Annotated in this window: 58 protein-coding genes and 1 pseudogene (2 of these 59 only partly in view); 30 read left to right on the top strand and 29 right to left on the bottom strand. The window is 73.9% G+C overall.

Translation table 11 applies throughout. The features are described 5' to 3' along the window. Window positions 1-16: the 5' end (the start) of a Zn-ribbon domain-containing OB-fold protein gene (locus ACIG0D_RS12205; protein WP_399798973.1), read on the bottom strand. The gene continues 410 nt to the left of window position 1, outside the view; the window shows 16 of its 426 coding nt (coding positions 1-16); the start codon lies at window positions 14-16; its stop codon lies beyond the left edge, outside the window. A gap of 169 nt (window positions 17-185) precedes the next feature. Next, a complete protein-coding gene (locus ACIG0D_RS12210; RefSeq protein ID WP_399798976.1) occupies window positions 186-920 on the bottom strand; it encodes a TetR family transcriptional regulator in 735 nt (244 codons plus the stop codon). 119 nt (window positions 921-1,039) lie between these two features. Between ACIG0D_RS12210 and ACIG0D_RS12215 the strand changes: the two genes are divergently transcribed. Continuing rightward, entirely contained in the window at window positions 1,040-1,864 is an 825-nt protein-coding gene (locus ACIG0D_RS12215; protein WP_399798979.1) for a hypothetical protein, read from the top strand. Between the two features lie 8 nt (window positions 1,865-1,872). Here the strand turns inward: ACIG0D_RS12215 and ACIG0D_RS12220 are convergent, their stop codons facing one another. Further along, window positions 1,873-2,523: an ANTAR domain-containing protein gene (locus ACIG0D_RS12220; RefSeq protein ID WP_399798982.1), complete on the bottom strand. Its 651-nt coding sequence runs from the start codon at window positions 2,521-2,523 to the stop codon at window positions 1,873-1,875. A 131-nt stretch (window positions 2,524-2,654) separates the two neighbouring features. Between ACIG0D_RS12220 and ACIG0D_RS12225 the strand changes: the two genes are divergently transcribed. After that, window positions 2,655-3,008: a helix-turn-helix transcriptional regulator gene (locus ACIG0D_RS12225; RefSeq protein WP_399798984.1), complete on the top strand. Its 354-nt coding sequence runs from the start codon at window positions 2,655-2,657 to the stop codon at window positions 3,006-3,008. Between the two features lie 308 nt (window positions 3,009-3,316). Here ACIG0D_RS12225 and ACIG0D_RS12230 read toward each other — a convergent pair whose 3' ends face one another. The 5 genes from ACIG0D_RS12230 to ACIG0D_RS12250 form a co-directional block, all read right to left on the bottom strand. Next, window positions 3,317-5,788 (bottom strand): SpoIIE family protein phosphatase, encoded by a 2,472-nt coding sequence (locus ACIG0D_RS12230; RefSeq protein ID WP_399799290.1) that lies wholly within the window; start codon window positions 5,786-5,788, stop codon window positions 3,317-3,319. Window positions 5,789-6,043: 255 nt separating this feature from the next. Continuing rightward, entirely contained in the window at window positions 6,044-6,424 is a 381-nt protein-coding gene (locus ACIG0D_RS12235) for a hypothetical protein (RefSeq protein WP_399798986.1), read from the bottom strand. A 288-nt stretch (window positions 6,425-6,712) separates the two neighbouring features. Then, window positions 6,713-7,630, bottom strand: coding sequence for a MurR/RpiR family transcriptional regulator (locus tag ACIG0D_RS12240; RefSeq protein ID WP_399798989.1), 918 nt, complete (start codon window positions 7,628-7,630; stop codon window positions 6,713-6,715). Between the two features lie 75 nt (window positions 7,631-7,705). Next, window positions 7,706-8,149 carry a hypothetical protein gene (locus ACIG0D_RS12245; protein WP_399798991.1) on the bottom strand — a complete coding sequence of 148 codons (444 nt, stop codon included), beginning with the start codon at window positions 8,147-8,149 and terminating at the stop codon, window positions 7,706-7,708. A gap of 154 nt (window positions 8,150-8,303) precedes the next feature. After that, a complete protein-coding gene (locus ACIG0D_RS12250; protein WP_399798994.1) occupies window positions 8,304-8,960 on the bottom strand; it encodes a nucleoside/nucleotide kinase family protein in 657 nt (218 codons plus the stop codon). 128 nt (window positions 8,961-9,088) lie between these two features. Here ACIG0D_RS12250 and ACIG0D_RS12255 point away from each other — a divergent pair, with 128 nt between their 5' ends. From ACIG0D_RS12255 to ACIG0D_RS12280, 6 genes are all read left to right on the top strand, one after another. Continuing rightward, on the top strand, window positions 9,089-9,847 hold the full coding sequence (locus ACIG0D_RS12255; RefSeq protein WP_399798996.1) for a beta-phosphoglucomutase family hydrolase: 759 nt from the start codon (window positions 9,089-9,091) through the stop codon (window positions 9,845-9,847). Continuing rightward, on the top strand, window positions 9,844-12,186 hold the full coding sequence (locus ACIG0D_RS12260; protein WP_399798999.1) for a glycoside hydrolase family 65 protein: 2,343 nt from the start codon (window positions 9,844-9,846) through the stop codon (window positions 12,184-12,186). The genes ACIG0D_RS12255 and ACIG0D_RS12260 overlap by 4 nt, the downstream gene beginning before the upstream one ends. A 226-nt stretch (window positions 12,187-12,412) precedes the next feature. After that, window positions 12,413-13,873, top strand: coding sequence for a hypothetical protein (locus ACIG0D_RS12265; protein ID WP_399799001.1), 1,461 nt, complete (start codon window positions 12,413-12,415; stop codon window positions 13,871-13,873). Next, on the top strand, window positions 13,870-14,811 hold the full coding sequence (locus tag ACIG0D_RS12270) for a lysylphosphatidylglycerol synthase domain-containing protein (RefSeq protein WP_399799003.1): 942 nt from the start codon (window positions 13,870-13,872) through the stop codon (window positions 14,809-14,811). Before ACIG0D_RS12265 ends, ACIG0D_RS12270 begins: the two co-directional genes overlap by 4 nt. A gap of 80 nt (window positions 14,812-14,891) precedes the next feature. Next, complete coding sequence (gene prcB / locus ACIG0D_RS12275) at window positions 14,892-15,734, top strand: proteasome subunit beta (RefSeq protein ID WP_399799006.1); 843 nt, start codon at window positions 14,892-14,894, stop codon at window positions 15,732-15,734. A 143-nt stretch (window positions 15,735-15,877) separates the two neighbouring features. Then, window positions 15,878-16,384, top strand: coding sequence for a DUF5709 domain-containing protein (locus ACIG0D_RS12280; protein WP_399799008.1), 507 nt, complete (start codon window positions 15,878-15,880; stop codon window positions 16,382-16,384). 50 nt (window positions 16,385-16,434) lie between these two features. Here ACIG0D_RS12280 and ACIG0D_RS12285 read toward each other — a convergent pair whose 3' ends face one another. Then, a complete protein-coding gene (locus ACIG0D_RS12285) occupies window positions 16,435-16,641 on the bottom strand; it encodes a hypothetical protein (RefSeq protein ID WP_166004236.1) in 207 nt (68 codons plus the stop codon). A 278-nt stretch (window positions 16,642-16,919) separates the two neighbouring features. Here ACIG0D_RS12285 and ACIG0D_RS12290 point away from each other — a divergent pair. Then, a pseudogene (locus tag ACIG0D_RS12290) lies at window positions 16,920-17,275 on the top strand (hypothetical protein). 18 nt (window positions 17,276-17,293) lie between these two features. Here ACIG0D_RS12290 and ACIG0D_RS12295 read toward each other — a convergent pair. Beyond that, window positions 17,294-18,199 (bottom strand): Gfo/Idh/MocA family protein, encoded by a 906-nt coding sequence (locus ACIG0D_RS12295; RefSeq protein ID WP_399799011.1) that lies wholly within the window; start codon window positions 18,197-18,199, stop codon window positions 17,294-17,296. 304 nt (window positions 18,200-18,503) lie between these two features. Between ACIG0D_RS12295 and ACIG0D_RS12300 the strand changes: the two genes are divergently transcribed. The 9 genes from ACIG0D_RS12300 (at window position 18,504) to ACIG0D_RS12340 (ending at window position 30,881) form a co-directional block, all read left to right on the top strand. After that, on the top strand, window positions 18,504-19,430 hold the full coding sequence (locus ACIG0D_RS12300) for an alpha/beta hydrolase (protein ID WP_399799013.1): 927 nt from the start codon (window positions 18,504-18,506) through the stop codon (window positions 19,428-19,430). Window positions 19,431-19,622: 192 nt separating this feature from the next. Beyond that, window positions 19,623-23,402: a LuxR C-terminal-related transcriptional regulator gene (locus ACIG0D_RS12305; protein WP_399799016.1), complete on the top strand. Its 3,780-nt coding sequence runs from the start codon at window positions 19,623-19,625 to the stop codon at window positions 23,400-23,402. Window positions 23,403-23,528: 126 nt separating this feature from the next. After that, window positions 23,529-24,812 carry a PucR family transcriptional regulator gene (locus tag ACIG0D_RS12310; protein ID WP_399799018.1) on the top strand — a complete coding sequence of 428 codons (1,284 nt, stop codon included), beginning with the start codon at window positions 23,529-23,531 and terminating at the stop codon, window positions 24,810-24,812. Window positions 24,813-25,053: 241 nt separating this feature from the next. Further along, window positions 25,054-25,878 carry an ABC transporter ATP-binding protein gene (locus ACIG0D_RS12315; protein ID WP_399799021.1) on the top strand — a complete coding sequence of 275 codons (825 nt, stop codon included), beginning with the start codon at window positions 25,054-25,056 and terminating at the stop codon, window positions 25,876-25,878. Continuing rightward, window positions 25,875-26,675, top strand: a complete 801-nt coding sequence (locus ACIG0D_RS12320; RefSeq protein ID WP_399799023.1) for an ABC transporter ATP-binding protein — start codon at window positions 25,875-25,877, stop codon at window positions 26,673-26,675. Before ACIG0D_RS12315 ends, ACIG0D_RS12320 begins: the two co-directional genes overlap by 4 nt. Then, window positions 26,672-27,568, top strand: a complete 897-nt coding sequence (locus tag ACIG0D_RS12325) for a branched-chain amino acid ABC transporter permease (RefSeq protein WP_399799025.1) — start codon at window positions 26,672-26,674, stop codon at window positions 27,566-27,568. Before ACIG0D_RS12320 ends, ACIG0D_RS12325 begins: the two co-directional genes overlap by 4 nt. Further along, window positions 27,561-28,670 carry a branched-chain amino acid ABC transporter permease gene (locus ACIG0D_RS12330; RefSeq protein WP_399799027.1) on the top strand — a complete coding sequence of 370 codons (1,110 nt, stop codon included), beginning with the start codon at window positions 27,561-27,563 and terminating at the stop codon, window positions 28,668-28,670. Before ACIG0D_RS12325 ends, ACIG0D_RS12330 begins: the two co-directional genes overlap by 8 nt. After that, window positions 28,667-29,920, top strand: a complete 1,254-nt coding sequence (locus ACIG0D_RS12335; protein WP_399799030.1) for an ABC transporter substrate-binding protein — start codon at window positions 28,667-28,669, stop codon at window positions 29,918-29,920. Before ACIG0D_RS12330 ends, ACIG0D_RS12335 begins: the two co-directional genes overlap by 4 nt. Window positions 29,921-30,062: 142 nt before the next feature. Beyond that, entirely contained in the window at window positions 30,063-30,881 is an 819-nt protein-coding gene (locus tag ACIG0D_RS12340; RefSeq protein WP_399799032.1) for an SAM-dependent methyltransferase, read from the top strand. A gap of 87 nt (window positions 30,882-30,968) precedes the next feature. Here ACIG0D_RS12340 and ACIG0D_RS12345 read toward each other — a convergent pair whose 3' ends face one another. Then, entirely contained in the window at window positions 30,969-31,889 is a 921-nt protein-coding gene (locus ACIG0D_RS12345) for a helix-turn-helix domain-containing protein (protein WP_399799034.1), read from the bottom strand. A 159-nt stretch (window positions 31,890-32,048) separates the two neighbouring features. Continuing rightward, window positions 32,049-32,279, bottom strand: a complete 231-nt coding sequence (locus ACIG0D_RS12350; RefSeq protein ID WP_365766254.1) for a DUF397 domain-containing protein — start codon at window positions 32,277-32,279, stop codon at window positions 32,049-32,051. Window positions 32,280-32,548: 269 nt separating this feature from the next. On the opposite strand from ACIG0D_RS12350, the gene ACIG0D_RS12355 reads away from it, so the two are divergent. From ACIG0D_RS12355 to ACIG0D_RS12370, 4 genes are all read left to right on the top strand, one after another. Next, window positions 32,549-32,962: an ATP-binding protein gene (locus ACIG0D_RS12355; protein WP_399799036.1), complete on the top strand. Its 414-nt coding sequence runs from the start codon at window positions 32,549-32,551 to the stop codon at window positions 32,960-32,962. Window positions 32,963-32,985: 23 nt separating this feature from the next. Then, entirely contained in the window at window positions 32,986-33,504 is a 519-nt protein-coding gene (locus ACIG0D_RS12360) for a hypothetical protein (RefSeq protein ID WP_399799039.1), read from the top strand. A gap of 267 nt (window positions 33,505-33,771) precedes the next feature. Continuing rightward, entirely contained in the window at window positions 33,772-35,538 is a 1,767-nt protein-coding gene (locus tag ACIG0D_RS12365; protein ID WP_399799041.1) for an ABC transporter ATP-binding protein, read from the top strand. A 144-nt stretch (window positions 35,539-35,682) separates the two neighbouring features. Beyond that, a complete protein-coding gene (locus ACIG0D_RS12370; protein WP_399799044.1) occupies window positions 35,683-35,934 on the top strand; it encodes a DUF5133 domain-containing protein in 252 nt (83 codons plus the stop codon). A gap of 47 nt (window positions 35,935-35,981) precedes the next feature. Here the strand turns inward: ACIG0D_RS12370 and tgmB are convergent, their stop codons facing one another. The 3 genes from tgmB to ACIG0D_RS12385 all read right to left on the bottom strand — a co-directional run bounded on the left by tgmB (window position 35,982) and on the right by ACIG0D_RS12385 (window position 38,885). Continuing rightward, window positions 35,982-36,965 carry an ATP-grasp ribosomal peptide maturase gene (gene tgmB / locus ACIG0D_RS12375; RefSeq protein ID WP_399799046.1) on the bottom strand — a complete coding sequence of 328 codons (984 nt, stop codon included), beginning with the start codon at window positions 36,963-36,965 and terminating at the stop codon, window positions 35,982-35,984. 16 nt (window positions 36,966-36,981) lie between these two features. Continuing rightward, window positions 36,982-37,173 carry a putative ATP-grasp-modified RiPP gene (gene tgmA / locus ACIG0D_RS12380; protein WP_166004267.1) on the bottom strand — a complete coding sequence of 64 codons (192 nt, stop codon included), beginning with the start codon at window positions 37,171-37,173 and terminating at the stop codon, window positions 36,982-36,984. 467 nt (window positions 37,174-37,640) lie between these two features. Continuing rightward, complete coding sequence (locus tag ACIG0D_RS12385; protein ID WP_399799049.1) at window positions 37,641-38,885, bottom strand: hypothetical protein; 1,245 nt, start codon at window positions 38,883-38,885, stop codon at window positions 37,641-37,643. A 190-nt stretch (window positions 38,886-39,075) separates the two neighbouring features. Here ACIG0D_RS12385 and ACIG0D_RS12390 point away from each other — a divergent pair, with 190 nt between their 5' ends. Both ACIG0D_RS12390 and ACIG0D_RS12395 read left to right on the top strand, forming a co-directional pair. Then, window positions 39,076-39,453, top strand: coding sequence for a PadR family transcriptional regulator (locus ACIG0D_RS12390; protein WP_399799292.1), 378 nt, complete (start codon window positions 39,076-39,078; stop codon window positions 39,451-39,453). Continuing rightward, window positions 39,450-40,484: a hypothetical protein gene (locus ACIG0D_RS12395; RefSeq protein WP_399799051.1), complete on the top strand. Its 1,035-nt coding sequence runs from the start codon at window positions 39,450-39,452 to the stop codon at window positions 40,482-40,484. Before ACIG0D_RS12390 ends, ACIG0D_RS12395 begins: the two co-directional genes overlap by 4 nt. Window positions 40,485-40,581: 97 nt before the next feature. Here ACIG0D_RS12395 and ACIG0D_RS12400 read toward each other — a convergent pair whose 3' ends face one another. Then, window positions 40,582-41,946 carry an FAD-dependent oxidoreductase gene (locus tag ACIG0D_RS12400; protein WP_399799053.1) on the bottom strand — a complete coding sequence of 455 codons (1,365 nt, stop codon included), beginning with the start codon at window positions 41,944-41,946 and terminating at the stop codon, window positions 40,582-40,584. 158 nt (window positions 41,947-42,104) lie between these two features. After that, window positions 42,105-42,497: a Fur family transcriptional regulator gene (locus ACIG0D_RS12405; protein WP_399799057.1), complete on the bottom strand. Its 393-nt coding sequence runs from the start codon at window positions 42,495-42,497 to the stop codon at window positions 42,105-42,107. A gap of 137 nt (window positions 42,498-42,634) precedes the next feature. Between ACIG0D_RS12405 and ACIG0D_RS12410 the strand changes: the two genes are divergently transcribed. Next, window positions 42,635-42,994, top strand: coding sequence for an ArsR/SmtB family transcription factor (locus ACIG0D_RS12410; RefSeq protein ID WP_399799060.1), 360 nt, complete (start codon window positions 42,635-42,637; stop codon window positions 42,992-42,994). Window positions 42,995-43,071: 77 nt separating this feature from the next. Here ACIG0D_RS12410 and ACIG0D_RS12415 read toward each other — a convergent pair whose 3' ends face one another. From ACIG0D_RS12415 to ACIG0D_RS12425, 3 genes are all read right to left on the bottom strand, one after another. Beyond that, entirely contained in the window at window positions 43,072-43,758 is a 687-nt protein-coding gene (locus ACIG0D_RS12415) for a DUF305 domain-containing protein (RefSeq protein ID WP_399799063.1), read from the bottom strand. Window positions 43,759-43,863: 105 nt separating this feature from the next. After that, window positions 43,864-44,322 carry a DUF6153 family protein gene (locus tag ACIG0D_RS12420; RefSeq protein WP_399799065.1) on the bottom strand — a complete coding sequence of 153 codons (459 nt, stop codon included), beginning with the start codon at window positions 44,320-44,322 and terminating at the stop codon, window positions 43,864-43,866. Between the two features lie 98 nt (window positions 44,323-44,420). After that, window positions 44,421-45,101: a class I SAM-dependent methyltransferase gene (locus ACIG0D_RS12425; RefSeq protein ID WP_399799068.1), complete on the bottom strand. Its 681-nt coding sequence runs from the start codon at window positions 45,099-45,101 to the stop codon at window positions 44,421-44,423. Window positions 45,102-45,180: 79 nt separating this feature from the next. Here ACIG0D_RS12425 and ACIG0D_RS12430 point away from each other — a divergent pair, with 79 nt between their 5' ends. Further along, a complete protein-coding gene (locus tag ACIG0D_RS12430; RefSeq protein WP_365768405.1) occupies window positions 45,181-45,636 on the top strand; it encodes an NAD(P)H-dependent oxidoreductase in 456 nt (151 codons plus the stop codon). A gap of 127 nt (window positions 45,637-45,763) precedes the next feature. Then, window positions 45,764-46,291, top strand: a complete 528-nt coding sequence (locus ACIG0D_RS12435; RefSeq protein ID WP_399799070.1) for a hypothetical protein — start codon at window positions 45,764-45,766, stop codon at window positions 46,289-46,291. Between the two features lie 81 nt (window positions 46,292-46,372). Here ACIG0D_RS12435 and ACIG0D_RS12440 read toward each other — a convergent pair whose 3' ends face one another. The 9 genes from ACIG0D_RS12440 to ACIG0D_RS12480 all read right to left on the bottom strand — a co-directional run bounded on the left by ACIG0D_RS12440 (window position 46,373) and on the right by ACIG0D_RS12480 (window position 52,635). Beyond that, a complete protein-coding gene (locus tag ACIG0D_RS12440) occupies window positions 46,373-47,059 on the bottom strand; it encodes a response regulator (RefSeq protein WP_399799295.1) in 687 nt (228 codons plus the stop codon). Between the two features lie 206 nt (window positions 47,060-47,265). Continuing rightward, window positions 47,266-47,709: a MarR family winged helix-turn-helix transcriptional regulator gene (locus ACIG0D_RS12445; RefSeq protein ID WP_399799072.1), complete on the bottom strand. Its 444-nt coding sequence runs from the start codon at window positions 47,707-47,709 to the stop codon at window positions 47,266-47,268. A 38-nt stretch (window positions 47,710-47,747) separates the two neighbouring features. Continuing rightward, window positions 47,748-48,677: an alpha/beta hydrolase fold domain-containing protein gene (locus tag ACIG0D_RS12450; RefSeq protein ID WP_399799074.1), complete on the bottom strand. Its 930-nt coding sequence runs from the start codon at window positions 48,675-48,677 to the stop codon at window positions 47,748-47,750. Window positions 48,678-48,744: 67 nt separating this feature from the next. Beyond that, window positions 48,745-49,701, bottom strand: a complete 957-nt coding sequence (locus tag ACIG0D_RS12455) for an amidohydrolase family protein (protein WP_399799297.1) — start codon at window positions 49,699-49,701, stop codon at window positions 48,745-48,747. Beyond that, window positions 49,701-49,967 carry a DUF1427 family protein gene (locus tag ACIG0D_RS12460; RefSeq protein ID WP_399799076.1) on the bottom strand — a complete coding sequence of 89 codons (267 nt, stop codon included), beginning with the start codon at window positions 49,965-49,967 and terminating at the stop codon, window positions 49,701-49,703. Before ACIG0D_RS12460 ends, ACIG0D_RS12455 begins: the two co-directional genes overlap by 1 nt. Beyond that, window positions 49,964-50,113: a DUF1427 family protein gene (locus ACIG0D_RS12465; protein WP_399799078.1), complete on the bottom strand. Its 150-nt coding sequence runs from the start codon at window positions 50,111-50,113 to the stop codon at window positions 49,964-49,966. Before ACIG0D_RS12465 ends, ACIG0D_RS12460 begins: the two co-directional genes overlap by 4 nt. Continuing rightward, window positions 50,110-50,679, bottom strand: a complete 570-nt coding sequence (locus ACIG0D_RS12470) for a quercetin 2,3-dioxygenase (protein ID WP_399799080.1) — start codon at window positions 50,677-50,679, stop codon at window positions 50,110-50,112. The genes ACIG0D_RS12465 and ACIG0D_RS12470 overlap by 4 nt, the downstream gene beginning before the upstream one ends. 142 nt (window positions 50,680-50,821) lie before the next feature. Then, window positions 50,822-52,009, bottom strand: coding sequence for a GDSL-type esterase/lipase family protein (locus ACIG0D_RS12475; RefSeq protein WP_399799082.1), 1,188 nt, complete (start codon window positions 52,007-52,009; stop codon window positions 50,822-50,824). Between the two features lie 56 nt (window positions 52,010-52,065). Beyond that, window positions 52,066-52,635, bottom strand: a complete 570-nt coding sequence (locus ACIG0D_RS12480) for a TetR/AcrR family transcriptional regulator (protein WP_399799085.1) — start codon at window positions 52,633-52,635, stop codon at window positions 52,066-52,068. Window positions 52,636-52,849: 214 nt separating this feature from the next. Here ACIG0D_RS12480 and ACIG0D_RS12485 point away from each other — a divergent pair, with 214 nt between their 5' ends. The 3 genes in view from ACIG0D_RS12485 to ACIG0D_RS12495 are tightly spaced (at most 1 nt apart) and all read left to right on the top strand, a layout consistent with a single transcriptional unit that may run on beyond the window. Beyond that, entirely contained in the window at window positions 52,850-53,833 is a 984-nt protein-coding gene (locus tag ACIG0D_RS12485; RefSeq protein ID WP_399799088.1) for a Bug family tripartite tricarboxylate transporter substrate binding protein, read from the top strand. Next, on the top strand, window positions 53,830-54,357 hold the full coding sequence (locus ACIG0D_RS12490; RefSeq protein WP_399799090.1) for a tripartite tricarboxylate transporter TctB family protein: 528 nt from the start codon (window positions 53,830-53,832) through the stop codon (window positions 54,355-54,357). Before ACIG0D_RS12485 ends, ACIG0D_RS12490 begins: the two co-directional genes overlap by 4 nt. 1 nt (window position 54,358) lies before the next feature. After that, window positions 54,359-54,424, top strand: partial view of a tripartite tricarboxylate transporter permease gene (locus tag ACIG0D_RS12495; protein ID WP_399799094.1) — the beginning only. 1,428 nt of this gene lie beyond the right edge of the window; 66 of the gene's 1,494 nt are visible here — the first part of the coding sequence; the start codon lies at window positions 54,359-54,361; its stop codon lies off the right edge, out of view.

The raw sequence follows: 54,424 nt of genomic DNA on the forward strand, positions 1-54,424 counted from the left end.
CTGAGTGGTGGTACACGCTGTCAACTCCCTGCGCTCGGCCGGAATCCGCGTGCGCGGCTCACCGTGCACGCCTGTGCCCGGTTCGCCGTGCCACCGTGCACGCCGACAGGTTATGGCACTGAGTGCCACGCGTAAAGGCACTCCGTACCCCAAATTTCGGCCGCGCTCGTCCCTGGGTTCTGTGCTCAGTCCCGGCCGAGCGTCGCCTCGATCTCCTGCACCACCCGCCACAGCGGCGCCCCGCGCCGCGAGACGACCACCACCACGTCCTCGGGCCGCTCGTCGGCGGGCGGGACCGGACCGCCCCCGAAGGCGGACTGCACGAAGCCCAGCGCGTGGTCCACGGCCGCCCCGGCGTCGCCCTGCCCGTCGGACCGCAGCCAGGACCGCAGCGCGTTGTTGTGCGCCGCCACCACGGCCGCCGCGATCACGTCGGCGCGCAGCGTGCCGTCGCGCCGCCCGGCGAAGCGGCCGCGCAGATACTCCGCGAGGGCGCGCTCGTACCGCCACACCACCGACAGCTCGTAGGCGCGCAGCCCCGGCACCTGCTTGGTGAGCCGGTAGCGCTGTACGGAGAAGGCCGGGTTCTCGGCGTACATCCGCAGCACCAGCCGGGCCGCGTCGCAGACCCGGGTCACCGGCTCCTCGTCCTCCGTGCCGGCCGCGAGGAACGCCTCCATGTCGGCCAGACAGCGCTCGTGGTCGGGGAAGACCACGTCCTCCTTGGACGGGAAGTAGCGGAAGAACGACCGCCGTCCGACCCCGGCCAGGGCCACGATGTCGTCGACGGTGGTCTGTTCGTAGCCCCGCTCCAGGAACAACCGGAACGCCGCCGCGACCAGGGCGTCCCGCATGGGCGGCTTCCCGCCCGCCGCCCGCGCCTTCTCGCCACCCCCGGGCGCCGCACTGCTGGAGCTCATGGACGGGAACGTAGCACGACCGATGGCACTGAGTGCTGCGCGCGGAGGGAACTCAGTTCCCCGCCCGGCCGCCCGCGTACCCTTTGCCCAGCTCAGCCGCCGTAGCCGAGGAGACCCCGATGTCCCGCGCCCGCATCCTCTTCGTCACCGACCTGGCCTACCCGGCCCGCGGGCGGCGCTACTGCGACGAGGACATCGCCCTCACCTCCCGGCTCCGCGAGGAGTTCGACCTCGCCCTGTGCCATCCCCGTGACGCGCTCGCGCTGATGGACGCCTTCGACGCCGTCGTGGTCCGCAACAGCGGCCCCGTCCTGGCGTACCAGGAGGCCTACGACGCCTTCCGCGCGCACGGGCTGCGCACCGGGGCGCGGGTCTACAACCCGCTCACCGGCCGCGCCGACATGGCCGGCAAGCAGTATCTGCTCGACCTGACCGCGGCGGGCTTCCCGGTCATCCCGACCGTGGACCGCGCCGCCGATCTGGAGCGGCTCCCGTCCGCCGAGCGCTATGTGGTCAAGCCCAAGCTCGGCGCCGACTCGATAGGGCTGCGCGTGGTGCCGCCCGCGGACCTGCCCGGCCTCACCGACGGAACCGTCCTCGTCCAGCCCCGCGTCGACTTCGCGTACGAGGTCTCCTTCTACTTCGTCGACCACGACTTCCAGTACGCCCTCCGCGCCCCGGACCCGGACCGCCGCTGGGACCTCCAGCCGTACGAGCCGTCCCCCGACGACCTCCGGTTCGCCCGCCGCTTCATCGAGTGGAACGGGCTCGAGCACGGCGTCCAGCGGGTCGACGCGTGCCGCGCCCCCGGCGGGGAGCTGCTGCTGGTCGAACTGGAGGACCTGAACCCGTATCTGTCCCTCGACGCGCTGCCCGCAGACCGGCGGGACGCGTTCGTCGCCGCGTTCACGGCCTCCCTGCACCGGTTCATCGGCACCGTCTGACGGCTCGTTCAGTCGGCCTCGGCCGTCCCCGCGGCGGCCAGCCGGGCCACCGCCGCGGCCACCTCCCGGCGCAGCGGCTCCGGCAGCGGATCGCCCCGCACGGCCTCCACCAGGCCGTCCGCGAGGCGGTACAGCTTGGTGTTGGTGCGCTGTGAGACCGCGACCAGCACCTCCCAGGCGTCCTGCGGGCTCAGCCCGAACGACGCCATCAGCACCCCGCGGGCCAGGTCGATGGTCGGTCGCGTCTGCATCGCCCGGCGCAGCTGCACGACCTCCACGCCCAGCTCCTGCTCGGTGCCGTTCATCCCGGCGGCCGGGAGGAACAGCGGCAGCGTGCCGGTCAGTGAGAGCAGCCGTTCGACGACGGAGGAGATCCGGTCGAGCGTCACGGACTTGCCCTCGGCCAGGGCCTGCTCACGCACGGCGAGCAGCACGTTCAACCCCGAACAGTCGCAGAAGGAGACGCCGCTCAGGTCGAGGTCGAGGCCCTCGTCCGTGTGCGCGAGGGCGGCCCGCAGGGCACCCCGCAGCTCTTCCCCGACCTCCAGACCGAGTTCACCGGCCACTGACACGCGTGTGCGATCGCCATCGGCTGCGGTGCCGATGGTCAGTCCGGGACTCCCGACCGTCGCCGACGGGCGGTCCTCCGACTCCGGCATGGCCGACTCTCCCTCGGAATTCCTGCCTGCCCTCGCTTACAGGCTGGGCTTCGAAACGACATACGTCAAGAGATACATGAAATCTGTTTCGTGTTTTGGAATGCGGGAACGAGCGGTCCTATGATGTCTCCATGGGTGGAGTGCCTGAGCCGCATACTGGATGGACGTTCCTTACCAATCACGCCCGCGTGCTGGCCGCCATCGCCGATGACAACACCGCGCGCATCCGGGACATCGCCGCGCACTGCCGGCTGACCGAGCGTGCCGTGCAGAAGATCATCGCCGATCTGGAGGAGGCCGGTTACCTGTCGCACAGCCGTGAGGGGCGCGGCAACACGTACCGGATCGAGCCGGGCAAGGTGCTGCGGCATCCGGCCGAGGCGGGGCTGACGGTCGCGTCGCTGCTGTCCGTGCTCGCCCGGGACGAGGCCCACCGCAGCCGGGAGGGCGCGGACGGCCAGACGCCCGTGGGCGACCGCCGCTGACTCTTCCGCCGGCGGCTCCGGCCGCTGGTGCCTCCGGCCGGCCTGTCCGTCGGCGGCCCGGGTCGGTCTCTCCATCGGTGGCTCCGGTCGGCATTTCGCCGGTGGCTCCGGTCGACCCTTCGCCGGTGGTCTCGCTCCGGCGAGGGCCGTCACACAGTGCGGCCGTGTCACCCGACACGGTGTCACGTCGCCCGGCTGGGACCCCACATGGATGTCACCCCACACGGTCGTCACGCCGTCCGGCGTCGCCCCGTCCGGCGTCGCCCCGTCCGGCCGTCACGCCATCGGGCCGTCACCCGCCGCGGCCGTCATTCCGTCCCGGGTGTCTGCGGCTCCGGCTCCGGCTCGGCCGGGACCCGGATGTCCAGTACGCACACGTCGTCGCGCCGTTCGCCCTCCAGCATCGCCGTGAGCAGCGGCTCCAACGAGCCCGGCTCGTCGCGGTCGTGGAGCATCGCTGCCTGCGCCAGCCGCTGCAGACCGCTGTCGATGCCCTCCCCAGGGCGTTCCACCAGACCGTCGGTGTAGAGCAGCAGCCGGTCCCCGGGGCGCAGCAGGCACTCCGCCTCCTCGAACGACGGCTCGGCGCTGGCCCCGAGCAGGACGCCGCGCGGCCGGTCCAGGAACCGCGCCACGCCGTCGCGCAGCAGCAGCGGCGGCGGATGACCGGCCTGCGCCCACACCAGCCGCCGCCCGCGCGCCTGATAGCGAGCCAGCACCAGGGTCGCCGTGCCACGTGAGTCACGCGAGTGCAGCAGCAGGGTGTTGAGCCGGCCCAGCGCACCCGTCAGCGACGACCCCGTGATCACCATTCCCTTGGCGGTGAACCGCAGTTGGGCCATCGTGGCCACCGCTCCGACCCCGTGCCCCGCGACGTCGCCGACCACGAACAGGGCGGCGTCGTCGGCCAGTTCGATCGCGCTGAACCAGTCGCCGCCCACCTGCACCCCCGACTGGGCGGGCAGATACGCCACTTCGACCCGCAGCCCGGCCAGGCGCAGCGGCTTGTCCGGCAGCGGCAGCAGCGCGTGCTGCAACCGCCCGGCCAGCGCGCGTTCGGCGCGCAGCGCCCCGTGCTGGGTGAGCATCGCGCGCTCGCTGGCCACCAGCGCCAGCTCGGCGCGGCGCTGGGCGGTCAGATCCTGGAGGAACCCGTGCACCTCCACCGGGGTGCCGCGCAGATCGGTGACCGCCTCGGCGACGATCCGCAGATGCCGTACCCCGCTCGCCGTCCTGATCCGGAACGGCGCGTCCACCCGCCGGCCCTCCTCCACGAGCCCCTCGAGGGCGTGGGACAGGACGGGCGCGTCCTCCGGCACGGCCAGGGCGGGGAGGTCGGCCAGCCGTACCGCACCCTGCCCCGGATCGCGGCCGAGCACCGTGAAGGCCTGCGGGGACCAGGTGCCCTCCTGGGTGACCAGGTTCCAGTTCGCCCACCCCAGGTTGCCCAGCCGCTGCACGTCCGCCAGTCGGCGCTCCTGCCGGTCCGAGGAGTCGTAGCGCACCCAGGAGACGACCAGACCGCCGCCGAGCCGCGCCACCCGCACCCGGTAGGTCGACAGTTCGGCCGCCCCGGCCACCGCGTCCGACTGCCCGTACGGCTCGCCCTCGTACGGCTCCCCGGTGGCCAGCGTGTGCGCGCAGCCCCGCCACAGCGTCTCGTCCGCCAGCGGCGGCCAGCACTCCAGGATCCGCCGGCCCACCAGCTCCCGGCCGGTGCGCCCGACGACGTCGACGGTCTCCGGGGACGCCGCGTCCACGCGGTAGTCCTCGATCTCTCCGGTCGCAGTGCGCAGGGGACCGAGCAGCACGACGGCGCCCGGCAGGGTGTCGAGGACGGCCTGTACGGCGTCGGTGCCGCCGTGGGCCGCGGGTTCCGGCCGGGTGCCGAAGGCCCGCAGCCGGCCCGCGCAGAGCCGGGCCACGGCGCGCAGCCGCTCCCGCATCCCCGGCGGGAACGGCCCCGCCCCGGAGCGCAGTACGCCGATGGAGACCTCGGCGGTGTCACCGGCGACCACGGGCAGCCAGGCGCGCGACAGCCAGCGCTCCGGCGGGTCGCCGATCAGCAGATACCGCCGCCTGTCCTGCTCGATGTCCTCGAGCCAGCACGGCGCGCGGGTGCGCAGCGCGTCCAGCGCGGCGATCCCGGCCAGCGGCGGGACGCGGCGCCACTGGGCGGCCAGCGTGGGGTCGATCCCGGCATGCCCGATCAGCTCCAGTCCGCCCTCGGGCAGCCGGGCGTAGATCATCACCGCGTCGGCACCGGCCTCCGTACGCAGGTGCTCCAGGAGGCACCCGGCGAGTTCGTGCGACGACCCCACCCGCCCGAGCGCCACCCCGAGCCGCCCGAGCATCCCGCCGTCGTCCTCCGGCCCGGTGGATTCCCACGGGCAGGGGACGGGGACCGAGGGGCCGGGGGAGGGGTGGCTGGGGGGCGGGGAGCCGGTGGTGGGGGCGGGGGAGCCGGCAGTGGGATGGCCGGGGGCGGAGGAGCCGGTGGGCGGTGGGTTGTGACCGGAGGAACCGTCGGCCGGCTCGCGGCGACCGGCGGAGTCGGGGTCGGGCAGGCCGTTGCCGGGGGCGTCGGCGGCCCGGTGGCGGGAGATGGCGCGGCCCGTCGGTTGCTCCGGTGATGTGGGCGTCGCGTCGGCGAGGGCCAGTCGGCACTCCTCGATCAGTGTGCGGTGGCTCGTCCGGGCCCGTTCGATGAGCTCGTCGTGGGCGGCCCGTGCGGAGCATCCGGTGAGGGCCATCAGCGCGCCCTTGGCCCGCTCCAGCACCGCCGAGGTCGCGGCCGGGTCTGTCGGCCGGTCCTTCTCGGCGCGCTGCCTGGCGACGAACCCGGTGGATCCGGTCGATCCGGTCGATCCGGTGGATCCGGCGGACCCGGGCGATCCGGGAGTGCCGGGTGCCTCGGGTCCGGTGCCGGGTCGGGTGGGCTCGGCAGACTCGCTCGTCACGCGACGAGCATGGCACATCCCGTGGTCCGGGGTGCTGCCGCGCGGTCGATTGTCCGGCGGGCGCTGGGGTCGCGGTCAGCGATGCGCGGCGTGCTCGACCAGGGCCTGGCTGACGGCGCGCACGCTCCGGGCGATGTGCTGGAGCTGCAGTACCTCTGCGGCGTACAGCTTGATCGTGTGTTCGATGACCGATTCGGGCATGCCGAGGCGGGGCAGGTCGGCGCGGGCGGTCTGGAGGGCGGTGCGGGCGACGCGGATCTCCTGCTGCACCTGGATCTCGGCGTGCCGGGCGAGCAGCACGGGGTGGCGGATGAGTGCCGGATAGCTGGCGTACCGCGACGGCACCAGCTCGCGCAGCCACTTGGCCGCCGAGCGCTCCCAGTCGTAGCTGCCGGGGGTCTTGACCTGGCAGGGCCAGTCCGGGCTGATGCGCGTGGTCGTCAAGGGCATGAGCATCGCTTCCAATGTGCTGCGTCGCTGAAGGATGGGACGACGGACGCGGCGGGCCCCCGGCCTAGGGGATGACCGGGGAGCCGCCGCGGTGGGCGTGCGCGGTGCGACGCCCGGCCGGACACCCGGGCCGTCGCGGGTAGGGTCGGCGGCTTCGGGGGTCCGCGGTGATGCGGGATCCGCGAGAAGTATTTATATATGCCATCGGCTTTGCAAGACGTATGAAAACATTCATGCGCGCTTTGAAATGAGTGGTCCCCTTGGGTCGCCGTTCGGCGGCAGGGGTGCGTGGGCTCAGTCGCGCAGGAAGAACTGGTGCTGGTCGGAGATCTGCTCGTACGACTCCAGCCGGGCCTGGGTCCGCTCCGGGTCGGCGTCGGTCATGGCCTGGAGCAGGGCGGCGGCCATCACGCCGGGGGCGGCGTAGGAGTCGAAGACCAGCCGGGAGCCGGTCCCGGTGGCGAAGGTGACGTCCGCCTCGTCGGCGACGGGGCCGAGCGCGAGGTCGGTGATCAGGGCGACGCGCAGCCCGGCGTCACGGGCGACCCGCACCGCGGTCAGGGTCTCCTGCGCGTGCCGGGGCAGGGAGAACGCCAGCACCCAGGTGCCGCCCGCCGACCGCGACTGGAGCAGCGCGTCGTAGGCGACGGTGCCGCCCCGGGTGACCAGCCGTACGTCCGGATGGATGCGCCGCGCGGCGTACGCGAAGTACTCGGCGAGCGAGGCGGAGATCCGCAGCCCCAGCACGGTCAGGGGCGTCGACGCGGACAGTTCGCGGCCGATCGCGATGACCTGGTCGGGGTCGGCGAAGTCGCGCCGCAGGTTCTCCAGGTTCTCGATCTCGGCGTCGACCGCGGCCTGAAGCTCGTTCGCGCGGTCCTCCTCGGCGGGGCCGCCCGCGAGCGTGCCCAGCGCGATCGACTGGAGCTTCTCCCGCAGCGCCGGGTAGCCGCTGAAGCCGACCGCCGCCGCGAACCGGGTCACCGACGGCTGGCTCACCCCGACGCGCTCGGCCAGATCCGTGATCGACAGGAACGCGGCCTCGGTGATGTGCTCGATCAGATACTGTGCGATGCGCCGCTGCCCAGGCGACAGCCGAGGCCGGTCGAAGAGCGTCCTGAGCTGGGAAGTCGGGGCGGCCTCCGCTTCCGGTGCGATCTTTCCCGAGGTGATCGCGGATGCCTGTGCGCGTGCCTGCTGCGGCGATGGCACCGGTGCGCCTCCTTTGCTTCCCACGCGATTCAACATAGCTCACGCCCCGCGCCGACCAGCGTCGCCGTACGGCTCTCACCTGCGGTGGACGACGACCGAGTGGGCCCGGCGCCCGGGGAAGCCGAGGGCCCGAGGCCCCTCGGGGGCGCACCGTCCCCGGCGCCCGGTCTCAGTACGGCCCCCCAGCACCCCCCAGCCCCGGCGGTCCGCCTCGGTCACCACCACGGCCCACTCCCGCAGCAGGACGGCGGACGCGTCGAAGTCCGCGATCCACCCGCCCGGGTCCGCGGCGTGGCCGCCGTACGCCACACGCCGCCCCTCCAGCAGCGGCTCGGCCGTGGCCCACCGGGCGGCCGGCCGGGTCACGTCGGCGGGCGTGCAGGCGACCGGCAGGCCCGGCCCCTCCCGGCCGGCGGCGGGGTGGAGCAGGCCTTCGAGCGGGGGCCTCGGCGGGTCGTCATGCCAGAACAGGCCGCTCAGGAATGCGTCCAGCGCCGCCCGCAGCGCGGGTTCGGCCACCTCGCGGACGTCCTCCCAGCCCTGCCCGGCCCAGAAGTGCGGTTTGTACGGGCCGTTGGTGCAGGGGAACGGGCACCCGCCGCTCGACCGGTGTCCGCAGCAGGTGTTCCCAGTCGACCGTCAGTACGGTGATGTCCAGCCGCATGCCGGCACGCTAACCGGCGAGTTCCGCCACCGGCACCACCAGGTCCGCGCGCTCCCAGGTCGCCTCGACCAGTTCCGCGTTGCGCTGGTCCGTGCGGTGTACCCAGGCCACCGCCTCGGCGTGGGCCTTGCCGAACTGCTCGTGGCGGGCGACCAGTCGGCGGATGCGTTCGGTCTCGTCGAGGGCGCAGAACCAGACCTCGTCGAGCTGGGGGCGCACCCGGGCCCACGCGCCGGTGTCCAGCAGCAGGTAGTTGCCCTCGGTCACGACCAGCCGGGCCGTGGGCGGTACCGGCACGGCACCGGCGAGCGGTTGTTCGAGGTCGCGTTCGAAGCCCGGTGCGTAGACGATGTCGTCACTGCCCTCGCCGTCGTCCTCGCGCAGGCGGCGCAGCAGTGCCGCGTACCCGGCCGCGTCGAAGGTGTCCGGCGCGCCCTTGCGGTCACGGCGGCCCAGGCGCTCCAGTTCCACGTCGGCGAGGTGGAAGCCGTCCATCGGGACATGGGCGACCCACGGCTCGCCGCTGCCGTTCAGCTCCCGCACCAGGCGTTCGGCCAGCGTCGTCTTGCCCGCGCCGGGCGACCCGGCGATACCGAGCAGCGCCCGCCGCCCGCCGGCGGTCAGCGCGCGGGCGCGGGCGAGGAGGTCGTCGAAGGTCAGGGGCATGCGACAGAGTGTGGCACCGGGGCCGGACCAGCAGGGAGGGCGGGGCGGCGGGCCGAACGTGCCACAGTGCGCCCTCCATGTGGCGTGCGCCACTCGCTGCCGACCCGGATGCGGGGAACCGTGTCTTCATGACGGAGATGACGGAGAAGACGGAACTCGGCCTTCCGCGGGGGATCCAGGCCTGTCTGTTCGACCTCGACGGCGTCGTCACCCGGACGGCCGTGGTGCACGCCGCGGCCTGGAAGGAGACGTTCGACGCGTTCCTGCGCGGGCGCGAGGGCGAGCGGTTCCGGCCGTTCGACGCCGTCACCGACTACGACGAGTACGTCGACGGACGCCCCCGCGCCGACGGCGTGCGCACCTTCCTCGCCTCCCGCGGCATCGAACTGCCCGAGGGCGAACCCGGCGACCCACCGGACGCCGAGACCGTCCACGGCCTCGGCAACCGCAAGAACGAGCTGCTGCTGGAGCGCATCCGGTCCGGCGGTGTCGAGGCCTACGACAGCACCCTGCGCTATCTCCATGCCGTCCGCGCCCGCGGGCTGCGCACCGCGATCGTCTCCTCCAGCGCCAACTGCCGTGACGTACTGCGCGCGATCGACGCCGAGGACCTGTTCGACGTCCGGATCGACGGCGTGGTGGCCGCCGAGCGCGGGCTGCCCGGCAAGCCCCGCCCGGACACGTTCCTCGCCGCCGCCCGAGACCTGGGCGTGACGGCGAAGGAGGCGGCCGTGTTCGAGGACGCGCTCGCCGGGATGGACGCCGGCCGCGCCGGCGGCTTCGGGTACGTCGTGGGCGTCGACCGCGTGGGGCAGTCCGAGGCGCTGTACGCGCACGGCGCGGACGTCGTCGTCGAGGACCTGGCGGAGCTGGGGGACGCCGGGTGATCGCGCAGCGGTCGTACGCCGTCGAACCGTGGACCGTCCGCGAGACCGACCTCAAGCTGGACGTCCTCGCCCAGAGCGAGTCGGTGTTCGCGCTGTCCAACGGGCACGTCGGCTGGCGCGGCAACCTCGACGAGGGCGAACCGCACGGCCTGCCCGGCTCCTACCTCAACGGGGTGCACGAACTGCACCCGCTGCCGTACGCCGAAGCGGGCTACGGCTATCCGGAGTCCGGCCAGACCGTCATCAACGTCACCAACGGCAAGGTGCTGCGGCTGCTCGTCGACGACGAGCCGTTCGACCTGCGCTACGGCCGGCTCGTCGCCCACGAGCGCACCCTCGACCTGCGCCGGGGCGTCCTGGAACGGGTCTGCGAGTGGACCTCCCCGGCCGGTTCCACGGTCCGCGTCCGCTCCACCCGGCTGGTCTCGCTCACCCAGCGGGCCATCGCCGCCGTGGCCTACGAGGTGGAGCCCGTCGACAGCCGCACCCGGGTGGTCATCCAGTCGGAGCTGGTCGCCAACGAGAGCCTGCCCGAGCCGAACGGCGACCCGCGCGCCGCCCGGGCGCTGAAGTCGCCGCTGGAGCCCGAGGAGGACTTCGCCTCTGGCACCCGGCTGCGGCTGGTGCACCGCACCCGGCGCAGCGGACTGCGCGTCGCCGTCGCCGCCGACCACACCGTCAGCGGCCCGGAGCGCACCACGACCTCCGCCGAGAGCAACGTGGACGTGGCCCGGCTGACCGTCACCTCCGTGCTGGAGCCCGGACAGCGGCTGCGGGTGGAGAAACTGGTCGCCCACGGCTGGTCCGGCGCCCGCTCCCGGCCCGCGATGAGCGACCAGGTCGAGGCGGCGCTGGCCGCCGCCGCGCACAGCGGATTCGACGGCCTGCTGCGCGACCAGCGGGCCTACCTGGACGACTTCTGGGCGCGCGCCGACGTCGAGGTCGACGGCGACGAGGAGATCCAGCAGGCCGTCCGCTTCGCGCTCTTCCACGTCCTCCAGGCGGGCGCCCGCGCCGAGGGCCGCGCGATCCCCGCGAAGGGCCTGACCGGCTCCGGATACGACGGTCACGCCTTCTGGGACACCGAGATGTTCGTGCTGCCGCTGCTCACCTACACCGCGCCGGAGGCGGTCGCCGAGGCGCTGCGCTGGCGGCAGAGCACCCTGCCCGCCGCCCGGGAGCGCGCCGCCCAGCTCGGCCTGTCCGGCGCCGCCTTCCCCTGGCGGACCATCGAGGGCTCGGAGTGCTCGGCGTACTGGCCCGCCGGGACCGCCGCGTTCCACGTCAACGCCGGCATAGCCGACGCCGTGACCCGCTACACCGCGGCGACCGGCGACACCGCCTTCGAACGGGACACCGGCGTGGAACTGCTGGTGGAGACGGCCCGCCTGTGGCGCTCCCTCGGCCACCACGACCACGAGGGCGTCTTCCACATCGACGGCGTCACCGGACCCGACGAGTACAGCGCGATCGTCGACGACAACGTGTACACCAACCTGATGGCCCGGCAGAACCTGCTGGCCGCCGCCGAGGCCGTACGCCGCCACCCCGAGCAGGCCGAGCGGCTCGGCGTCGACGACGAGGAGAGCGCCGCCTGGCGGGACGCCGCCGAGGCCATGCACGTGCCGTACAACCGCGAACTCGGCGTGCACGAGCAGCACGCGGGCTTCACCCGCCACCAGCGCTGGGACTTCACCGCCACCGGCCCCGACCGGTACCCCCTGCTGCTGCACTTCCCGTACTTCGACCTCTACCGCAAACAGGTCGTCAAACAGGCCGACCTGGTGCTCGCCATGTACACCTGCGACAGCCACTTCGACGAGGAGCAGATCGCCCGCAACTTCGCCTACTACGAGCCGCTGACCGTCCGCGACTCCTCCCTCTCCGCATGCGTCCAGGCCGTCGTCGCGGCCCGGTCGGGCCATCTGCGGCTCGCCTACGACTACACGGCCGAGGCCGCCCTGATGGACCTGGCCGACCTGGAGCACAACACCCGCGACGGACTGCACATCGCCTCGCTGGCGGGCACCTGGATGGCCCTGGTGGCCGGCTTCGGCGGGATGCGGCGGGACGGCCACACCCTCGACTTCGCCCCGCGGCTGCCCGAGCGGTTCAGCCGTCTGGCGTTCTCCCTGCAGATCCTCGGCAGGCGACTGCGGGTGGAGATCACCCAGGAGAAGACCGTCTACACCCTGCTCTCCGGCCCGCCCCTCAGGATCGGCCACCACGGTGAACCGGTGACGGTGAGCACCGACGGCCCGGCCGTCCGCGCGGTCCCCGCGACCCCCGACCGCCCCGCCCCGGAGCAGCCCCCGCACCGGCGCCCCAACGCGCGCTGAATCTCCGGGGCGCGCCGACGCTCCGGGTGCGCCGACCCTCCGGCATGCTCCGATGCTCCGAGCGAGCGGCTGCCCGGAGGCCGGCCGCGTCCGGCGCGCTGCAACCTCGGACGATATGGGTTAGTTTGTCCCTGTTTTTCTGGTGATCACCCGACGGCCCACGGACCGTGCGACCGTGCGGGCGTCAGAAACCGCCCCGCGAGCCGGTGGGGGGAGGGACAAGACGATGGCCGAGAGTGTGAGCGTCACCCGCGCGGGCGCCCTGCGCCTGGGCACGCCCAGCGCGATCGCGGTCGTGGCGGGCGCGTTCACCGCCACCCAACTCCTGCTGGTGCCCCCCGCCATGGGCCTCGGCTGGGACGAGATCGTCTACGTCAGCCAGGTCGGCGACCACGCCCCGCCCGCCTTCTTCAGCGCCCCCCGCGCCCGCGGCGTCACCGTGCTGGTCGCCCCCATCGCCTCCTGGTCGGCGTCGACCGCGCTGCTGCGGGTCTACCTCGCCGTCCTCTCCGGCCTCGCCCTCTACCTCGCCCTGCGCACCTGGCGCGGCCTGTTCCCGGCGCGCGTCCTGGCCACCGGCGGCGCCCTGTTCGCCACCCTGTGGGTGACGCTCTTCTACGCCCCGAGCGCCATGCCCAACTACTGGGTCGCCGTCGGTGGACTGTTCTGCGTCGGCTGCTTCCTGCGCGCCCGCGCCGGCGACCGCGACCGGGCCGCCCTGGTGGGTATCGGGGCGAGCGCCGCGCTGATGGCGCTGATGCGGCCCACCGACGCCGTCTACGTGACCGCCCCCCTCCTCGTGCTCGCCCTCGCCGGACGCCGGTGGCGACCGCTCGCCGTGCTCGTCGCGGGCCTCGCCGCCGGAGGCGCCCAGTGGATCGTCGAGGCCTACCTCAGCCACGGCGGCCTGGCCCAGCGGCTCGCCGACGCCTCCCGCATCCAGGGCGGGCTCGGCTGGCACTTCGCCGTCGACGACCAACTGCGCGGCCTGATCGGCCGCACCCTGTGCCGGCCCTGCACCGGCCCGCTGCCCAACCCGGCCGTATACCTGTGGTGGTTCGCACTGTGGGCGCTGGCCGCCGTCGCCGTGGTGATCGCCGTCCGCGCCCGGCGGCCCCTGCCGACCGTGTTGCCGCTCGCCTGCGCCGTCACGGCCGCCGTGCCCTACCTGTTCATGATCGGCTACGCGGCCCCCCGCTTCCTGCTGCCCGCCTACGCGCTGGCCGCGATCCCCGTCGCCGACGCCCTGTGGCGCCTGGTCACCACCCCGCGGGGCGACTGGCGGCCGGCGGTCGCGGCGGTCGTCGCACTCGGCCTGGCCGGGCATCTCGCCGTGCAGTGGGCGATCCTGGACCGCACCGTCCAGCGCACCGTCGACGACCGCCGCGCCTGGGCGCGCACCGCCGGGGAACTGCACCGGCTCGGTGTCCGCCCCCCCTGCCTGCTCACCGGCCACACCGCCATCCCGCTCGCCTACTACACCGGCTGCTCCTCCGCCGCGACCGGCGGCAACAACGCCAACATCACCGTGCCCGCGATCCTGGACGCCACCCGCCGCATCCCGGTCGCCGCGCTCGGCACGTCGAGCGGCGCGCCGCCGTCGTACGCCCGCTCCTGGGCGCCGTACCGGTTCGACCGGCTCCACCTCTACCTCGCCCCGGCGCCCCGCGAGGGCGGGCACGCGTGACCCCACAGGCGCCCGCCGCGGCGTCCACTCGCCGCCGGACGTACTGGCAGACCCTGCTCGCCCTGACCGTGCTGATCGCCGCCGGGTGCCTGGCCCACTGGCACTGGGCGGTGCTGGCGAGCGGCGCCGGGCGGCTCGCCGTCGCCGACCACGGATGGCTGCTGGTGGGCGCCACCGCCGTCACGGCGACCTGGGTGTGCTCGGCGCTCGCCCAGCAGGGCGCGGTGACGCGCGGTCTGCCCGCCGGGCGGCTCGTCGCCACGCAGTTCGCCGCCTCCGCCGCCAACCAGGTGCTGCCCGCGGGGCTCGGCGCGGGCGCCGTGAACCTCCGCTTCCTGATGCGCTGCGGCCTCCCGGCGGCCGGCGCGGCGACCGCGTACGCGGTCAAGGCGACAGCGGGGGCGGTGATCCGCGGCGTGCTCATCACCCTTCTCGCGCTGGCCTGTCCCGGGGCCCTCCGGTTACCGCAGGCCTCCGGCGGCGCGCTCGTCCTCGTCCTCGCCGGGGTGCCGGCCCTGCTGCTGGCCGCCGCGCGGCTGTGGCCGCGCTGCCGCCGGGCGATGGCCGCCGTGCTCACGGACGTACGGGCGGTGCACGCCCGGCCGCACCGGGTGGCGGCCCTGTGGGGCGGATCGCTGGCCTTCGTCGTGCTGCACGCCGTCGCGCTGATCGCCGTCACCCAGGCCGTCGCCCTGCCCCTGCCGCCCGCCCGGGTCGCCCTCGTCTACCTCGCCGCCAGCGGCGCCGCCGCCCTCCTGCCCACCCCCGGCGGCCTCGGCTCGCTCGACGCGGCGCTCGCCCTCGCCCTGGTCGCCGCCGGCGCCCCGGCCGCCGCGGCGGCCTCCGCCGTGCTCGGCTACCGGCTGCTGACCGTCTGGCTGCCGCTGCTCCCCGGCCTGCTGGTGCTCGCGGTGCTGGTGCGGCGCCGGGCCCTGTGAGGAGAACAGGTGTTTCCCGGCTGTCCGCCGCTGGTAGGAGTCCGGTTGTCGGGCGGAGGGCGTGGGCGAGGGGGAGTGGCATGGCGTACGACGCGACGGAGGCGGGCCGCCTGGGGGCGGAGTTCTTCACCCCGGGGACCGCGTCCTTCACCGAGTTCCTGGCGGCCCACCGCCCCCGACTCCTGCCGACCCGCAGCCCGTTGCCCGACGGCGTACGCGCCGCCCCCGGCACCGCGCCGCACGGCACCACCGTGCTCGCCCTCGCCTACCGCGACGGTGTGCTGATCGCCGGCGACCGCAGGGCCACCATGGGCAACCTGATAGCCCAGCGCGACCTGGAGAAGGTCCACCCCGCCGACGACCACACCGCGGTCGCCTTCGCGGGCACGGTCGGCCTCGCCCTCGACATGGTGAAGCTCTACCAGGTCGAGCTGACCCACTTCGAGAAGATCGAGGGCACGCCGATGAGCCTCGCCGCCAAGGCGAGGCGGCTGTCCGGGATGCTCCGGGACAACCTCGGCCAGGCCATGCAGGGTCTCGCCGTCGTCCCGCTGCTCGCGGGCTACGAGGACGGACGCGGGCGCATCTTCGGCTTCGACGTCGCCGGCGGCACCTACGAGAAGACCGGCTTCCACGCCGAGGGCTCCGGCTCGCCGTTCGCCCGGGGAGCGCTGAAGAAGCTCCACCGGCCCGGCATGACCCGCCGCGAGGCCGCCCTCGCCGCGCTCCACGCGCTGTGGGACGCGGCTGATGACGACTCGGCGACCGGCGGACCGGACATCGGCCGCCGGATCTTCCCCGTCCTCTCCGTCATCACCGAGGACGGCTTCGAGCGGCTGCCCGAGGCGGAGACGGAGGAGCTGAGCCGGGAGATGACCGAGCAGCGCCGCATCCGCCCGGACGGGCCGAACGCCACTCCCTGACGGTCGGGTCATGGGGGCCGGTGAGTGGTCGGTCGTGTGGGTCTCCGGCAAACCAGCAGGTTGGAGGCCGCGGGATCGGGAAACGCGGAGAGGACGACCACCGAGGTCGACGAGCCGAGCCCCGACACGACAGGGAGGACGTCATGGGCGAGACGGACCGCACGCGACCCGAACCGATGGCGGACGACGCCTACCAGCCCACCGGCACCAACGAGGAGCAGGAGGACGCCGCACCGCTCGACATGCAGGACGCGGTCGACGAGCGGACGTACGACGACATCCTCGACGAGGGCTACTCCCCGCCGGAGAAGCCGCTCGGTGTCACCAAGCACGGCATCACGGCGGCCGAGCAGCACGACGGCGAGAGCCTCGACCAGCGGCTCGCCCAGGAAGTGCCGGACGCCCAGGAGGTCGCCGGGGATGACATCGGGGACCTGCCGGGAGGCGAGGGCGAACCGGTCGACCCCGAGGCGGGCGGCGCCCGCGCCGGACGTCTGGTCGCCCCGGACGAGGGCGCCCGCACCGACACCACGAGGGAAGAGGTCGCCCAGGACGTGGGTATCGACGGGGGCGCCGCGGGCGCCGAGGAGGCCGCGATGCACATCACCGACGACGACATGACGTCACCGGTGGAGGAGGAAACCCCCTGACGCGGACGGACGGGCCCGCGTCAGGGGGAGGAGTGTGCCGGGCGGCCGGCTCAAGGCAGCAGCTTGTCGAGGGCCGCCGGCCCCTCCTGGGCCAGCTTGCGCTTGGCCCATTCCAGGTTGCGGGGGGTGAGGTCCTTGCCGGAGGCCAGGACCAGGTCCTCCGGCGACACGTCGGTGCCGGTGCGGGCGTGGAGCAGGCTGTCCGGGGTGGCGCGGTCCTGAGACGGCCGGGACGCGCCGGAATGTGACGTCGACATGATCTCCGCTCCTCGATCCGGTTCGTTGTTTCGGCCCCGGTGCTGGCAACGGGTCTGATAACACCATTCACCCAGGGAGCGCGCAGTGCATCCGGAAGCGCCCGGGGCACGCCTTCCGCAAGCGCTGGAGCACAGACTCCGGTCGCATGCTCCCGTTGCGGCAGGGGTACCGCCGCGGGGCCGGACGTAACCTCTCGCTTCGGCCCGCGGGGTGTTGTCAGTGGCGGGTGCCATGCTGTGCGTGACGGTCATCGACGCCGAGTGACGAGGGGGCGGGCGTGGGGTTCCAGGGCGAGATCTGGCAGGTGCGCAGTGGGGACGATCGGGTCGGGGAGATCCTGATCGACGACGCGGACTTCCCCTGGCTGTCGGGCGGATTCACGCCCGGCCCGGCGTACGACGACACCCTCCGTGATCTGTTCGCCTGCGAGCTGGAGCTGGTCGAGCGACTCGCGGAGCGGGACGAGGACGCGCTGGTGGACGCGTGGGAGAAGGTCTACGACGAAATACGCGGACGGGTGTCGCTGTGCTCACCGGACGGCCCGGTGCCCGAGTTCCTCCTGCACATCGAGGACGGCCATGGTTCCGGTGGAGCGACGAGCCGTTCGAGGAACTCGAGGAGTCCGCGGCCTGACCCGAGCGGCCGGCCGGCTCAGGATCGCCGCAGCAGTGCCTCCGCCTCGGCCAGGATCTCCGTGACGCGCAGGCCGAACGCGGCGTCGCACGGGTGAGGGCGGCCGGTCGCGGCGGAGTCGCGCAGGGCGTCCGCGGCGCGGGTGAGGGCGGGGACGATCCCCTCGGAGCTGTCCGGGAGGACGGCGACGCCCGCCGTGCCCAGCAGCTCCACGGTGGCCCCCGCCGCCTCGGGCGGGGCGGTGAGGCTCAGCGTGAGGGTGCTGGACGCGCCGCCGGTGTGGGCGAGGACCAGGTGCACCGTGTCACCGGGGCCGGGTGCTGCCGCGATCACCCGGCGGGCGTCGCCGAGCACGGGCAGCAGCACGGACAGGGCGTGCGGACCGATGTCCCACAGAGCGCCCTTCTCCCGCCGCCACGGGGAGGCCGCGAAAGGGCTGTCCCCGACGGGGGCGCCGCCCGGCTCCGGGCTGAACAGCGCGGCGAGCCACTGGGCGCGGGCGGTGAACCAGCCGTCGGTGCCCGCCTGTTCGGTGATCCAGGCCTCGGTCTCGGCCTGGAAGCGGGTGGTGAAGAAGACCACCGAGGCCACCTCGGCCTGCCGGGCGGCCTCGGCCACCGCCCGGGCCCGCTCCGGCGTCACCGCGAGCGGCTTGTCCAGCAGCAGATGACGGCCCGCCCGCGCCGCCCGCACCGCCAGCTCGGCCTGCACATCCGGCGGCAGGGCCACGGCCACCGCGTCCACGTCGGCGAGCAGTGCGTCGACGTCGTCGTAGGCGCGTACTCCGTGCAGGTCCGCGAGTTCCTTCGCGGCGTCCGTGCGCCGGCCCCACACGCCCGCGAAGTCCAGTCCGTCGTGGCCGGCCAGGGCGGGGGCGTAGGCCATCCGTGCCCAGGGGCCGGTGCCGAGCAGTCCGATGCGCATACGTCACGCCTCCACGGTGTCGAACATCCTGCGACCGGCACCCCCGTGCCCGTCCGGCCGGCACCCGCGTGCCCGGCCGCACCGAGCCTGCCACACCAACCGGTGGCCCGCGCAAGCCGGTTGCCTGGGGAGGGCTGGCGGCGGTGGCCCGGGGGACGGGCAGGGGCCGGATCCGGTCGGCGTGGGCCACGAGGCCGGTGATTTTGCCGGTGCCCTCTGTCCCGTGCCGCCCCGACAGTGGGCGAGCCGTTCCGACGGCAGACCCCACACCCTCGCAGGCGCACGACAGAGAGGACGACTCGACGTGCAGCAGCATGCGCAGCACCACGCCGACTCCCCAGCCCCCCGCCGACGCCGCCGCACCGGCCGCCTGACCGGGCTCGCCGCCGCCACCGCGGCCCTGATCGGACTCGGCAACCTCAGCGGCACCGGCGCCCACGCCGCCGACAACCCCTACGAGCGCGGTCCGGCGCCGACCCAGGCGAGCATCGAGGCCCTGCGCGGCCCGTACGCCGTCTCGCAGACCTCCGTCTCCTCCCTGGCCGTCACCGGCTTCGGCGGCGGCACCATCTACTACCCGACGACCACCGCGGACGGCACCTTCGGCGCCGTGGCCATCTCGCCCGGGTTCACCGCCTACGAGTCCTCGATCGCCTGGCTGGGCCCGCGCCTGGCCTCCCAGGGCTTCGTGGTCTTCACCATCGACACCAACACCACGATGGACCAGCCGGACTCCCGCGGTGACCAGCTCCTCGCCGCGCTGGACTACCTCACCCAGCGCAGCTCCGTGCGCGGCCGGGTCGACGCCACCCGGCTCGGCGTGATGGGCCACTCGATGGGCGGCGGCGGCAGCCTCGAGGCCGCCAAGGACCGGCCCTCCCTCCAGGCCGCGATCCCGCTGACGCCGTGGAACCTGGACAAGACCTGGTCCGAGATCCGCACGCCCACCATGATCATCGGCGCCGACGGCGACACCATCGCCCCGGTCTCCAGCCACGCCGAGCCGTTCTACCAGAACCTGCCGTCGTCGCTGGACAAGGCGTACCTGGAGCTGAACAACGCCACGCACTTCACGCCCAACAGCAACGACACGACGATCGCGAAGTACAGCATCAGCTGGCTCAAGCGGTTCATCGACAACGACACCCGCTACGAGCAGTTCCTGTGCCCGCTGCCGCGGCCGAGCCTGACCATCGAGGAGTACCGGGGCAACTGCCCGCACACCTCCTGACCCCGCCGCCACCTCAGGGCACCACGGCGGTCGCGTACCTCACGCGGCCGCCGTGGCCGTATGGGATTTGTGGTCGTGGCGTTGTGCGCGCGCACGCGGCGCGGGCTCGCCGGTTGGGCGGCGGCACAGACGCCCGGCCGGACGCGGACGTCCGCCTTCCGCCTTCCGTTACTCGCGCGTAACGTCGCGGGAATGACCGGACAGACGACCGCCGTGCCGACGGCACCGCCGATCCACGGGCGGAGCGCGGAGCGGCACCTCCTGGCCGGGCTGGCGGACCGGCTGCGGACCGGCAGCACCGCGCTCGTCCTGACCGGCGAGCCCGGACTCGGCCGTACGACCCTCCTCGACGAGGCCGCCCGCGCCTTCCGGGCCGGACCGGTGCTGTACGTCCGCTGCGACGCGGCCGATCCCCGGCCGTACGGCGGTGTCCGCGCGCTCACCGCCGCCGCGGGACACGCGCCCGCCGACGCCCTGGACCCCGGGACCGCGCCCCGGACCCTGCTGGACGCCTTCCGCACCGCCGCCGGGGACGGCCCCCTCCTCGTGTGCCTGGACGACGCCCACCTCTGGGACGCCCCCTCGCGCACCGCCCTCGCCCACGCCGCCCGCCGTCTCCCCGGTGCCGACCGTGTCGGCATCCTCCTCACCGCCGTGGGACCCGGCCCGGCCGACCGGGACTTCGCCGGGCTGCCCGCCCTGCCGCTGCACCCGCTCCCCGCGTCGGCCGCCGCGGCGCTCCTCGACGAGGTGACCGGCGGCACCGTCGACCCCGCCCTCCGCGACGACCTGCTGGAAGAGGCCGAAGGCAACCCCGCGCTGCTGCTCGCGATGCTCCGCCGGCTCACCCCCGCGCACCTCTCCGGCAGCCAGGACCCGCCCCGGCCGCTCGCCGACGCCCGGACCCTGACCGGCGTCACGGGGGAGTGGCCCGCCGCCCCGACCCCCGCAGCCGCCGATCTGCTCCTGATCACGGCCGCAGCGTTACGGGGCACGGAGCACCCGGAGACGGACGCCGCCGTCGTCCGCGCCGCACAGGAACGCTTGTCGGCGCCCTCGGGGTTCCTCGCGTCGCTCGACGCCCTCCACGAACCGCTGGTCGTGCGCGGGGGCCACGGCCGGCCCGACGGCCTTGTCGTTCCGGATGCTTCGGCGCTTGCAGCCGCCCCGGCGTCTTCGGGGGCCGCGTCTCTGCCCGACGGCTCAGTCCTCCGCGACGCCCCAGGTCTTCCCGAGGCGTGGCCGCTTCCCGAGGCCGCGGCCTCTTCCGACACGGCAGTGCCGTCCGATACCTCGGCCCTCACCGACGCCCCAGCGCCTCACGAAGCCTCACCGTCACCGCTCCACGACACCCTGCTCCCCTCCGACGGCCGCCTCCGCTTCGCGAGCCCATTGGCCCGTAGAGCCGTCTACGCCAGAGCCGACCCCGACCGCCGTCGCGCGGCGCACCACGCCCTCGCCCACGTCCTGCGCGCGCAGGGGCAGGAACTGCCCGCCCTGCTGCACGAGGCCTGGGCCACCACCGCACCGGCCCCCGCGCGAGCGGCCCAGCTCGCTACGGCCGCGGCCACCGCGCCCTCGCACCGGCTGCGCGCCACGGCCCTCACACGCGCCGCGGAACTCACCCCACCCGGCCTCGCGCGCCGCGAACGGTACACGGCCGCCGCGGAACAGGAACTGCTCGCCGGCCGCCCTCGCCACGCCTTGCGCCTCCTCGCCGAGGGCGCCCACTGTCCGGTGCCCGACGTGGTCGGTGGCTTGGCGTCCGGCCTGGAGGGCGGCCCGGTGGCGGGCCTGGTCCGTGGCTCGGCGTCCGGCCTGGAGGGCGGCCCGACGCCGGAACTGGTCGGTGGCTTGGCGTCCGGCCTGGAGGGCGGTCCGGCGCCGGACCTGGTCCGTGGCTCGGCGTCCGACGCGGCGGGCGGGGCGTCGCCCGACCTGGTCTGCGGCCCGGCGCCGAACCCGGTGCGCGGCTCGGCGCCCGACCTGGTCTGCGGCTCGACGCCGGACCCGGTCCAAGGCCCCGCACCCGCCCCGGTCGCCGGCCGCGCACCTGACCCGGTCCCCGGCCCCGCACTCGACTCGGCCCCCGGCCCTGCACCCGCCCCGGCCCGTGGCCCTGCACCCGTCCCGGTCGCCGGCCGCGCACCTGACCCGGTCGCCGGCCCCGCACCCGACCCAGTCCGTGGCCCTGCATCCGCCCCGGCCCGTGGCCCTGCATCCGCCCTGGTCCGTGGCCCTGCATCCGCCCCGGCCCGTGGCCCTGCACCCGACCCGGTCGCCGGCCGCGCACCTGACGCGGTCCCCGGCCCCGCACTCGACTCGGCCCGCGGCCCCGCACCCGACCCGGCCCGCGGCGCCGCACCCGCCCCGGCCCTCGGCCCCGCACCCGACCTGCTCCGCGGCCGCGCCGAGCTGGTCCGCGGGCTCGCCGAGCTCCGGGACGGCCCCGTCGCCGACGCCCGCGCGTCGCTGCTGTCCGCCGCCTCCCTGCTGTCCGCCGCCGCTCAGCTCGCCCCCGCCGCGCCGACCCTGGCGGCGACCGCTCACCTCGCCCCCGCCGCGCCGACCCAAGCGGCGACCGCCCACTTCGACCCCGCCGGGCCGGTCCACGCCGCGTCAGCCGCTCACCTCGCCCCCGCCGCGCCGGCCCAGGCGGCGACCGCCGCGCTCGCCGCCGTCGACGCGGCCTGGGCGACCGGTGATCTGGCGGCTCTGCGGGAGGCGCTGGGAGGTGCGGGCCACGGCACGGACGACTACCGCTTCGGCCTGGCCGCTCTCCTCGACGGACGTCTCGACCTGGCCACCGCGCCTCTTCGCCGCGTCGTGGACCGGGCCCGTACCGCCGGGGAACCGGAGGACCTGCTGCGGTCCGCTGCCGCCGCGCTGGTCCTGGGGGACATGCCGGCGGCGGCCGGGACGGGCGCGCGGGCGCTGGCGGCGGCGCGGGTCCGGGGTTCCGCCGCGCTCGTCCCGCAGGCCCTGGAGTACCTGGCCTACGCGGAACTGCGCGCCGGCCGGCACGCCCAGGCCCGGACGCACGCCGAGGAAGGGCTGCGGGCCGCGCTGCGCGCCGGTCAGCGCAACACCGCGGCCCACCATCACGCCGTACTCGCCCTGGCGGCGTCCATCGAGGGCGAGAGCGACACCGTCGACGGGCACGTGCGCGCCGCCCTGGCGACGGCCCGCGCGCACGGGCTGGCGCAGCCGGCCACCCTCGCCCAGTGGGCGGCGGCCCGCGCCGACCTGGGCCGCGGCCGTCCCCTGGAGGCGGCGGACCGGCTCGGCCCGCTGGTGTGCCCGGGGCCCCGGCGCGGCCACTTCGCGGTGTGGATGCTGGCCGTCCCCTGCTTCGTCGAGGCCGCCGTACACGCCGGCCGCGCCGAGGACGCCCGGCGCGTCGTGGCGGACTTCGCCTTCTGGGCCGGTTTCGGCGCCGACCCGCAGGCCCCCGCCCAGCTGCTGCGCTGCCACGCGCTGCTGGCCCCGCCGGACCGGGCCGGCGAGCTGTACGTACGGGCCCTGGCGCTGCACGAACAGGCGGGCGGCGAATTCGAACGGGCCCGCACCGAGCTGCTGTACGGCAAGTGGCTGCGCCGGCGCCGCCGGCCGCGCGAGGCCCGTGACCGGCTCGGCGCCGCGCTGGTCGGCTTCGACCGCTGCGGCGCCCACGTCTGGGCCGAGCAGGCGCGCGCCGAGCTGCGGGCGAACGGGGCGGCGGCGCCCGGTCCGGCGCCGGGCGGGCCCGTGGCGGGCCCGGGCGCGCTGGCCCGGCTGACCCCGCAGCAGTGGCGGATCGCCCGGTACGTCGCCCAGGGCGCCACCAACCGGGAAGTGGCCCGGAGCCTGTCCGTCAGCACCCGCACCGTCGACTATCACCTCCGCAATGTGTTCGCCGCCCTCGGTGTACGGTCCCGGGTGGAACTGGCCCGCCTGGTCGAACGGGCCGAAAAGACCCGTGCACAGCTCTAGGGACCGACCGGACGGTATGTCATCCTTCCGGGCAGGACGAGTCAGGCGGTCGCCACCGCACGGGTCAGGGGGAACCGGCCCGGCACCCGGCACCGCCGCGAAGCCCGACCCTGGGGGAGGACCGCGATGCACCCTGCCGTACGGACCCGAACGGCGGCGCCCCGCCCGGCCGTGACCGCCGCGCCGCAGCCGCGCACCCGGCGCGTCCGGTCGCTGATCGACGCGGAGGCCATCCGCGTCCTGCACCGCGCCGCGCGCGTGCTGATGGACGACCTGGCCGACCTGACCGACCGGCTGCTGGCCGTCGTCCAGGACCAGGAACCCGCCTACCGGGCCGCCGTGGAGAGCGACCCCGTCGGCGTCTGGCAGGAGATACACCGCTCGCTGCGGCACAGCGTGGCCTCGCTGCTCGACCCGCGCGGCGCCCGCGACGGCGCGCGCCGCTGCTCCTGGCGGATCGGCGCCACCCGCGCCGAGCAGGGCCTGCCGCTGGACGCCGTACTGCACGCGTTCCGGCTCGGCGGGTCCCTGGTGTGGCAGGGGCTGGTCGAGGAGACCTCGCGGCGGGCGCCCGAGGACGTCCGGCTGCTCGTCCACGTCGCGGCCGACGTGTGGAACTTCGTCGACGAGCACTGCACGATCGTCACCGACGCCTACCGGCAGGTCGAACGGCAGCTGACCTGGCGGCGTGAGAACCAGGTCCGGCTGCTGGCCGCCGCCCTCCTCGACGGCACCAGCCGGATCGCCGACCTGCCCGACACCGCGCGGGCCCTGGAGATGCCGGAGCACGGCCGGTACGTGGTGGTCGCGGTCGCCGACGGCGGCCTCGGCGGTGCCCGGGGCGCGGCCGTCGTCCGGGGCGGGGCGCGCGTCCACTGGCACGCGGGCGTCGACGTGGACTACGGCATCGTCCTGCTCGGCGACCGCCATGGTGACGGCGGTGACGGTGACGACGGCGGTCTCCCCGAGCCGACGGGCGACGCGGGCGCCAGGATCGGCGTCAGCGGCGCCGTCGACGGACTGGCCTCCGTCGGCGAGGCCCGCAGACTCGCCGACACCGCGCTGCGGATGTGCCCCGCGGAAGGCGGCACCATCCGGCTCGCCGAGCACCTGCCCGCGGCCCTCGTCGTGTCGTCCCCCGAACTCGGCACCACCCTCGCCGACCGCGTCCTCGGCCCGCTGGACCGGGTGGAGCCCGCCGACCGCGAGATCCTGCTGGACACCCTGACCACCTGGCTGGCCTGCGACGGCTCCGCGCAACGGGCGGGCGAGCGCCTGTACTGCCACCGCAACACCGTCCTGAACCGCCTGCGCCGCTTCGAGCAGCTCACCGGACGCTGCCTGGCCCGCCCCTCCGACCTCGTCGAGATCAGCCTGGCGCTGACGGCGCGCCGCCTGCTCCGCGGCTGACCCCGCCGCGCCGCACCGAGGGCCGGGCCCCGCCGCCGCTGCCACGCGCCGGAGCCCGGCCCTTCACGTGTGCCGGAACCCCCCCGTCCCCCTGGGCATCCGCACAACCCGAAGGCCCCCCGGCTGGGACCGCGCACCCACCACCCCGATAACCCTGTACCGGCCTGCGGCGCCCGTGCTGTCGTGAGCTCCCCTTCCCCCGAACACCCGTGCCCGCGCGGCACGGGTCCGAGGAGCCGCGATGCCTGAAAGCCCACCGGGCGACGAGCCCGCGCTGCACGTCGAGGATCTCGACGTGACGTACGGCCGTGCCCTGTCCGCACTCCGCTCGGTGTCCCTGACCGTCCCGCACGGCGGCGTCGTCGCGCTGCTGGGCGCCAACGGCGCCGGGAAGACCACCCTGCTGCGGGCGGTCTCCGGCACCCTGCGCCTGCACCGCGGAACGGTCACGGCCGGCCGGATCCGCTACGGCGACACCGGACTCGACGGCCGGGACCCCGTCGCCGCCGTGCGCGCCGGAGTGGTCCAGGTCCCCGAGGGCAGGCGGGTGTTCGCCGGTCTGACGGTCGACGAGAACCTGCGCACCGGCGGGCTCGGCCTCGGCCGCCGCAGCCCCGCCCTGGTCCGCGAGTCCCGCGACCGCGTCTTCGCGCTCTTCCCCCGGCTCGCCGAGCGCACCGGACAGGCCGCCGGACTGCTCTCCGGCGGCGAACAGCAGATGCTCGCCATCGGCCGCGCCCTGATGGCCGCCCCGCGCCTGCTCCTGCTCGACGAGCCCTCCCTCGGCCTCGCTCCGCTGATGGTGAACCGGATCGCCGACGTGATCCGCGAGATCAACGCCCAGGGCACCGCCGTGCTGCTGGTCGAGCAGAACGCCGGCATGGCGCTGTCGCTGGCCCGCCACGCGTACGTCCTGGAGGTCGGCGAGGTCCGCCTGTCCGGCCCCGCCGACGAACTCGCCCGCACCGACGCCGTACGCCGCCTCTACCTCGGCGAGGCCGACGACGACAGCGACCACGGCAGCGACCACGACAGCGCGTCCGCACACGGTCAGGGGGCCGCGTGAGCGACCGCACCACACCGCCCCCCGAGCTGGCCGTCCAGGGCGTCACCGTCCGGTTCGCCGGTCTCACCGCGCTCGACGCCGTCTCCTTCACCGTGGCCCCCGGCTCGGTGCACGCGGTGATCGGGCCCAACGGGGCGGGCAAGTCCACCTGTTTCAACGTCCTGTCCGGCCTCACCCGCCCCGCGTCCGGCACCGTCCGGCTCGGCACCACCGAGCTGACCCGGCTCGCCCCGCACCGCATCGCCCGCCTCGGCGTGGCCCGCACCTTCCAGAACATCGTCACCACCGAGGGAACCGTCGCCGACAACCTGATGCTCGGCCGCCACGCCCTCACCCGCGCGGGCTTCGCCGCCAGCGCCCTGCGCCTGCCCGGCGCCGTACGCGAACAGCGCGCGCACCGGGACCGCGCCCGCGAGATCGCCGAACTCACCGGACTCGGCGACCTCTTCGACACCCCGGTCGCGGTGCTGTCCTACGGCGACCGCAAGCGCGTCGAGTTCGCCCGCGCCCTGTGCCTGGAGCCGCGTGTGCTGCTCCTCGACGAACCGGTGGCCGGCATGAACGGCGCCGAACGCGCCCGCACCGCCGAAATCATCCACGACGTCCGCGAGCGACTGGGCCTGTCCGTCGTCCTCGTGGAGCACGACATGGGGCTCGTCATGCGCCTCGCCGACGAGGTCACCGTCCTCGACTTCGGCCGCGCCATCGCCCACGGCACCCCCGAGGAGGTGCGGCGCGACCCCGAGGTGCTGCGCGCCTACCTCGGCACCGACCAGACGGGGGAGGACGCGGCATGACCGGCTTCCTGGACCACCTGCTCAACGGCCTCGCGCTCGGCGCGGTCTACGCCCTGGTCGCCCTCGGCTTCGTCGTGATCTTCAAGGCGTCCGGGGTGCTCAACTTCGCCCACGGCTCCCTGCTGCTGCTCGGCGGCTACCTCACCGCCGTGCTCCACGACGACCTCGGCTTCGCCGGCGCCCTCGCCGCGGCCGTCCTGGTCACCGCGCTCGTGGCGGGCGCCATGGACCGGCTGCTGCTGCGCGGCGGCGACCGGGACCCGAAGGCCGCGCACGTGCAGACCATCGTCACCATCGGCGTCGACATCGTCCTGGTCACCGACCTCGCCCGGCGCATCGGCGGCGATCTCCTCACCACCGGCGATCCCTGGGGCGACGCGGTCACCGAGATCGGCCCGGTGACCGTCGCCGACAGCCGCCTCGCCGCGATCGCCGTGTCCGCCGTCGTCATCGGCGGGGTGTTCGCCCTCTTCCGGTACACCGCGTGGGGCCTGTCCCTGCGCGCGGCCTCGGAGGACCTGGAGGCCGCGGCCCTGATGGGCGTACGCCTCTCCCGGGTGCGCGTGCTCGCCTGGTGCCTGGCCGGAGCGCTCGCCGCGCTCGCCGCCGTGTTCCTCGCCGCCTTCCCGGCCCCCGGCCTGGAACGCACCACCGGGCAGATCGCCCTGAAGGCCTTTCCCGCCGCGATCCTCGGCGGCATGGCCTCCCCGCCCGGCGCCCTCGCCGGCAGCCTGCTCATCGGCCTGACCGAGGCCCTGGTCGCCGGCTACCAGTCCGAACTGCACGTCCTCGGCGAGGGCTTCGGCGACGTCGCCCCCTACGCCGTGATGGTGCTCGTCCTCCTCGTACGGCCCACCGGGCTGTTCGGCGGGAAGGGAGCGGTCCGTGTCTGACCTCCTCAAGCGCGGCAGGTTCCTGCTGCCGGTGCTGCTCCTCGCCGCCCTGCCGTTCTATCTGGACGCCTTCTGGCTGCGGATCGGCCTGTTCGCCATGGCGGCGGCCATCGGCGCGGTCGGCCTCGGCCTGCTGGCCGGGACGGCGGGCCAGCTCTCCCTCGGCCACGCCTTCTTCCTCGCCGTCGGCGCCTACGGCTACGCCTGGCTGGCCGGCGAACCCGGCCCCGGCCTGCCGCCCGCGCTCGCCCTCGTCCTCGCGGTCCTCCTCGCCGGAGCGGCGGGCGGCCTGTTCAGCCCCGTCGCCGGCCGCGTCAAGGGCATCTACCTCGGCGTCGCCACCCTCGCCCTGGTCTTCCTCGGCCACCACGTCCTGCTCACCGCGGACTCCGTCACCGGCGGCTTCAACGGCCGCTCGGTCCCGCCGCTCACCCTCGGCGGCTTCACCTTCGCCGACACCGACCCCGAACTGGTCGTGCTCGGCGTGCCGTTCGGCGCCGAGGAACGCCTGTGGTACCTGGGCCTCGCCCTGTTCGCGCTGACCTGGTTCACCGCCCGCGGCATCCTGCGCGGACGCCCCGGCCGCGCCCTGGTCGCCGTACGCGACAGCGAGACCGCCGCCGCCGTCATGGGCGTCGACGTGGCCCGCTACCGCTCGGCCGCCTTCGTCGTCTCCTCGATGTACGCGGGCCTCGCCGGAGCGCTGCTGGCCCTCGGCTTCCGCCGGATCGTCCCCGACTACTTCGGGCTCGTCCTCTCCGTCGACTACCTCGCCATGATCGTCATCGGCGGGCTCGGCTCGGTCGCCGGAGCCACCGCCGGCGCCGTCTTCGTCACCGCCCTGCCGCTGCTGATGACCCGGTACGCCGACCATCTGCCGCTGGTCACCCCGCCCGGCAGCGCCGAGGGAGCCGTCGGCCCGACCGAGGCCGCCCGCTACCTCTACGGCGCCGCCATCGTCCTCATCCTCCTGTACGCCCCCGACGGCCTGCACGGACTCGCCCGCCGGCTGCGCGCCCGCGTCGCGAGCCGCCGTACGAAAGCCGCACCCGCGACCCTCCCGTCCGCCTCACCCGCACGACCCAAGGAGCACACCCCGTGAACACCACCGGCACCACCAGAACCCTCATCGCCACGGCCCTCGCGGCACTCCTGATCGCGGGCTGCAGCTCCAAGGCGGAGAGCGACAAGCCCGGGGACGCCGCCGACGGCGTCAAGACCGGCCCCGGCGTCACCGACGACCGCATCCGGCTGGGCGCCCTGACCGACCTCACCGGCCCCTACGCCACCCTCGGCAAGAGCATCGTCCAGGCCCAGAAGATGTGGGCCGACGAGACCAACGCGGCCGGCGGCATCTGCGGCCGCAAGGTGGAGATCGTCGTCGAGGACCACGGCTACGACGTGCAGAAGGCCGTCACCGCCTACGCCGACCTCTCCTCCGACGTCGTCGCCCTGCCCCAGGTCATCGGCTCCCCGGTGGTCGCAGCCCTCATCGACGACATCGAACGCGACAACCTGCTGACGTTCCCGCAGGCCTGGGCCGCCTCCCTGCTCGGCAAGGACCCCGTGCAGGTCCTCGGCACCACGTACGACGTCGACATGATCGCCGCGGTCGACTTCCTCACCCGCACCAAGGGCCTGAAGAAGGGCGACACCATCGGCCACGTCTACTTCGAGGGCGACTACGGCGCCAACGCCCTGGAAGGCTCCACCTGGGCCGCGAAGCGCGCGGGCCTGAAGATCGTCGACCAGAAGATCAAGGCCACCGACACCGATCTGTCCGCCCAGGTCTCCGCGTTGCGCGAGGCCGGGGTGAAGGCCGTGCTGATCAGCGCGGGCCCCGCCCAGACGGCGTCCCTCGCCGGTGTCGCCGCCTCGCGCGGTCTCCGGGTCCCCATCGTCAGCAGCGCCCCCGGCTTCGCGCCGCAGCTGATGAAGACCCCCGCGGCGAAGGCCCTGGAGGCCATGCTGCACGTCGTCAGCGCCGCACCCGCGGTCAGCTCGGAGCTGCCGGGCGTGAAGAAGATGGTGGCCGCGTACGAGAAGAAGTTCCCGGGCTCCCCGGTCGACTCGGGTGTGCTCTCCGGCTACAACGCCGCCCAGCTCCTCGGCGCCGACCTGAAGAAGGCCTGTGAGGCGGGCAGCCTGGCCCGCGAGGACGTGGTGAAGGCCCACCGCTCCCAGAAGAACGCCGACACCGGCCTGGGCACCCCGCAGGACTTCTCCGACGTCGACCGCCCGGCCAGCGTGGAGACGTACGTCCTGAAGCCGGACGCCAAGGCGGTCGGCGGCATCGTGGTCGCGGAGGAGGCGCACAAGGCGCCGGGTGTCGAGGAGTACCTGAACTCGTAAGCCCGCCAAGGTGTTTGGGAAGGTGGTCCGCAGCGGATCACCTTCCGGCGGTTTCCGCCACGCACTGGCATCCGTGACCCACGGGTCCCTAGGATGTGCAGCCTGTGAGGCCAGGCGGCTCGGTACGAAGCTGGGGGAACCCTTGAACAACGGTAAGCAGCTCTCCACGGAGATCGACGCCAACGTCCCGACGGCCGCCCGGATGTACGACTACTACCTCGGCGGCAAGGACAACTACGCCGCGGACCGCGCGGCCTGCGAGGAACTGGACAAGGTCGTTCCCAGCACCCGCCGGCTCGCGCTGAACAACCGGCGCTTCCTCCAGCGCGTGGTGAGGACGCTCGCCGCGGAGCACGGCATCCGGCAGTTCCTCGACCACGGCTCCGGCCTGCCGACCCAGGACAACGTCCACCAGGTCGCCCAGCGCCACGACCCCAGCGCCCACGTCGTCTACGTCGACAACGACCCGATGGTCCTCGTCCACGGCCGCGCGCTGCTGGAGCAGGACGAGCGCACCGCCGTCATCCACGCCGACATGCGCGAGACCGAGGCCATCTTCGAGCACCCCGACACCCGCCGCCTGATCGACTTCGACCAGCCGGTCGCGGTGCTGTTCAACTCGGTGTTCCACTGCATCCCGGACAGCGACACCGACGGCCCGCTCGCCGTCGTCCGCCGGGTCTCCGAACGCCTCGCGCCGGGCAGCTTCCTGGTGATGTGCCAGCTCGTCAGCGACGACCCCGAGGTCCGCAAGTTCGTCACCGACTTCATGGACCAGGTGACCCAGGGGCACTGGGGCCGGGTCCGTGAGCGGAAGGACGTCGCCGAGTGGTTCGAGGGCCTGGAGATCCTGGAACCGGGCCTCGTCGAGGTGTCGACCTGGCGCCCCGACTCGGAGGTGGCCCCCCGTCAGCTCACCCAGGAGTGGATCGAGTTCGGCGGCGTCGCCCGCAAGCCGTAGCCCAGACCCGGTCATCCCGGCCGGGGACCCGGCCGTCCCGGCCGAGTCCACGGACCCGGCCGCGGGACACCCGCCGCACCCGGCCGTTCACTCGGCCGGGTAGCGCCGCTCCATCGTCTCCCGCATCAGCGCCAGCGACTCCCGCGGCGTCAGCGCCTCGTCGGCGAGCCGGTCCAGCGCCACCCGGTACTCCTCCGTCTCGTCCGGGTCCTCCAGGAAGTTGGCGCTGCGGATGTGCTCCAGATAGACGACGTCCGGCAGATCGAGCCCGCCGAAACGGAGATAGGTGACCGGGATGGCGGGCGCCGACGCGTTCGTCACGTCCAGCGGAACCACCTGCACGGTCACATGCGGAAGCTGCGCCATCTCGATCAGATGCTCCAGCTGCTCCCGCATGACCGCGGGACTGCCGAGGATCCGCAGCAGCACCGACTCGTCGACGATCGCCCACATCTGCGGTGCGTCCGGCCGGTGCAGCAACTGCGCCCGCCGGGTGCGCAGTTCCACCCGCCGGCGGACCTCGTTCTCCGGCGCGACCGGGAGCCCGCGGCGGATCACCGCGTGCGTGTAGGCCGGAGTCTGGAGCAGCCCCGGCACGTACTGGATCTCGAAGGTACGGATCGCGGCGGCCGCCTCCTGGAGTCCGACCAGCCGGTCGAACCACTCCGGCATCAGCCGCTTGTCGTACCGCTGCCACCAGCCCGGCTCACCGGCCCGGCGGAGCAGTTCGAGCAGGACGGAGGCCTCGTGCTCGTCGGCCTCGTACAGCTTCAGCAGGGCCTTGACGTCGGCCTCGGCGGGTGGCTTGCGGCCCTTGCCCGCCTCGATCCGCGACAGCTTCGCGGGGCTGAACCCGAGGGCGCGCGCCGCCTGGTCCTGGGCCAGCCCTGCATCCTCGCGCAGACCCGCCAGCTGCACGCCGACGAGCATCTTGAGCAGGGTCGGCGCTGGCTCGGCCCGGTCCAGATAGGGCCGGAGGCGCACCACACGTGGCGACTCGGCGGACATCCCGACTCCCGGCAAACAGGCAGAAGAGGGGAACAGCCTAGCGCAGCCTCACCCTCTCGTGCCTGATATGCCGGGAGATCGAAGAGGGTTGACCGTGGTGCGCCGGTGTCCGGGCGCGGGCGTGTGCGCCGCACGCGCATCCGGCGTCCCACGGGCCGGTCAGACCAGGTGGTCGAACTCCCCGTCCTTCGCGCCGGCGAGGAAGGCCGCCACCTCGGCCGCCGTGTAGACCAGCGCGGGTCCGTCGGGGTCGCGGGAGTTGCGCAGGGCGATCGCCCCGTCCGGCAGCGGGGCCACCTCCACGCAGTTGCCCTCGGCGTTGCTGTGCCGGCTCTTGACCCAGCGCGCGTCCAGCGTGCTGGCCCGCACTCCGTTCGGTACAGGTGACATCGGCCTCTCCCTGGGGGGTGGTGGTGCCGGGTGGGCTCGCTGTGCTGTCTGCCCACGCCTCGGCGCTCTATCCGGAAACTCGCGCAATTTCTCGTGCAATTGCACGCGAGCCTCTTCGGCGTGGATAATAGACCGCGCGTCAACCCGTCGGGAGGCGCGCCGCCATGACGTCGCATCAGGGAGATGCCGTGCCGTCACCCGTGCCTCACACCTCTCGGCCGTTCGGCGCCGTGTCGCCGGAGCCGGCCGAAGGAGGTGCGGCCGGGCCCGTGTCCGCCGCGCTGCGCATCATGACCAGCGAGGAGGGCGTGGCCCAGGCGCGGGCGTTCACCCAGGACACGCTGCGGGACTGGTCCCTGGGCCACCGCGGCGACGACGCCGCCCTCGTGGTCACCGAACTCGCCGCCAACGCCGTCGTCCACGCGGTGCCCCAGGCCCCGGCGGACCACGCGGAGGTCTGGCTCGGCCTCAGCCGCGGCAGCGACCACCTGATGCTCGCCGTCTCCGACCCCGGCGCCACCCCGCCCGTGTACGCGCCCCACGGCACCTTCGCCCTGGAGGAGCACGGCCGCGGCCTGTTCATCGTCGACGCCCTGTCCGAGGAGTGGGGCTGGACCCCCTGTCCTCCGGCGGGCAAGACCGTGTGGGCCCGGCTGTCGACCTCCTCCTCGTTACTTCCTTGACCACTGCGGAAAGGCCCCACGCCATGCGCACCGCTTCGACGGGACAGCCCGGCACCGAGCGCACCGAACACCAGCCGTACCTGGGGGCGCTCGACGAGGTGCCGTGGCACGAGATCCAGGACTCCACCGGCTCCGCCGACGCCATCCCCGGACTGCTCGACGACATCGCCCACGGCAGCGCCGACACCGCGACGGCCGCGCTCGGCGAACTGCGCAAGCGCATCTGCCAGTACGGCTTCGTCGTCGAACAGGCGACCGCCGCCACCGTCCCCTTCCTCTGGGAACTGGCCCAGTCGCCGCAGGTCACCTGCCGCCCCCAGATCATCCGGCTGCTCGCCAGCATCGCCGAGGCCCGGCAGTGGGAGCACACCGCCAGCGCCTACCCGAAGCTGCTCAACCACCGGGAGAACCCCGTGGTGTGGGAACGCGCCGCCCGCCAGGCCGTGCACGCCCGGCGCGGCGCCGTCCGCTCGCTGCTGAAGGAGCAGGACACCGAGATCGCCCGGGCCGGCACGGAACTCGCCCGCACTCTGGGCGTCTGAGACCCGGCGGCATCCCGCCCCCCGGCATCCCGCGTCCCGGCATCCCGCGTCCCGGCATCCCCGCCCCGGCATCCGCGCCCCGGTCGCCCTGTGCCCCGGCACCGGACGTCCCCCGCCCGACGCCGGTCTCACGCTGCGGACACTCCGACCCGACCGCCCCACGGTGGTGTACCCCTGGCCGAACAGGGGGAGAAAGCGCTTTCGCGAGAAGCGCCTCGTCCCCGAGGCCACCGGATTCCCCTAGGTCACCGGAGAGGATCACCGCCGATGGCGTCGCCGCCCGAGAAACCGCTCGATCACCGCTACCGGGGCGAGCATCCGATACGCACCCTCGCCTACCTGTTCCGCGCCGACCGCCGGCGTCTCGCCGCCGCGGTCGGCGTCTTCACGTTCAAGCACAGCCCGATCTGGCTGCTCCCGCTGATCACCGCGTCCATCATCGACACCGTCGTCCAGCACCGTCCGGTCGCCGAACTCTTCGTCAGCACGGGGATCATCCTCTTCATCCTGCTGGTCAACTACCCGCTGCACGTCCTCTACGTCCGTCTCCTCTACGGCAGCGTCCGCCGCATGGGCACCGGCCTCCGCTCGGCCCTGTGCACCCGCATGCAGCAGCTGTCCATCGGCTACCACTCGCGAGTCAGTGCCGGAGTCCTCCAGGCCAAGGTGGTCCGCGACGTCGAGACGGTCGAACAGATGGTCCAGCAGACGGCCGAGCAGGGGCTCGGCGCCACCACCGTGCTCATCGGCGGCCTGGTGATCATCGCCGTCCGCACCCCCGAGTTCCTTCCCGTCTTCCTGATCGTCGTGCCCGCCGCCGCCCTCCTCGTCGCCCGGCTGCGGTCCCGGCTGCGCACCCACAACGAGCACTTCCGGCACGAGGTCGAGGCCCTGTCGTCCCGGGTGACCGAGATGACCCGCCTGATCCCGGTCACCCGCGCCCACGGCCTGGAGGGGAAAGCGCTGCGCCGCATGGACCGCACCCTGCGCCGGCTGCTGACCTCGGGGATGCGCCTCGACCTGGTCAACGGCCGGTTCGGCTCACTGGCGTGGGTGGTGCTCAACGTCGTCGGCATCCTCGTGCTCGCCGGCGCCGCGCTCATCTCCTACTACGACGTCTGGGGCGTCACCCCCGGCGACGTCGTCATGCTCAGCGCGTTCCTGACCACCCTCACCAACTCCGTGACCACGCTGGCCGGCCTCACCCCGGTCATCTCCAAGGGCCTGGAGTCGGTCCGCTCGGTCGGCGAGGTGCTCCAGGCCCCGGAACTGGAGGACAACGAGGGCAAGGCCGAGGTCACCGCCGTGCAGGGCGCCGTCGCCTTCGAGCACGTCGGGTACGCCTACGACGGCGGCCGGGCCGCCGTCCGCGACTTCACCCTCGACGTCACCCCCGGCGAGACCATCGCGCTGGTGGGGGCGTCCGGCGCCGGCAAGTCCACCGTCCTCAACCTGGTCATCGGATTCATCCGCCCCACCGAGGGCCGGCTGCTGCTCGACGGCACCGACATGGCCGGCCTCGACCTGCGCACCTACCGGCGGTTCGTCTCGGTGGTGCCCCAGGAGTCGATCCTCTTCGACGGGACCGTCCGCGAGAACGTCGCCTACGGCATGGACGACGCCGACGAGGCGACCGTCCGCGCCGCGCTGCGGGACGCGAACGCCCTGGAGTTCGTCGAGCGGCTGCCGCAGGGCCTCGACACCCTGGTCGGGGAGCACGGGGCCCGGCTGTCCGGCGGGCAGCGGCAGCGGCTCGCCATCGCCCGCGCCCTGATCCGGGACCCCCGGGTGCTGGTCCTCGACGAGGCCACCTCCGCCCTCGACACCCGGTCCGAGGCACTGGTCCAGCAGGCGCTCGCCCGGCTGCTGCGCGGCCGGACCACCTTCGTGGTCGCGCACCGGCTGTCCACCGTACGGGGCGCGGACCGGATCGTGGTCATGGGCGACGGCCGGATCCAGGAGATCGGCACCCACGAGGAACTGCTCCGCCGGGGCGGCGCCTACGCCGCGCTCCACCAGGGACAAGCGGCGTGAGCCGACTCCACGCGCGCCCCGCGTACGCCCCGCGCGCCGGGCATTAAGCAACGGTATTGCGTCAATTGCGCACGGCACCCACCGGAGGTGATTGGTCCGGCACCGACCGGGCATACGCAGCAAAAACCGAGAGAGGGGCGCCCCGTGCTTGTACCGGACCCGAAGGTCGTCAGAAAGCTGCTGACCCGGTACGCGACCCTGCAGATCGCCCAGGCGGAGCGGGAGAGCGCGGCCACGGCACGCGAGTTGGAGGACGTCAGCTACACGCTCTGCGTGATGATGGGGACCACCGATATCCATGACGCCATCACGAGGGCGGACGCCCTGCTGCTGACCGACGGCCGGGTCGCTGACCCGGACGAGGACAGCGACAGCGGCCTGTCGGTGGCGGTCTGACCCCGCCGTACGACACCGCCGGACACCCCACGACGCCGGCACCGCGGTCACGGGACCGCGGTGCCGGCGTCGCACGTCCGCCGCGGCCGGTCCGCGGCGGGCCGGGCCAGCCACTCGGCGATCGTCCGGGCGATCGGCTGGCCGGTGTCCACCTCCACGAACCCGAACTGACCCGACTGGTTGCACTCCAGGAACCACCAGGTCCCGTCGGCGTCCTCCACGAAGTCGAAGGCGCCGTACGCCAGCTCCGCCTCGCGCAGATACGCCCGCACCCCCTCGGCGATCCGCGGCGGAACCTCGGTCTCGGCCCAGGGCAGGGCGGGCGTGGCGAAGCGGACGTCGACCTCGTCGGGGTCGGCGTCGGGCGGGGTCTCCTTGCGGGCCGCCAGCAGCCGGTCGCCGACGGCCGTGAGCCGGATGTCCGCCCGCTTGGCGATCCGGCGCTGCAGCAGCGTGGGCCCGAACGCCACGGCGGCGAAGTCGGTGCCGGGCGCCACCCGGCTGGTCGGCACGGCCTGCGGCGGCTCCTGCGGGTGCGCGCCCGAGACCGGCTTGACCACCAGATCCGGGAAGCGCTCGGCGAAGTCCCGGGCGGCCTGCGGAAAGGTCGTGATCAGCGTGGCCGGGACGGGCAGCCCGCTGCACTGGGCGAGCCGCAGCTGCCACGGTTTGTGACGGGCCCGGCGGGCCGCGTCGGGGTGGTTCATCCAGCGGGCGCCGGTGGAGCGCAGCATGCCGTACAGCGCCTGCGACGACTCCTCGGTCAGCCAGGGGGAGGGCGCCGCCGCGCGGGCGGCCGGGGCGCCGGGGCGGCGCACCCACACGGAGCGCAGCCCGTCCAGGCCCACCAGCCGCCCCGCGGACCACAGGTGGCCCCGGAAGGAGCCGTGCACATACTCGCCCGAGAGCGAGACCCCGCCGGTCAGATCGGCGGGGTCCAGCCGGACCACCGGCACTCCGGACGCGTTCAGGTGCACGACCACCATGTCCGCGGTCACGTCCTGGTCGCTGGTCAGGATCAGTACGGTCATCGTCGACGGTCCGTGGTCAGTCGTCGAAGTGCGTCTTCGAGCCCGCCGTGGACGTCGTGGTCCCCAGCTCCCGGAGCAGGGCGTGATCGGTCGCGGCGATCCGGCCGTCGAAGAGCACGTTCAACTGCCGTCCGGGGTCGTAGGCATAGGGGGTGGCGACGTCCAACTCCGCCGTCGGGCGGGCGTAGTTGAGCGCGAACGGTTGCATCGTCTCTCCCTCGTCGGTGCTGCCCCGGTGAAGCCGTCGGCACGCCGCTTCCTGACTTCGCCCACGGGATCTCCAGGGCTTCCATGGACTTATACGAATCGAACGCCTGGTTGGTTTCCTTACGCTCCGTAATTTTTCTGGCGTTGGGCACCCTGAACCTGAGACGGTCCAGAGCGTCCGGCGGTTGAGTCCGGCGAGATTACGGAGAGGCGACCGGCCTGAAGTCCGGCGAGTGCGCGGAGCGTAGGGAACACTGCGAGGTGGGGCCGTCCACTCCTCCAATTCCCTGATCCGGCCTCCGTATTGCCTCACTCGCACCGACCTGACGCGCGGAGGGGGCGGGCGGGGGAGGCGAGGCGCACGGGAAGAACGCCGCGCGGGAGGGCGGGGGAGGAGGCGTGACCGGGGGCGTCTTCTGCGGAGTCGTGCGGGCCCGGGCGGGCCTGGCCGGGCTTCGGGACCCGTTGCTAAAGGGGCTTCGAGCCGGGTGCCTCGGTGGTCTCCGCCTGGAGTGGCTCCGGCTCGGGAGCGGTCGGCTCGGGGGCCGCCGGCTCCGGGGCGGCCGGCTCTTCGGTGTCCGTGGCCGGCCGGGCCGTGCCGGGCTCGGGGTGACGGGACTTGCCGAGCTTGAGGCGTTCCAGGGTTCGGGTCAGCTGCTGGAGAGGGGAAGCGGGGCGGGTGTCCTCGTTCCGGTTCTGGGCGGGCAGGGCCGGGGCGGGGACGCCGGCGGACTCCCGGTAGGCGGCCAGCGCCTCGTTGGCCCGCTCGGCGGCCTCCCGGTAGAGGTCACGGGAGCGGGTCATGGCCTCCAGCGCCTCGGCGTACATGGCCACCAGCGCGCGCTGGCGCTCCAGCTCCTCCTCCAGCGTCAGCAGATGCCAGTCCTCGCGCAGCGCGGTGACGACCTCGTCGGCGCCCTTCGGCAGCGGCCTGGCGGCGTGGGCGAACCGGGTCACCGCGGCGATGAGCTCGGCCGGCCGGGAGCCGTCCAGGAAGACGGTGCGCACGGAGAACCCGCCCCCGTCGTACCCCTCGGGCGCCGGGACGCCCGGCAGCACCACGGCGCCGCCCCGCGGCAGCTCCACGCCGAACTCCCGCAGCGCCCAGTTCACGGCGCGCAGCTGGTGCGGTGCCGCGCGATGCTCCACCACGCGGTGGCGCAGACCGGGCGGCAGCAGCGGGGCGAGCGGGCGGCGGCCCCGCTCGTCGGGGGTCATGGCCTCGTGCACGACGACGTGGACGGCCCAGGTGTCCGGCGCGGCGTCGCGCAGCACACGCCGCAGGTCCTTGTCGTCGGCGGGCAGCGGGTTGATGTCCCGCAGCCGCAGCTCGGACCCGCTGAGCCGGTCCCACTCCGTCTCCGCGCCCTCGGCCTCCTCCGGCCAGAACATGGTCGCGGGCGACGGCCACTCCAGATCCCAGGCGGCCTCCGCCTCGGCGGCCAGCACCCACTCCCGCCCGCCCTCGGAGGGCGGCGCCAGCGCCAGCCGCGCCCGCACGGTCACCTCGCCGACCGCCCAGCGCGCCTCGAACACCTTCTCCGGGCTGTCCTCGGGCTGTGGCGGTTCCATGTGGTCGTGGATCACTCCGCGCGCCTTGAGGTCGCGCAGATTCCGCCGCAGTACGTCCTCGGCGGCGGCACCGACATGGCGGCCGCGAGCCAGCCACACCGTGGGGGGAGTCGTGGGGCGGACGGTGGTGGAGGTCGGCATGAGTCCATCTGTGAGCGGGGGCGTCGTGCTGTCTGCCAGTATCGTTGCCCCGCCCCGGTGGCGATCAACCGGGGTGCCCCCTCTCCTCCCTCCCGTACATCCGTACACCCCGAAATCCGTACGCCCCGATTTCCTGCGCGTCGATATATATCGGAAGCCGAGATATCCTGTCCGCATGGCATCGAGGAACATGACGCAGGCGGCGTTCTTCGTGCTGACGGCCCTGGCCGATCAGCCGCGGCACGGCTACGGAATCCTGCGCGAGGTCGAGGACCTGTCCGACGGCGCGGTCCAGCTGCGCGTCGGCACGCTCTACGGCGTACTGGACCGGCTCACCGCCGAGGGACTGATCGTGCTGGACCGCGAGGAGGTCCAGCAGGGCCGCCTGCGGCGCTACTACCGCCTCACCGACGAGGGCGTCAGCGCCCTGGAGGAGGAGGCGGACCGCCTGGCCGCGGGCGCCGGCGCGGCCAAGCGGCGGATCGCCGAGGGCCGCCGCGCCCCCGGTGCCCCCGGAACCGGCCTCCCGCCCGCCCCGGGCCCCGGACTCGCCGGAGGTCTGGCATGACGACCCTGCTCGAGGCGCGCTACCGCGCGGTCCTGCGCCTGCTGCCCGCGTACTACCGCGAGGCCCGCGAGGACGAGATGGTCGAGACCTACCTGTGGGACGTCGACCCCGACACCCAGGAGCAGAGCCGCCCCACCCTCGCCGAGGTCGCGAGCATCGCCGCGCTCGCCGTGCGCACCCGGCTCGGTGCCCCCGGCGCGCCCCGGGGCTACGCCCGGCTCGGCGCGGCCGTCCGCGTCTTCGCGCTCTACGCGGTGCTGCTCCAGGCGGCCTCCGCCGTCGTCGACTGGGCGCTCGCGCTCACCTGGGCGTCGAACCGCGCCGAGGGGGAAGGAGGGGCGCCGATCCTGTTCGGCTTCACCGGCCACGGTCCCGCGCAGGGCGCGCTGGCCGTGGCCCAGTGGACGCTTCCGCTGCTGTGGACCGTGGGGTACTTCGCCCTCGTCCACGACCGCCGGCGCCTGGCCCGCGCGGCGGTGCTGCCGGCCGCGCTGCCCACGCTCTGGCCCTTCCTCGGACCGCTGGTCGGCGAGTCCGTGCCCGCGGACCCCGGATACGCCGTCACCGCCGCGCTGTTCGCCTGGCTCCCCGCCCTCGCGCTGTGCGCGGCCCACCACCGCGACGCACCCACGGTCACCGTCCCCGGCGGCTCGCCCGGGCTCGTCTTCCTGGCGTCCTGCGTCGTCATGGGCGCCTCCATCGTGCTGGGCCCCGACGCCGCCGACGCCGCGTGGGCCCCGGCGACCTGCTTCGCCGTCGGCGCACTCGCCTGGCTCGTCCTGCGCGTCCGGCGAGGGCTGCCGGGCGACCCCGGCGAGGCCTTCGCGCTGGCCGCGCTGGGTCTGCTGCTGTGCGCGCTGCGCGGCGCCGCGGTGTACCCGTGGCTGGACGTCGCGCCCGCGGCGCTGATCGACGGCGCACTGGCCCAAGCGGCGGTCCTCGCCCTGCTCGTGACGGCGCTGGCCGTCGTCGGCGTCCGGGAGTCGGGCCGGACCGTGGGCGAGGACGCGGAGCGGGCGACGAAGGGCTGAGCGACGTCCGGGTGGCGGACCGAATGCACGAAGGGCCCGGTGGCCGGCCACCGGGCCCTTCGCCGGCGTACGGGACGACGCCGGTGGGTGGGTGCGCTTACGCGCCGCTCGCCTTGAGCATGTCCTCACGCTCGACGATCTTCACGCGCTCGCGGCCCTGCGGCTCGCCCAGTGCCTTCTCCGCGGCGTCCAGCTTGTACCAGCCCTCCCAGGTGGTGAAGCGGATGTTCCGCTCCGCCAGGAAGGCGTCGACGGCCTCGGGCGCGGGCGCCTGAGGCGTCTGGAGGCGGCCGTTGGTGAAGTCGTCCAGCAGGTTGGCGACGGTCTCGTTGGCGTCGCCCTTGGTGTGGCCGATGAGGCCCACCGGGCCGCGCCGGATCCAGCCGGTGACGTACACGGACTGGAGGTGGTTGCCGCCCTCCTCGATGACCCGGCCGCCCTCGTCCGGCACGGTGCCGGACTCGAGGTCCCAGGGCAGCTTCGGCAGCTTGTCGGAGAGGTAGCCGACGGCGCGGTAGACGGCGGTGACGTCCCAGTCGGTGAACTTGCCGGTGCCCTTGACGTTGCCGGTGCCGTCCAGCTCGGTGCGCTCGGTGCGCAGGCCCACGACCTTGCCGTCCTCGCCCAGGATCTCCACCGGCGACTCGAAGAAGTGCAGGAAGAGCTTGTGCGGGCGGTCGCCGACGTCGCGGATCGCCCAGTTCTCCAGCGTCTTGGCGACCATGTCGGCCTGCTTGTTGCCACGCCGGGTCTCGATGGAGCCCTCGTCGTAGTCGATGTCCTCGGGGTCGACGATGACCTCGATGTTGGGGGAGTGGTCCAGCTCGCGCAGCTCCATCGGGCTGAACTTGGCCTGCGCCGGGCCGCGGCGGCCGAACACGTGGACCTCGACGGCCTTGTTGGCCTTCAGGCCCTCGTAGACGTTCGGCGGGATCTCGGTCGGCAGCAGCTCGTCCGCAGTCTTGGCGAGGATGCGCGCGATGTCGAGGGCGACGTTGCCGACGCCGAGGACGGCGACCTTCTCCGCCTCCAGCGGCCAGGTGCGCGGCACGTCCGGGTGGCCGTCGTACCAGGAGACGAAGTCGGCGGCACCGTAGGAGCCGTCGAGGTCGATGCCGGGGATGGACAGGTCCCGGTCGGCCATCGCGCCGGTGGAGAAGATCACCGCGTCGTAGAACGAGCGCAGGTCGTCCAGGCTGATGTCGGTGCCGTAGTCGACGTTGCCGAAGAGGCGGATCTGCGGCTTGTCGAGCACCTGGTGGAGGGCGGTGATGATGCCCTTGATCCGGGGGTGGTCGGGGGCCACGCCGTAGCGGATCAGGCCGAACGGCGCCGGCATCCGCTCGAAGAGGTCGATGGACACGCCGGGTTCGGCGGCCACCTCGGACTTGAGCAGGGCGTCGGCGGCGTAGATACCGGCGGGGCCGGCACCGACGATGGCTACCCGCAGAGGGCGGGGCATGATCAGGTTCCCTTCGAGCGACGACAAGCGACTCGCGGGGAAGCCTAAGCTAAGGCATGCCTAAGTCGGTACGCGGGTCCGGTCTATGGGCTCATAAGGCGACCTTATGAGGATGATAAGCGAGCCTTCGGAGCCGCCTCGCCGGTCACCGGGGTTCCTCACGCGGCCGTCTGGCAGTCGGTGCAGACGCCGGTGAGTTCCACGGTGTGCTCCACCGCGGCGAATCCCGTGTCCGCCGTGACGCGTTCGGCCCACTCCTCCACGACCGCGCTGTCCAGCGGGCGGCTGAAACCGCAGTGACGGCAGATCAGATAGTGCCGGTGCCCGTCCCCGGGCCGGGGGCGGTAGAGCCGTTCGCCCGCCTTGTCGCGTACGACGTCGACGCCGCCGGTGGCCACGAAGTGCCGCAGGGCGCGGTACACGGTGGTCAGGCCGATGGACACCCCGCGCGCGGTCAGCCGGGCGTGCAACTCCTGGGCGGAGACGAACTCATGACAGTGCGTCAGGCCGTCGAGCACGGCCGCTCGCTGCCGTGTCGTACGGCCGCTCACGGCAGATCACCTCCAGTGGTGTGCGGCGCACCGCGGCGGTGCGTCAGGGCAACGGTACAACGGTAAATGGCAATGAAAGCCATGTCCATATGAATGTGCTGTCATGTGTCGTGTGCCGCAGCCTCTAGGCTGTACGCATGCCTGCTCGTGAGCCCGTGTCGCCCGACGCCGACGCGCATCTGCGCCCTCCGGACGGCGCGCGTCTGGCGGAGGCCACCGAGGTGTTCGCGATGCTCGCCGATCCCACCCGGCTGCATCTGCTGTGGCTGCTGGCGCAAGGGGAGTCGGACGTCGGCTCGCTGACCGAGCGCTGCGCGGCCTCGCGCACGGCGGTCAGCCAGCATCTGGCCAAGCTGCGGCTCGCCGGGCTGGTCGAGTCCCGCCGCGAGGGGCGGCACATCCACTACAGCCTGCGCGACGGCCACCTGCGCCGCCTCGTCATGGAAGCGCTCAGCCACGCCGACCACCGGGTCAGCGGGAAGGCACCGCACGACTGACCCGGGTGGGCGGTGAGTGGTGGGGCGGCGCCCGGACCCCGACGGTTCCCGCGTACGGGGTCCGGGCGGCCGGGCGGTCAGAGCCGGTCGAGGATGTCCCGCAACTGCTCGACCTCGGCGGACTGTCCCTCGACGATGTCGCCGGCCATCTTCCGGGCGTCGGCGTTCTCGCCGTTCTTCTGCTCGTCCCGGGCCATGGTGATCGCGCCGTTGTGGTGCTCGATCATCATCTCGGCGAACGCCTTGTCGAAGGCGGTGCCCTTCAGGTCCTCGAGCCGTTCCATGTCCGCGGCCGACATCATGCCGTCGCCGCCGTCATGGGCACTGCCGTGGCCGCCGTGACCCATGCCGGACCCGGACGCCGCGGCGGTCGGCTGCTTCCAGGTCTCCAGCCAGCCCTTCATGGTCCGGATCTCGGGGTCCTGCGCCTGCTCGATCTTCCCGGCGAGGTCCTTGATCCGCACGTCCGAGGCCCGGCCGTCGGCGAGCTTCGCCATCTCCAGGGCCTGCTCGTGGTGCGGGATCATCTGCTGGGCGAAGACGACGTCCGCGTCGTTGAAGCCGTCGCCGGCGCCCGCCTCGGCGCTCGCGGACGAGGAGCCGCTGTCGCCGCCGTGGTCCATGCCGCTCATGCCGTCACCGCCGCAGGCGGTGAGGAACAGAGCGCCGGCGGCGACGAGACCGGTGGCCGCGGCGATACGACGGACGACGGTGGTGCGGCGGACGACGGTGGTGCGGCGCAGGGTGCGCGTGAAGCCAGTCATGGTGGATTTCACCTTAGATGTCGGTTCTGTTGCTGTACGGGTGGCCGTTTCGGGCGTACGCGAAGGGGCGGGTCCGCGTGTGCGAGCCCGCGCGTGCGCGTCGGCCTACAGCCGCAGCACCGACAGTTGGGTGAGATCCGGTCCGCGAGGCGGAGGGTTCGGCCGCCGGACGACGGCGACCTGGGCGAGGAGTTCCGCCGACCACTCCAGGCGCCGCGCGAACGCCGCCCTGAGCAGCGCGGCGAGGGCCCACGCACCGACCAGGACCGCCACGCACAGCGAGGTCATGTCCATCGCCATGCCGGGCTCATGCGGGGCGGACGACGGATCGTCCGAGGGGGCGGGCATCCCGTGACCCGGCATCCAGTGATCCGGCACCCCGTGCCCGGACGTCTGCCCGGACAGCGGCACATGCGAGGGAGCGGCGACGCCGTGCGACGCGCTGCCGGAGTGTTCCTCCGGGTGCCCGAGCGTGTGCATCACGAAGACGCCGACGGCCAGTACGACGACGAGCAGCAGCTGCCCGAGGGCGCCTCCCGCCCGCACGCACCGGCTCACCCGCACGTCCGATCCCCTTCTCCACCGCTACGGCATATCCGGTCACGGTAGCGGATCGACGCCTTCCGGTCCGCGAAGGGGCGCTCGTCGCGGCCGGTCGGGCCTCAGTCGCGCCGGGCGTACAGGAACAGATGCGGTTCCGGCGCGGCCTCCGGGTGGGCGGGTGTGAACAGGGACTCCCCGGCGCGGAGCACCGTCAGGCCGGCGCCGGCCGCCAGGGCGGTGAAGCCGTCGGCGGCGAAGCTGGTGACCCGGACCGGCTGGCCCATGAACACGACGTCGACGCCCTCCACGTCCACGGGCACCGTCGCCAGCACCATGTGCCCGCCCGGCCGCAGCGCCCGCACCAGCCGCTCCAGCAGACCGGACTGCTCGTCGCGGGTCATCTGGAGGAGGGAGAAGTACACGCACACCGCGTCGTAGGAGTCCGGCGCGAGCGGCATCTCGCGGATGTCGGCGTGGCGGAACACGGCGTCCGGCACCCGCTTCCGCGCCAGCTCCACCATCACCGGCGAGACGTCCACGCCCAGGACCCGATGGCCCGCCCCGGCCAGCGTCTCGGCGGTCGGCCGGCCCGTCCCGCTGCCCACGTCCAGCACACTGCTGCCCGGCTCCAGCCGCTCCAGCAGCCAGTCGAGCGACGCCCGGTGCGCCGGCGACCGGGCGAACGCCTCCTCGTACGCCGAGCCGAGCGCGTCGAACACCGCCGCCGCGTCCGGCGCCGTGGTGTCCTGCGCCCCGGTGTGCTGCGCCGCGGTGTCCGGCCGGTGGTCCCCGTCGGTCACGATGCCTCCTCCGGCGTGGTCGTGGCGGGCATCGTCGCACCCGGGGAACCGGTGTGACAACGGGCGTTAGGGTTCCGCCGTGGCCACCTTGCTGATCGTCCATCACACGCCGTCGCCCAACTGCCAGGCGATCCTCGAAGCCGTCGTCGCCGGGGCGACGACACCGGAGATCGAGAACGTCCGCGTCGAGCGGCGCGCGGCGCTGTCCGCCACCGCGTCCGACGTGCTCGCCGCCGACGGCTACCTCCTGGGCACACCCGCGAACCTCGGCTACATGTCCGGCGCGCTCAAGCACTTCTTCGATCAGGTCTACTACCCGTGCCTGGACGAGACCCGCGGCCGGCCCTTCGGCTACTACGTCCACGGCGGGAGCGACGTCACCGGCGCCGTCCGCGGTATCGAGTCCATCACCACCGGCCTCGCCTGGCGCCGCGCGGCCGAGCCCCTGACGCTCACCGGCGAACCCGGCAAGGCCGACCTCGAGGCCTGCTGGGAGCTGGGCGCGACGGTCGCGGCGGGGCTGATGTCCCGGTGACCGGCGCCTCGCCCGTCGAATGTGGGCGAGGCCACGCCCGGGATACGAGACAGGGCATGTCCCTCCCCGTAGGGCCCGGGATACCGTTTTGTCCGGTCCCCTGTTCCCCAGCCCGGACGGCCAGCCAGTGCTCACAGAACTCAGTCCGCTCATCGCGGCGACCGCTCAGTGGCTGACGCGTGCCTACCCCGCCTCCGGTGGTGCGCTGGCCGCCGCCCTGTGCGAGGCACAGGCGCGGCAGGCGGTGACGGTCGCGGCCTGTCTGCGCTACCCGACGCGGACGGACGCGGCGCTGGTCGCGATGGCCGGCCCGGGCGGCTCGGCCCGCCTGGACTGGGTCACCGGCGCGGACGCGGCCGGCGGTGCGGACCCCGAGGACAGCGCGTGGCGGACCTGGGTCGACGAGGTCGTGGCCAGCTGGGCCGCGAGCCTGCTCACCGACCCGGAGCTGGCCCGGCAGGCGGTGACCGAGGTCACCCGGGGCCCGCGGCCCCTGGGCGCGCCCGCCGAGTTCCGCCGCCTGATCGAGCCCGGGGCGCGCGACCGCGACGCCGCGGCGCTGCTGCGCCACCCCGACCTGGTCGCCCCGGTGGCCGAACTGCATCTGGACCACCTCCTGGACCGCCTCGGCCCCGACCAGGCGCTCATCGCCTGAGACGACCGGCGCTCATCCCCGAGGTGGCGCGGCGCCTGTCGCCGAGGTGGCGCGGCATCCATCACCCGAGGTGGCGCACCCCTACCGCCTCACCCCCCGCCAGCCGTACCGCCGCTCCGGTCGCCCCGCCACGCCGTACCGCAGTGACACGTCCGCGCGGCCCGTCGTATGGAAGAACTCCAGATAACGGCGGGCGCTGACCCGGGACAGCCCGGTCACGGCGGCGCACTCGCCGGCGGAGAGGGTGCCGTCCGCGTCGCGCAACGCGCGTTCGACCAGCTCGGCGGTCTCCACGCTCATGCCCTTCGGCAGCGGCCCGGCGGCCGGCGCCGGCAGGGCCGCCCCGGCGAGGACCCGGTCCACGTCGGCCTGGCCGCGCACGACGGCGTTCTCCCGCCGGCCGCGCTGGGCGACGTACCGCTCCAGCCGTGCCCGCAGATCGGCGAAGTCGAACGGCTTGAGGAGATAGTCGACGACGCCGTGCCGCACGGCGCCGCGCACCGCGTCCGCCTCCCGGGCCGCGCTGATCACCATCACATCGCAGTCGTGCCCGGCGGAGCGCAGCCGGGGGATGAGGTCCAGGCCGAACACGTCGGGCAGATACAGATCGAGCAGCACGAGATCCGGGCGCAGCGCGTCCACGGCGTCGGCGGCCTCCCGGCCGTTGCCCGCCACACCCACGACCCGGAAGGGGGGTATGCGTTCCACATAGGCGCGATGCACCTTCGCCACCCTGAAGTCGTCGTCCACGACCAGGACGCCGATCATGTCCGTGTCCGTGTCCGTGTCTGTGTCCGTGTCCAAAGGCGCGAGAGTCGTACGGGACACCGCAGTGCTCATCGGTCCGCTCCTTCCGCCACCGCGTCGATGGGGTGGCTGACGGTCAGGCGTGCCGGGATCACCGCGTCGGCGCCGTGATCCCGCCGCCGTGACGTTCGCAGACCGGCAGGCCGGACGCCAGGGGTGCGACGCGCTCAGGGCGCCGCGACGAGCGGCGGCTCACCCCAGTCGGCGGCCAGCGCCCGCCGTACGGCGTCGACGCCGGCCCGGCCGATACGCTCGGCCAGCACCGACTCGACGACCGCGATCACCGCCTGGGCCCGCTCGTGGACCCGCTGCCCCTCGAGGGTGGTTCGGATCAGCCGGCGGCGGGCGGAGCCGGGGTCGGGGACCTGTTCCAGCAGCCCCATGTCGATCAGACCGTGCACCGCCTGATGGACCGTCTGGCGGGTGACGCCGATCCGGCGGGCCAGCTCGGAGACGGTCGTCCCCTCGGTGTCGAGCATCGCGAAGACGGAAGCCTGCGCGGTGGTCACCGGTTGTTCCCCGGCGGCCTCCATGCTGGCGAACAGGGCGTCCTCGAACCAGCGCCGGCCTTCGCCGAGCAGTTGGGGCAGATTGGCGGCGCGGTGACTCATGGCTCCTCGGGGCCTCGGCAGGACGGCGGACGAGGGGATTATCCCCTCGCCGACCGGCCGGTGCACCGGGAGACGAAGTCCACGGTCGCCTCGAAGCAGTCCTCGACCTCCTCCTCCGGCAGCCCCACCCACAGATGGTCGCCGCCCTCGACGGGCCGGAACTCGACCCGGCCGCCCGCCTTCCGCAACGCGTCGGCCAGCCGCTCGCCCTGGGCGAAGGGCACGATCGAGTCGGCCGTGCCGTGCTGCACCTGGAAGGGCGGCGCCCCGGCCGTCACCCGGCTCACCGGGCTGGCCGCGCGCGCCCGCTCCGGCGCGTCGGCGAGCGCCGCGCCGATCAGCAGCGCCTCGAAGGTCGAGGCGTCACCGGGGTCGTAGGCGCCGGGCGGATGGTCCTCGGCGAGCCGCGCCAGGTCGGACGGGGCGTACCAGACGGCACAGCCGCGCACGGTGGCCGTACCGGGCCCGGGGTCGGCGGTGAGCGCGGTCAGGGCCGCGAGATGACCGCCCGCCGACTCGCCCCACAGCACGGTCCGGCCGGTGTCCAGGCCGAGTTCGGCGGAGCGGCTGTGCAGCCAGGCCAGTGCGGTGCGCAGGTCGTCGAGCGGGGCGGGGTACGGGGCCTCGCCGCTGAGCCGGTAGTCCGGGCAGGCCACCGCGAACCCGGCCCGCACCAGGCGGGCGAACGGGCCGGGAGACCAGTGCCGGAACCGGGGCCCGACGTCGTCGCGCAGTCCGGTCCGCCAGGCACCGCCGTGCACGAAGACGACCACCGGCAGGGGACCGGACGGTTCCGCGGGCAGCCACAGGTCGGTTTCGAGCGGGCGGCAGCCCTCCGGTACGGCGTAGACGGTGCCGCGCAGCAGCCGCACGCCGGACTCGGGGCGGGCGGTGGGCGGCAGGGGGAGGCGGGCCGGGGCGGGCGGGGCGAGCAGGTCGAGGGGGAAAGGGTGCGCGGGTTCGGGCATGGGCGATGTCCTTGCCGGGGGTACGGAGGTACGGAGAACGGAGGTGCGGGGTACGCACGTTCAGGCCTCAGCGAGCGAGGCGCGGCAGCAGGGCGTGGGCGTTGGCGGTGGTCAGGGAGCGCCAGGTCGTGCCGTCGACGGGGGAGGGGCGGGTGTCGAAGGACGCGGCGTGCGCCTCGGCCGCGGGCGCCGGGGTCCAGCAGTAGTCGCTGCCGTACAGCAGCCGTTCGGGGGCGGCGAGTCGCAGCAGGGCGGGCACCTGGCGGGGGAACGCCGGGCCCGCGAGGTCGTAGTGGAGGCGGCGGAGCTGGGCGACGGCGTCCGGCGCCTCCTGGTCGCCCGGCATGAACAGCCGCATGAAGCCGTTGATCCGGTCGGCCAGCACCGGCAGCGCGCCGCCGCAGTGCGGCACGATCACCTTCAGGTCCGGGCAGCGGTTCAGCGTGCCCGCGAAGAGCAGGTCGGTGACGGTGCGCGCGGTGTCGAAGACGAACTCCACCATGGGGCGCGGCCGGCCCAGCGCGGACCGCTCCCAGCACACCGGCGAGGTGGGGTGCAGGAAGACGACGGCGGCACGCCGGTCCAGCTCGGCGAAGACCGGCTCCAGCCGCGGGTCGCCGAGATAGACGCCGTGGGTGTTCGTCTCCAGCACCACTCCGTCCGCACCCAGCACGTCGAAGGCGTACGCGATCTCCGCGAGCGCCCCCTCGACGTCCGGCACCGGCAGCGAGGCGAACAGGCCGAACCGGCCGGGGTGTTCGGCGACGATCCGGGCACCGTCCTCGTTCACCTCCCGGGCGAGGGCGCGCGCGGCGTCCGCGTCGCCGAAGTACACGCCCGGCGAGGAGACCGACAGGATCGCCGTCTCGATGCCGGCGCGGTCCATCAGCTCCAGATGGGTCCGCGCCGACCAGGTGGGCCAGGCGGGCACCCCGTCGGGGAGTTCGTGGCCGGCGGCGCGGGCCTGCCGGACGTAGGAGTCGGTGACGAAGTGGGCGTGGACGTCGATGAGACCGGGAGCGATCACGGTCGGTCCTTCCGGGAGGCGGGACCCTCGTCCCGTACGGCGGGGACACGGCGCCGCCACCGGGCGCGCACGGCGTGGGCCGCACGCTCGCGGACGACGATGCCGAACAGCCCGGTCAGACCGAGCAGCGGCGGGGCGGGGGAGACGATGTCCAGCGCCCAGTAGACGGCGCCCATCAGCAGCCCCGCGGCGAAGGAGACGGCCGCCGCGCGCAGGAAGGCGACGGCTCGGGGCGAACGGGCCGTACCGGGCGAGCCGTTCACAGCACCGCCTCCAGCACCGACTGCCCCACTACCATCCCCAGCAGCCCGAACAGGGCGACCGGGGGAGGGGCGGGCGAGGCCACGCGCAGCGCCCCGTAGAGGACGCCGACCAGCCCGCCCGCCAGCAGGACCTGGACATGGGTCACGGCTGTCCGCTCCCGGTGCGCCACTGGTGGCCGGGCAGGAACCGCACGTCGTACTGGTCGGGCACGGTGGCGAACTTCTCCGGCGCGGGCACGTACGGCCGTACGGGCAGCCCGAGTTCGTCGCTCGGTGTGCCCAGGGTCTCGAAGAACCGCTCGAAGGTGCCGCCCGGCCCGGCGGCCACGCCGACCACCACCGAGTGGTGGCGCTCCATGCGGTAGGCGTGCGGGCAGTTCTTCGGTACGAAGCCGAAGTCGCCCGGGGTGAGCAGGCGTTCGTGCTGCTCGCCGTCCAGGTCCTCGACGAACAGCCGCACCGCGCCCTGGGCGATGTAGAAGACCTCGTGGGTTTCGGGGTGCGAGTGCGCCGGGATGAGGTCGCCCTTCGGCCCTTCCACGGTGAAGAAGTTGAAGGTGTTCTCCGTCTGCTCGCCGCCCGCGTAGATCGTGACGAGGTCGCCGAAGAGATGCGCCCGGTCGCCCAGGCCCTTCTCGATGAAGTACGGCTTTCCGGGCTCCGGGGGGATGAGGGAGCGGGACCGGTACCGCGTGGCGTACTCGATGGTCATGGGAAACCTCCGGCTGCGGATGATGAATGTCAGGTTACCTGACATAGAGGTGCGGCCGAAGGGGGAGGGGGGTGGGGCGCAGCCGGAGGCGGGACGTGAGACGGAGGCGGGGCGGGGCGGGGCGTGGGGTGGCGAGTGGGCGTCAGGCGTCGCCGAAGGCGCCCGAGTCCCCGAACGCGAGTCGGGCGAAGCGCTCGCCCATGCGCCGGTGGGTGGCGGCGTCCGGGTGCAGCCCGTCGGGCAGCGGCAGTTCGGCGGCGTCGGACTCGCCGTAGAGGGCGCGGCCGTCGAGGTGGTGGAGGTGGGGGTCCTCGGCGGCGCGCTGTTCGACGACTCGGGCGAGTTCGTCGCGGATGACGCCCAGGGTGAGCTTGCCCGCGGCGCGCTCGGCGGGGTCGCCGGCCGCCCGGAACCGCAGCCGGCCGGTGGCGAGGGAGGAGAGGTCGGGGGCGCTGGGGCCCGGTGTGTCCTCGTGGATGGGGCACAGGATGGGGGAGATCACCAGCAGCGGCGTGGTCGGGTGGCCGTCGCGAATGGTGTCGAGGAAGCCGTGGACGGCGGGCGTGAAGGCCCGCAGCCGCATCAGGTCGGCGTTCACCAGATTGATGCCGATCTTGAGGCTGATCAGGTCGGCGGGGGTGTCCCGGACGGTCCGGGCGGTGAACGGGTCGAGCAGGGCGCTGCCGCCCAGGCCCAGGTTGATCAGCTCGACCCCGCCGAGGGAGGCGGCGAGTGCGGGCCAGGTGGTGGTGGGGCTCGCGGCGTCGGAGCCGTGGCTGATGGAGCTGCCGTGGTGCAGCCACACGCGGCGGCCCGGGTCCCCGGGCACGGCTTCGATCGGGGCGTCGGTGCGCAGGGCGACCAGCTCGGTGGTCTCGTTGTGCGGCAGCCAGATCTCGACGACCTTCAGCCGGTCGGGCAGCCCGTCGAACCGGACGGTGCCGGCCGGTCCGGGACGGGACTCGAAGGACCCGGTGGCCATGTCGATGGTCAGGGTGTCGCCGCCTGCCACGGTGGCCTGACCGGTCGGTGCGCCGTCCACGAGCAGGTCGTAGACGCCGTCCGGGCGCGGCGGGGCGCCCACGTAGACCCGCTTGGTGGGCACGGTGTCCAGCTCCACGGCGGTGGCGCGGGTGCGGAAGACCAGCCGTACGCCGGACGGCTGGGACTCGGCCATCGCGAGCTGCGGGTCGGCGCACTGCGCGCGGGCCCGCGCGGGCAGCCGGTGCGGCAGCACACCGCGCGCGGTGCGCTCCAGGTCGAGGGCGCCGCGCAGGAGGTTCGCGGTGACGTCCTCGGTGAGAGGGGTGGTGATCCAGTGGGTGCTCATCGGTTCCGCCGGTAGGTGGGGGCAGGAGAGTGGGGTGGGGGAGAGGGGGTTGGGGGTCAGCGCGCGGGCCAGTTGCGCAGGAGGGCGTCCAGGGCGTCGAGGATGCGCGACCAGGTCTCCTCGGAGTCCGGTTCGCTGTGGCTGAAACCGCCGCTCAGCTCCAGGCTGACGTAGCCGTGGAACACGCTGCCCAGCATCCGGACCGCGTGGGTCTGGTCCGGTTCGCTCAGGTCGTAGCCGCGCAGGATCGCCCGGGTCATCTGCGCGTGCCGTACGCCGGCACTGGCCGCGGCGGTCTCGGGGGCGAGTCGCAGGCGGGCCGCGGCATAGCGGCCGGGGTGCTCGCGGGCGTAGTCGCGGTAGACGTTCGCGAACGCGGTCAGCGCGTCTTTGCCGGCCCGTCCGGCGAGTGCGTCGGCGGCCCGGTCGGCGAGTTCCTCCAGTGCGAGCAGGGCGATCCCGGTCTTGAGGTCCTGTGAGTTCCTCAGGTGCGAGTACAGGCTCGCGACCTTCACGTCGAACCGCCGGGCCAGTGCCGAGACGGTCACCTGCTCGAACCCGACCTCGTCGGCCAGTTCGGCGCCCGCCTGGATCAGCCGCTCCGGGGTCAGTCCCATGCGTGCCATAAGGATCATCCCTTCTACCTGAAGGGACTATACATTTGCCTAAAGCTTTTAGGAAAATGACCTAGGGAGCCTTCACTGTGCACGCCGGGCGGGGCGTGCACCCTGACCACAACGACCACAACCATCGTTGTGTCCACAAGCGCGACAGCCCGCCCACCCGCGGGCACCATGTGGGCCACCTTCCTCCCCGACGCAACCGACAGGTGGTGGCCCCGTGCGCCTGCGCACCCCCCTCGCCCTGCTCGGCGCCGCCGTGCTCGTGTTCCTGGGACCGCCGCTGCTGACCACCGGCGGCGGCGCCGAGACCGGCACGCGGATCCCGGGCCTGCGCTTCATGGTCCCCAACACCCCCGGCGGCGGCTACGACATCACCGCCCGCACCGCCGCCCGCAACGCCGAGGACGCCGGGCTCACCCCGAACATCGAGGTGTTCAACCTCCCCGGCGCCGGCGGCACCGTCGGCCTCACCCGGCTGGTGAGCGAGCACGGCAACGGCAAGCTGGCGATGTCCATGGGCCTCGGCGTCGTCGGCGCCGTCCGCTCCAACCACGCGCCCACGACCCTCGCCGACACCACCCCGATCGCCCGCCTCACCGAGGAACAGGACGTCGTCGTGGTCGCGAAGGACTCGCCGTACCGGACCGTCGACGAACTGATCGACGCCTGGAAGGAGCACCCCGGCAAGCTGCCCGTGGGCGGCGGTTCGGCCCCCGGCGGCCCCGACCATCTGGCGCCGATGCTGATGGCCCGGGCCGCCGGGATCTCCCCGAAGGACGTCAACTACATCCCCTTCGACGGCGGCGGCGAACTCCTCGCCTCGATCCTCGGCAACAAGGTCGCCTTCGGCGTCTCCGGCGTCGGCGAGTACCTCGACCAGATCAGGTCCGGGGAGCTGCGCCTGCTCGCCGTCACCGGACCCGAGCGCGTCGACGGCCTGGACGCGCCCACCCTCCAGGAGGCGGGCTACGACGTGAACTTCACCAACTGGCGAGGCATCGTCGCCCCGCCCGGCCTCACCGACGCCGAACGCGACAAGCTCATCCGCCTCGCCGAGGCGCTGCACGACTCGCCCGAGTGGCGGAAGTCGCTGCGGGAGAACGGCTGGGACGACGCGTTCCTCACCGGCGACCGGTTCGGTGCCTTCCTCGACGCCCAGGACAGGCGCGTGGTCTCCGTACTGAAGGAGCTGGGACTGTGACGACACCCGTGACCTCCGAGGCCCCGGTCCGCCGCTCCCGGCCGCGCGACCACTCCGAACTCGGCGTCTGCGTCCTGCTGCTGGCCCTCGGCGTGCTCGTCCTCACCGACGCGCTCACCATGGACGTCGACATCGCCCAGCGCGGCCCCGTCGGCCCGAGGACCGTGCCCCTCGCCGTCGGCGCGGGCCTGCTGCTGACCGCCGCGCTGCTCGCCGTCGACGTGCTGCGCGGCGGGCGCGGCCAGGCCGGGACCGGTGAGGACATCGACCTGTCCGAGCCCGCCGACGGGCGCACCGTCCTGCTGCTCGCCGGTGTCTTCCTCGGCGCCGCCGTCCTCATCGAACCCCTCGGCTTCCCCGCAGCGGGCGCCCTGCTCTTCTGGGGCGCCGCCTTCGCCCTCGGCAGCCGCCGCACCGACCGCGACCCGCTGATCGCGGCCGTCCTCTCCCTCGTCACCTACGCCGTCTTCGACCACCTGCTCGGAGTGCCGCTGCCCGGCGGCCCGTTGATGGGAGCGCTGTGACATGAACGCCCTCGACTCCCTCCTGGACGGCTTCGGCACCGCCCTCACCCCGCTCAACCTGCTCTGG

The sequence above is a fragment of the Streptomyces sp. NPDC052773 genome (assembly GCF_044547145.1).
GTDB lineage: Bacteria > Actinomycetota > Actinomycetes > Streptomycetales > Streptomycetaceae > Streptomyces.

What these genes read in the sequence shown, in the direction of transcription:
- ACIG0D_RS12210 (WP_399798976.1), bottom strand. Translation starts at nt 920, where the DNA reads ATGAGCTCCAGCAGTGCGGCGCCCGGGGGTGGCGAGAAGGCGCGGGCG.
- ACIG0D_RS12215 (WP_399798979.1), top strand. Translation starts at nt 1,040, where the DNA reads ATGTCCCGCGCCCGCATCCTCTTCGTCACCGACCTGGCCTACCCGGCC.
- ACIG0D_RS12220 (WP_399798982.1), bottom strand. Translation starts at nt 2,523, where the DNA reads ATGCCGGAGTCGGAGGACCGCCCGTCGGCGACGGTCGGGAGTCCCGGA.
- ACIG0D_RS12225 (WP_399798984.1), top strand. Translation starts at nt 2,655, where the DNA reads ATGGGTGGAGTGCCTGAGCCGCATACTGGATGGACGTTCCTTACCAAT.
- ACIG0D_RS12235 (WP_399798986.1), bottom strand. Translation starts at nt 6,424, where the DNA reads ATGCTCATGCCCTTGACGACCACGCGCATCAGCCCGGACTGGCCCTGC.
- ACIG0D_RS12250 (WP_399798994.1), bottom strand. Translation starts at nt 8,960, where the DNA reads ATGCCCCTGACCTTCGACGACCTCCTCGCCCGCGCCCGCGCGCTGACC.
- ACIG0D_RS12255 (WP_399798996.1), top strand. Translation starts at nt 9,089, where the DNA reads ATGACGGAGATGACGGAGAAGACGGAACTCGGCCTTCCGCGGGGGATC.
- ACIG0D_RS12265 (WP_399799001.1), top strand. Translation starts at nt 12,413, where the DNA reads ATGGCCGAGAGTGTGAGCGTCACCCGCGCGGGCGCCCTGCGCCTGGGC.
- prcB (WP_399799006.1), top strand. Translation starts at nt 14,892, where the DNA reads ATGGCGTACGACGCGACGGAGGCGGGCCGCCTGGGGGCGGAGTTCTTC.
- ACIG0D_RS12280 (WP_399799008.1), top strand. Translation starts at nt 15,878, where the DNA reads ATGGGCGAGACGGACCGCACGCGACCCGAACCGATGGCGGACGACGCC.
- ACIG0D_RS12285 (WP_166004236.1), bottom strand. Translation starts at nt 16,641, where the DNA reads ATGTCGACGTCACATTCCGGCGCGTCCCGGCCGTCTCAGGACCGCGCC.
- ACIG0D_RS12295 (WP_399799011.1), bottom strand. Translation starts at nt 18,199, where the DNA reads ATGCGCATCGGACTGCTCGGCACCGGCCCCTGGGCACGGATGGCCTAC.
- ACIG0D_RS12305 (WP_399799016.1), top strand. Translation starts at nt 19,623, where the DNA reads ATGACCGGACAGACGACCGCCGTGCCGACGGCACCGCCGATCCACGGG.
- ACIG0D_RS12310 (WP_399799018.1), top strand. Translation starts at nt 23,529, where the DNA reads ATGCACCCTGCCGTACGGACCCGAACGGCGGCGCCCCGCCCGGCCGTG.
- ACIG0D_RS12315 (WP_399799021.1), top strand. Translation starts at nt 25,054, where the DNA reads ATGCCTGAAAGCCCACCGGGCGACGAGCCCGCGCTGCACGTCGAGGAT.
- ACIG0D_RS12325 (WP_399799025.1), top strand. Translation starts at nt 26,672, where the DNA reads ATGACCGGCTTCCTGGACCACCTGCTCAACGGCCTCGCGCTCGGCGCG.
- ACIG0D_RS12345 (WP_399799034.1), bottom strand. Translation starts at nt 31,889, where the DNA reads ATGTCCGCCGAGTCGCCACGTGTGGTGCGCCTCCGGCCCTATCTGGAC.
- ACIG0D_RS12350 (WP_365766254.1), bottom strand. Translation starts at nt 32,279, where the DNA reads ATGTCACCTGTACCGAACGGAGTGCGGGCCAGCACGCTGGACGCGCGC.
- ACIG0D_RS12360 (WP_399799039.1), top strand. Translation starts at nt 32,986, where the DNA reads ATGCGCACCGCTTCGACGGGACAGCCCGGCACCGAGCGCACCGAACAC.
- ACIG0D_RS12365 (WP_399799041.1), top strand. Translation starts at nt 33,772, where the DNA reads ATGGCGTCGCCGCCCGAGAAACCGCTCGATCACCGCTACCGGGGCGAG.
- tgmB (WP_399799046.1), bottom strand. Translation starts at nt 36,965, where the DNA reads ATGACCGTACTGATCCTGACCAGCGACCAGGACGTGACCGCGGACATG.
- tgmA (WP_166004267.1), bottom strand. Translation starts at nt 37,173, where the DNA reads ATGCAACCGTTCGCGCTCAACTACGCCCGCCCGACGGCGGAGTTGGAC.
- ACIG0D_RS12385 (WP_399799049.1), bottom strand. Translation starts at nt 38,885, where the DNA reads ATGCCGACCTCCACCACCGTCCGCCCCACGACTCCCCCCACGGTGTGG.
- ACIG0D_RS12390 (WP_399799292.1), top strand. Translation starts at nt 39,076, where the DNA reads ATGACGCAGGCGGCGTTCTTCGTGCTGACGGCCCTGGCCGATCAGCCG.
- ACIG0D_RS12395 (WP_399799051.1), top strand. Translation starts at nt 39,450, where the DNA reads ATGACGACCCTGCTCGAGGCGCGCTACCGCGCGGTCCTGCGCCTGCTG.
- ACIG0D_RS12400 (WP_399799053.1), bottom strand. Translation starts at nt 41,946, where the DNA reads ATGCCCCGCCCTCTGCGGGTAGCCATCGTCGGTGCCGGCCCCGCCGGT.
- ACIG0D_RS12410 (WP_399799060.1), top strand. Translation starts at nt 42,635, where the DNA reads ATGCCTGCTCGTGAGCCCGTGTCGCCCGACGCCGACGCGCATCTGCGC.
- ACIG0D_RS12415 (WP_399799063.1), bottom strand. Translation starts at nt 43,758, where the DNA reads ATGACTGGCTTCACGCGCACCCTGCGCCGCACCACCGTCGTCCGCCGC.
- ACIG0D_RS12440 (WP_399799295.1), bottom strand. Translation starts at nt 47,059, where the DNA reads ATGATCGGCGTCCTGGTCGTGGACGACGACTTCAGGGTGGCGAAGGTG.
- ACIG0D_RS12445 (WP_399799072.1), bottom strand. Translation starts at nt 47,709, where the DNA reads ATGAGTCACCGCGCCGCCAATCTGCCCCAACTGCTCGGCGAAGGCCGG.
- ACIG0D_RS12450 (WP_399799074.1), bottom strand. Translation starts at nt 48,677, where the DNA reads ATGCCCGAACCCGCGCACCCTTTCCCCCTCGACCTGCTCGCCCCGCCC.
- ACIG0D_RS12470 (WP_399799080.1), bottom strand. Translation starts at nt 50,679, where the DNA reads ATGACCATCGAGTACGCCACGCGGTACCGGTCCCGCTCCCTCATCCCC.
- ACIG0D_RS12475 (WP_399799082.1), bottom strand. Translation starts at nt 52,009, where the DNA reads ATGAGCACCCACTGGATCACCACCCCTCTCACCGAGGACGTCACCGCG.
- ACIG0D_RS12480 (WP_399799085.1), bottom strand. Translation starts at nt 52,635, where the DNA reads ATGGCACGCATGGGACTGACCCCGGAGCGGCTGATCCAGGCGGGCGCC.